General features: G+C 65.1%; 46 protein-coding genes, 2 tRNA genes and 1 pseudogene (1 of these 49 running past the window's edge). 36 read left to right on the top strand and 13 right to left on the bottom strand.

Going from position 1 to position 57671, the window contains the following annotated elements; translation table 11 throughout:
• From NN4_RS23230 to NN4_RS23215, 4 genes are all read left to right on the top strand, one after another.
• Positions 1–968, top strand: partial view of a DUF418 domain-containing protein gene (locus tag NN4_RS23230; protein ID WP_147135134.1) — the 3' portion only. The gene continues 427 nt to the left of window position 1, outside the view; only the last 968 of its 1395 coding nucleotides appear in the window; its start codon lies off the left edge, out of view; the stop codon is at positions 966–968.
• A 45-nt stretch (positions 969–1013) separates the two neighbouring features.
• Positions 1014–2126 carry an alcohol dehydrogenase catalytic domain-containing protein gene (locus NN4_RS23225; protein WP_147135131.1) on the top strand — a complete coding sequence of 371 codons (1113 nt, stop codon included), beginning with the start codon at positions 1014–1016 and terminating at the stop codon, positions 2124–2126.
• A 173-nt stretch (positions 2127–2299) separates the two neighbouring features.
• On the top strand, positions 2300–2581 hold the full coding sequence (locus tag NN4_RS23220; RefSeq protein ID WP_135232318.1) for a type II toxin-antitoxin system Phd/YefM family antitoxin: 282 nt from the start codon (positions 2300–2302) through the stop codon (positions 2579–2581).
• On the top strand, positions 2578–3024 hold the full coding sequence (locus tag NN4_RS23215) for a type II toxin-antitoxin system VapC family toxin (RefSeq protein WP_246181030.1): 447 nt from the start codon (positions 2578–2580) through the stop codon (positions 3022–3024). Before NN4_RS23220 ends, NN4_RS23215 begins: the two co-directional genes overlap by 4 nt.
• On the opposite strand, the gene NN4_RS23210 is transcribed toward NN4_RS23215, so the two are convergent.
• Positions 3025–3846: an alpha/beta fold hydrolase gene (locus NN4_RS23210; RefSeq protein WP_186818588.1), complete on the bottom strand. Its 822-nt coding sequence runs from the start codon at positions 3844–3846 to the stop codon at positions 3025–3027.
• A 135-nt stretch (positions 3847–3981) separates the two neighbouring features.
• Between NN4_RS23210 and dapB the strand changes: the two genes are divergently transcribed.
• The 7 genes from dapB (at position 3982) to NN4_RS23175 (ending at position 10729) form a co-directional block, all read left to right on the top strand.
• The gene (gene dapB / locus NN4_RS23205) at positions 3982–4728 is read left to right on the top strand and encodes a 4-hydroxy-tetrahydrodipicolinate reductase (RefSeq protein ID WP_147135125.1); all 747 of its coding nucleotides are present in this window, start codon (positions 3982–3984) and stop codon (positions 4726–4728) included.
• 37 nt (positions 4729–4765) lie between these two features.
• Positions 4766–5275 carry a hypothetical protein gene (locus NN4_RS23200; RefSeq protein ID WP_147135122.1) on the top strand — a complete coding sequence of 170 codons (510 nt, stop codon included), beginning with the start codon at positions 4766–4768 and terminating at the stop codon, positions 5273–5275.
• A 379-nt stretch (positions 5276–5654) separates the two neighbouring features.
• Positions 5655–6110, top strand: coding sequence for a flavodoxin family protein (locus NN4_RS23195; RefSeq protein ID WP_186818587.1), 456 nt, complete (start codon positions 5655–5657; stop codon positions 6108–6110).
• A gap of 165 nt (positions 6111–6275) precedes the next feature.
• Entirely contained in the window at positions 6276–6962 is a 687-nt protein-coding gene (locus NN4_RS23190; protein WP_107658256.1) for a response regulator transcription factor, read from the top strand.
• 109 nt (positions 6963–7071) lie between these two features.
• On the top strand, positions 7072–8268 hold the full coding sequence (locus NN4_RS23185; protein WP_246181029.1) for a sensor histidine kinase: 1197 nt from the start codon (positions 7072–7074) through the stop codon (positions 8266–8268).
• Positions 8261–9280, top strand: coding sequence for a DUF8320 family protein (locus NN4_RS23180; RefSeq protein ID WP_147135116.1), 1020 nt, complete (start codon positions 8261–8263; stop codon positions 9278–9280). Before NN4_RS23185 ends, NN4_RS23180 begins: the two co-directional genes overlap by 8 nt.
• A 249-nt stretch (positions 9281–9529) precedes the next feature.
• On the top strand, positions 9530–10729 hold the full coding sequence (locus NN4_RS23175; RefSeq protein WP_147135113.1) for a winged helix-turn-helix domain-containing protein: 1200 nt from the start codon (positions 9530–9532) through the stop codon (positions 10727–10729).
• Positions 10730–10748: 19 nt separating this feature from the next.
• On the opposite strand, the gene NN4_RS23170 is transcribed toward NN4_RS23175, so the two are convergent.
• Positions 10749–11192: a hypothetical protein gene (locus NN4_RS23170; protein ID WP_107658252.1), complete on the bottom strand. Its 444-nt coding sequence runs from the start codon at positions 11190–11192 to the stop codon at positions 10749–10751.
• A 208-nt stretch (positions 11193–11400) separates the two neighbouring features.
• On the opposite strand from NN4_RS23170, the gene dapA reads away from it, so the two are divergent.
• Both dapA and NN4_RS23160 read left to right on the top strand, forming a co-directional pair.
• Entirely contained in the window at positions 11401–12315 is a 915-nt protein-coding gene (dapA, locus tag NN4_RS23165) for a 4-hydroxy-tetrahydrodipicolinate synthase (protein ID WP_147135110.1), read from the top strand.
• Between the two features lie 172 nt (positions 12316–12487).
• Positions 12488–14611, top strand: a complete 2124-nt coding sequence (locus tag NN4_RS23160) for a ribonuclease J (protein WP_147135106.1) — start codon at positions 12488–12490, stop codon at positions 14609–14611.
• A gap of 128 nt (positions 14612–14739) precedes the next feature.
• On the opposite strand, the gene NN4_RS23155 is transcribed toward NN4_RS23160, so the two are convergent.
• The gene (locus NN4_RS23155) at positions 14740–15300 is read right to left on the bottom strand and encodes a WKL family lipoprotein (protein ID WP_107658250.1); all 561 of its coding nucleotides are present in this window, start codon (positions 15298–15300) and stop codon (positions 14740–14742) included.
• 29 nt (positions 15301–15329) lie between these two features.
• Positions 15330–15734, bottom strand: a complete 405-nt coding sequence (locus tag NN4_RS23150; protein WP_186818586.1) for a DUF4189 domain-containing protein — start codon at positions 15732–15734, stop codon at positions 15330–15332.
• 157 nt (positions 15735–15891) lie between these two features.
• Between NN4_RS23150 and NN4_RS23145 the strand changes: the two genes are divergently transcribed.
• Positions 15892–16515 carry a TIGR03085 family metal-binding protein gene (locus NN4_RS23145; protein WP_147135100.1) on the top strand — a complete coding sequence of 208 codons (624 nt, stop codon included), beginning with the start codon at positions 15892–15894 and terminating at the stop codon, positions 16513–16515.
• A 334-nt stretch (positions 16516–16849) separates the two neighbouring features.
• Positions 16850–19426, top strand: a complete 2577-nt coding sequence (locus NN4_RS23140; RefSeq protein ID WP_147135096.1) for a DNA translocase FtsK — start codon at positions 16850–16852, stop codon at positions 19424–19426.
• A gap of 82 nt (positions 19427–19508) precedes the next feature.
• Here NN4_RS23140 and NN4_RS23135 read toward each other — a convergent pair whose 3' ends face one another.
• The 5 genes from NN4_RS23135 to fabG all read right to left on the bottom strand — a co-directional run bounded on the left by NN4_RS23135 (position 19509) and on the right by fabG (position 23743).
• Positions 19509–20117 (bottom strand): TetR/AcrR family transcriptional regulator, encoded by a 609-nt coding sequence (locus NN4_RS23135; RefSeq protein ID WP_147135093.1) that lies wholly within the window; start codon positions 20115–20117, stop codon positions 19509–19511.
• Between the two features lie 94 nt (positions 20118–20211).
• Positions 20212–21213 carry an NADP-dependent oxidoreductase gene (locus NN4_RS23130; RefSeq protein ID WP_147135090.1) on the bottom strand — a complete coding sequence of 334 codons (1002 nt, stop codon included), beginning with the start codon at positions 21211–21213 and terminating at the stop codon, positions 20212–20214.
• Positions 21214–21254: 41 nt separating this feature from the next.
• Positions 21255–22478, bottom strand: coding sequence for an acyl-CoA dehydrogenase family protein (locus NN4_RS23125; RefSeq protein WP_147135087.1), 1224 nt, complete (start codon positions 22476–22478; stop codon positions 21255–21257).
• 32 nt (positions 22479–22510) lie between these two features.
• Positions 22511–22963, bottom strand: coding sequence for a MaoC family dehydratase (locus NN4_RS23120; RefSeq protein ID WP_147135084.1), 453 nt, complete (start codon positions 22961–22963; stop codon positions 22511–22513).
• Between the two features lie 21 nt (positions 22964–22984).
• Positions 22985–23743 (bottom strand): 3-oxoacyl-ACP reductase FabG, encoded by a 759-nt coding sequence (fabG, locus tag NN4_RS23115; protein WP_147135081.1) that lies wholly within the window; start codon positions 23741–23743, stop codon positions 22985–22987.
• Between the two features lie 560 nt (positions 23744–24303).
• Between fabG and NN4_RS23110 the strand changes: the two genes are divergently transcribed.
• A complete protein-coding gene (locus tag NN4_RS23110) occupies positions 24304–25035 on the top strand; it encodes a hypothetical protein (RefSeq protein WP_147135079.1) in 732 nt (243 codons plus the stop codon).
• A 155-nt stretch (positions 25036–25190) separates the two neighbouring features.
• On the opposite strand, the gene NN4_RS23105 is transcribed toward NN4_RS23110, so the two are convergent.
• Positions 25191–28109, bottom strand: a complete 2919-nt coding sequence (locus NN4_RS23105) for an FAD-binding and (Fe-S)-binding domain-containing protein (protein ID WP_147135077.1) — start codon at positions 28107–28109, stop codon at positions 25191–25193.
• Between the two features lie 88 nt (positions 28110–28197).
• Positions 28198–29649 carry an FAD-binding oxidoreductase gene (locus NN4_RS23100; protein ID WP_147135074.1) on the bottom strand — a complete coding sequence of 484 codons (1452 nt, stop codon included), beginning with the start codon at positions 29647–29649 and terminating at the stop codon, positions 28198–28200.
• Positions 29650–29724: 75 nt separating this feature from the next.
• Here NN4_RS23100 and NN4_RS23095 point away from each other — a divergent pair, with 75 nt between their 5' ends.
• From NN4_RS23095 to mdlC, 3 genes are all read left to right on the top strand, one after another.
• On the top strand, positions 29725–30318 hold the full coding sequence (locus NN4_RS23095) for a MarR family winged helix-turn-helix transcriptional regulator (RefSeq protein ID WP_147135071.1): 594 nt from the start codon (positions 29725–29727) through the stop codon (positions 30316–30318).
• Between the two features lie 62 nt (positions 30319–30380).
• On the top strand, positions 30381–32033 hold the full coding sequence (locus NN4_RS23090) for an amidase (protein ID WP_147135068.1): 1653 nt from the start codon (positions 30381–30383) through the stop codon (positions 32031–32033).
• A 354-nt stretch (positions 32034–32387) separates the two neighbouring features.
• The gene (gene mdlC, locus NN4_RS23085; RefSeq protein ID WP_186818585.1) at positions 32388–33971 is read left to right on the top strand and encodes a benzoylformate decarboxylase; all 1584 of its coding nucleotides are present in this window, start codon (positions 32388–32390) and stop codon (positions 33969–33971) included.
• 11 nt (positions 33972–33982) lie between these two features.
• On the opposite strand, the gene NN4_RS23080 is transcribed toward mdlC, so the two are convergent.
• Positions 33983–34231 (bottom strand): hypothetical protein, encoded by a 249-nt coding sequence (locus tag NN4_RS23080; RefSeq protein WP_147135061.1) that lies wholly within the window; start codon positions 34229–34231, stop codon positions 33983–33985.
• A gap of 254 nt (positions 34232–34485) precedes the next feature.
• On the opposite strand from NN4_RS23080, the gene NN4_RS23075 reads away from it, so the two are divergent.
• The 5 genes from NN4_RS23075 (at position 34486) to NN4_RS23055 (ending at position 39461) form a co-directional block, all read left to right on the top strand.
• On the top strand, positions 34486–34755 hold the full coding sequence (locus NN4_RS23075; protein WP_147135058.1) for an IS3 family transposase: 270 nt from the start codon (positions 34486–34488) through the stop codon (positions 34753–34755).
• Between the two features lie 993 nt (positions 34756–35748).
• On the top strand, positions 35749–36120 hold the full coding sequence (locus NN4_RS23070; protein ID WP_147135055.1) for a VOC family protein: 372 nt from the start codon (positions 35749–35751) through the stop codon (positions 36118–36120).
• A 54-nt stretch (positions 36121–36174) separates the two neighbouring features.
• Positions 36175–36873, top strand: coding sequence for an SGNH/GDSL hydrolase family protein (locus NN4_RS23065; RefSeq protein ID WP_147135052.1), 699 nt, complete (start codon positions 36175–36177; stop codon positions 36871–36873).
• 657 nt (positions 36874–37530) lie between these two features.
• A complete protein-coding gene (locus NN4_RS23060) occupies positions 37531–38022 on the top strand; it encodes a hypothetical protein (RefSeq protein WP_147135049.1) in 492 nt (163 codons plus the stop codon).
• Positions 38023–38081: 59 nt separating this feature from the next.
• Positions 38082–39461, top strand: a complete 1380-nt coding sequence (locus NN4_RS23055; RefSeq protein ID WP_147135197.1) for a cytochrome P450 — start codon at positions 38082–38084, stop codon at positions 39459–39461.
• A 575-nt stretch (positions 39462–40036) separates the two neighbouring features.
• Here the strand turns inward: NN4_RS23055 and NN4_RS23050 are convergent.
• Positions 40037–41065: a ParB/RepB/Spo0J family partition protein gene (locus NN4_RS23050; protein ID WP_147135046.1), complete on the bottom strand. Its 1029-nt coding sequence runs from the start codon at positions 41063–41065 to the stop codon at positions 40037–40039.
• Positions 41066–41688: 623 nt separating this feature from the next.
• On the opposite strand from NN4_RS23050, the gene NN4_RS23045 reads away from it, so the two are divergent.
• From NN4_RS23045 to NN4_RS23000, 12 genes and pseudogenes are all read left to right on the top strand, one after another.
• Positions 41689–43278 carry an aldehyde dehydrogenase family protein gene (locus NN4_RS23045; RefSeq protein ID WP_186818584.1) on the top strand — a complete coding sequence of 530 codons (1590 nt, stop codon included), beginning with the start codon at positions 41689–41691 and terminating at the stop codon, positions 43276–43278.
• 63 nt (positions 43279–43341) lie between these two features.
• Positions 43342–44469: an acyl-CoA dehydrogenase family protein gene (locus tag NN4_RS23040; protein WP_147135040.1), complete on the top strand. Its 1128-nt coding sequence runs from the start codon at positions 43342–43344 to the stop codon at positions 44467–44469.
• Between the two features lie 43 nt (positions 44470–44512).
• Entirely contained in the window at positions 44513–45808 is a 1296-nt protein-coding gene (locus tag NN4_RS23035; RefSeq protein ID WP_222595139.1) for an aspartate aminotransferase family protein, read from the top strand.
• 14 nt (positions 45809–45822) lie between these two features.
• On the top strand, positions 45823–46278 hold the full coding sequence (locus NN4_RS45125; protein ID WP_186818583.1) for an SRPBCC family protein: 456 nt from the start codon (positions 45823–45825) through the stop codon (positions 46276–46278).
• A gap of 37 nt (positions 46279–46315) precedes the next feature.
• Positions 46316–49186: a type I polyketide synthase gene (locus NN4_RS23025; RefSeq protein WP_186818582.1), complete on the top strand. Its 2871-nt coding sequence runs from the start codon at positions 46316–46318 to the stop codon at positions 49184–49186.
• A gap of 41 nt (positions 49187–49227) precedes the next feature.
• Positions 49228–50223 (top strand): bifunctional lysylphosphatidylglycerol flippase/synthetase MprF, encoded by a 996-nt coding sequence (locus tag NN4_RS23020; protein WP_246181028.1) that lies wholly within the window; start codon positions 49228–49230, stop codon positions 50221–50223.
• 13 nt (positions 50224–50236) lie between these two features.
• A tRNA-Arg gene (locus NN4_RS45120) sits at positions 50237–50320 on the top strand.
• Positions 50321–50441: 121 nt separating this feature from the next.
• A tRNA-Arg gene (locus tag NN4_RS45115) sits at positions 50442–50525 on the top strand.
• Between the two features lie 53 nt (positions 50526–50578).
• Complete coding sequence (locus NN4_RS23015; protein ID WP_147135028.1) at positions 50579–51517, top strand: diacylglycerol/lipid kinase family protein; 939 nt, start codon at positions 50579–50581, stop codon at positions 51515–51517.
• 11 nt (positions 51518–51528) lie between these two features.
• Positions 51529–51729 (top strand): annotated as a pseudogene (locus tag NN4_RS46960) (NAD(P)-binding protein); the annotation flags it as partial.
• Complete coding sequence (locus NN4_RS23005) at positions 51687–53057, top strand: flavin-containing monooxygenase (RefSeq protein ID WP_147135023.1); 1371 nt, start codon at positions 51687–51689, stop codon at positions 53055–53057. The pseudogene NN4_RS46960 and the gene NN4_RS23005, both read left to right, overlap by 43 nt.
• Before the next feature lie 3 nt (positions 53058–53060).
• A partial coding sequence (locus NN4_RS23000; protein WP_147135020.1) for a type I polyketide synthase occupies positions 53061–57671 on the top strand: 4611 nt, incomplete at its 3' end.

Below are 57671 nucleotides of genomic sequence, written 5' to 3'. Positions count from 1 at the left end.
TGCTGATCACCGGGCGCCGGGTGCCGAAGACGGGGCAGGCGGGGCGGCAGGCACGGGTGAAGATACTGATCCGGGCGGTGATTCTGCTGGTGCTCGGTACCGCGCTGACCGCGTCGGGAACCAAGGTCGAGGTGATTCTGGCCTACTACGGGTTGTACTTCCTGCTGGCGCTGCCGCTGGCCCGGTTGCGTGCGGGCACGTTGGCCGTGGTGGCGGTGGTGAGCGCGCTGGTGCTCCCGCAAATTGTGGCAGTGGTGATGGCCACCGACTCCGGGTGGACCGCCGCTGTCACCCGGTCCGATCCGCTCGCCTGGTTGAGCGGGCGCGGTGATCCGAGCAGCAGCAATGACGGGGTGGTCGGGCTGTTACTGACCGGCAGCTACCCGGCGCTCAGCTGGTTGCCGTTCGTCGTCGCGGGCATGGCTGTCGCTCGACTCGACTTGGCGGACAAGGTGATTCGCGTTCGGCTCGCGGCCACCGGTCTCGGCTTGGCGACGCTCGGCTACGGCGGTTCCGCAGTGGCGTTGCATTTCGCGTCCGCGACAACGCCGCCGGGAATTATGCGCGCGCCCTGGTGGTCCGACATGGCCGAGGATCCGGCAGGCTGGCGATATCAGCTGAGCGCGATGCCGCACAGCGAGACCACCCTGTCGATCGTCGGCAACACCGGCGTTGCGCTCGCGGTGCTCATCGCCTGCCTGGCCGCATGCGACGGATCCCGGCGGTTCCTTCGGGTGGCCACGCCCTTGATCGCGGTCGGCAGCATGGCGTTGACCGCCTACGTGTTCCACGTCGCCGCCATCGCCGCGCTCGGCTTCGATGTGCTGCCCGCCGGTTCGCTCCCGGTGCTGCTCGGATTGAGTGCGATCATCATGATGTTCGCGTATTGCTGGTCCCGCTTCTTCCACCGCGGACCCCTGGAATGGTTGCTCTACCGCGCCACCAGGGTCGCCGAGCGGGTGCGCTAGCTCGGCCCCTGTGCCTGGGACAGCGTGGACGGTAGCGTCGGCGGAATGAAGATTCGTGGGGCGGTCCTGGAGCGGATCGCGGCGCCCGTGCCGTTCGCCGAGTCGGCGCCGATAAGTGTGGGTGAGTTGGAGCTCGGCGAGCCGGCGGCGGGGGAGCTGCTGGTGCGGATCGAGGCGGCCGGGCTGTGCCATTCGGACCTGTCGGTGGTCGACGGTAATCGGGTGCGGCCGGTGCCGATGCTGCTCGGCCACGAGGCGGCGGGGCGGGTCGAGGCGATCGGTCCGGGCGGCAGCGATCTCGCGATCGGGCAGCGCGTGGTGATGACCTTCCTGCCGCGCTGCGGCGAATGCGCGGGGTGCGCGACCGACGGCCGGACGCCGTGCGTACCGGGCAGTGTCGCCAACAACGCCGGCGAACTGCTCGGCGGCGGGCGACGGCTGAGCCGCGACGGTGCCGAGGTGCACCATCATCTCGGGGTGTCCGCCTTCGCGACGCACGCGGTGGTGGACCGCAGGTCGGTGGTGCCGGTGGACGACGACGTGCCGCCCGAGGTGGCGGCCGTACTCGGCTGTGCGGTGCTGACCGGCGGTGGCGCACTGCTGAATTCGGCGAAACCGGGGCCGGGGGACCGGATCATGGTGGTCGGGCTGGGTGGGGTCGGCATGGCGGCGGTGCTGGTCGCGGTGTCGTTGGCGGCCGACGGTCACGAGGTCATCGCGGTGGACACTGTTCCGGAGAAGCTGGCCCTGGCAAAGGAATTGGGTGCCACCGCGGCGTACACGCCGGCGCAGGTGGCCGAGTCGGGTGTGCAAGCGGAGATCGTGGTGGAGGCCGCGGGAAACGTCCGGGCCTTCGAAACCGCTGTCGCCGCAACGGCTCCCGGTGGTACCACGGTGACCGTGGGTCTGCCCTCCCCGGACGCTCGGGCCAGCATTTCACCGCTGGGCCTTGTCGCGCAGGGGCGTTCGATCGTCGGCAGCTACTTGGGCTCGGCCGTCCCCGCCCGCGACATTCCGACCTATGTCCGGATGTGGCGCGAAGGCCGCTTGCCCGTCGAACGTCTGGTGTCCGCACACATCGGCCTCGACGACATCAACCACGCCATGGACGAACTCGCCGCGGGTCATGCCCTGCGACAGGTCATCGTTTTCGACTGATGAGACACCGTTCGGTCGGCGTCCACCGTGGCGATGAACCGACCGGCGAGTAGTCCACCCGTGACCACACGGGTTGCTGTAAAAAACGCCCCCCACCAGGTCTGGCGCCGCAGCGACCCGATAGGTACGCTGAACTGACCAGAATAGTCAAAGTGGTCGAAACGGGTGATCAGATGGCACGAAAGCGGTCGGAGCGACCAGATGTCGCATGGCCTCTCGCCGACGCGAAGGCCAGGTTGTCCGAGTTGATCGACACGGTGGAACGGGAGGGACCGCAGGTGATCAGCAAGCATGGACGTGAGGTCGCCGTTGTCGTACCGATCGACGAGTGGCGGCGCCGGAACGCGCGACAGGGCAGCCTGGCCGAGTTCTTCGCCGATTCCCCCCTACGCGACCCGGAGCTGGTCGTGACCCGGGACAGGACGGATCCGCAGCACCGCGACGTGACCCTGTGAGGGCCGTCGAGGACGAGCCGATGGGCTACCTGCTGGACACGAACGCCGTCTCGGAATGGATCAAACCCCGCCCGGACCCCGGACTGATCGAATGGCTGCACGACGCCGACGAGGAACGAATGTTCCTGAGCGTCATCACGATCGGGGAGATCCGCCGAGGCGTCGACCGGATGTCCAACGGGCGGCGCAAGGCGCGCTTGACCACGTGGCTGTCCGACCAGGTCACCGACCGATTCGACGCGCGACTACTGCCGATCGACCTCGGTGTCGCGCAGGCGTGGGGTCGCATCCGCGCCAGAGCCGAAGGCGCTGGGCATCGGGTCGACGCCGTGGACGCGCTCATTGCGGCAACCGCGGAAGCACACGGACTCGCCGTCGTCACGCGCAACGAGAAGGACTTTCGTGGCACGGGAGTGCAGGTGCTGTGTCCATGGCGGGAATAGCTAGGTGCGGCTGAGGAATTCGGTCACCGTGGCGACGTAGTCCGCGGTTCGACTGATCAGCAGGGAATGGCCACCCTCCGCGAAGGTGCGGAATTCACAGCCCGGGTGCAGGTCGCGTAAGCGTCCGGTGTGGGTGCTGGTGATCAGCGGATCGTCGTCCGCTCGGAAGATCAAGGTGGGTCCGGACCAGGCGGAACCGCGCATGAGCTCGTCCACCCCCTCGGCGAGCTCCAGCAACAGCCGATAGGAATTGGCGGCACCCGCACTGCCCGCCGCATCGGTGGCCGCCACCACCTGCTCGATCCAGAACTCGGCCTCATCGGAGTCCGCCCAGGTGCTGTGCAGCGCGGTACGAATCGCCGCCTGCGTCTCCGGCCACGGTGTCGCCACGGTGGTTTCGACCCGCATCCGCAGCCGGTCCACATCCTCCGGCCCGTACAACCCGGTACTCGACAAGGTCAGCGACCGGACCCGATCCGGCGCCCGACGCGATAGGAGTTCTGCGAACATGCCCCCCGCCGACTGCCCGACCACATGCGCCCGATCGACCCCCTCGGCATCGAGCACCGCGACCACACCGTCGACCAGCGCGGCAACGGACCCGACACCCGACGGGTAGTCGGGAGCGATGGTCCGGAACCGCGGAATCAGTGCGCTCGCCACGTCGAGCCAGCTGATACCGATTCCCGCGCCACCGCTGAGCAGCAGTACCGGATCCCCCGCGCCGCCGGTGTAGTACCGCCAATCATGCTGCCCGACACCAAGGTTCTTACTGTCGTGCGTCCGTAGGAAATCCGCTGCCCGCTGATGAATCGAAGTCACGCCCGCGACGGTAGGGCAGAGGTGCACCCCATCGCAAACATGCGCATATAGCAATGTGAATCACAGAGGTCAGCGGACCGCCGCCGCGGCACGGTCGATAGGCTGACACCGACGAAAGCGGAAAGAGGAGGTGCGGTGACCACACGGGTCGGAGTGCTCGGAGCGCGCGGCAAAGTCGGACAGGCGATCTGTGCGGCCGTGGAAGCGGCGGCCGATCTGGAACTGGTCGCCGCCGTCGACAAGGACGATTCGCTAGATGCGTTCACCGCGGCGAACACCCAGGTTGTCGTCGACTTCACGCACCCGGACGTGGTGATGGCGAACCTGAAGTTCCTGGTGCAGCACGGCATCCACGCGGTGGTCGGCACCACCGGCTTCGACGCCGCCCGCCTCGACGAGGTGCGCGGCTGGCTGGCCGACCGCCCCGACACCGGCGTGCTGATCGCACCGAACTTCGCGATCGGTGCGGTGCTGTCCATGCGCTTCGCCGAACAAGCCGCCCGGTTCTTCGAATCGGTCGAGGTGATCGAGCTGCACCATCCGAACAAAGCCGACGCGCCGTCCGGCACCGCGTACCGCACCGCGGGCCTGATCGCCGCCGCCCGCGAGCAGGCGGGCGTCGGCCGCAGCCCCGACGCCACCACGACCGAACTGGACGGTGCCCGCGGCGCCGATGTCGATGGCGTCCGGGTGCACTCGGTGCGCCTGGCCGGCCTCGTCGCCCACCAGGAGGTGCTGTTCGGCACGCAAGGGGAGACGCTCACCATCCGGCACGACTCCATCGACCGGTCGTCGTTCGCTCCCGGGGTCCTGCTCGGTGTCCGCGAGATCGCCGACCGCCCCGGCCTGACCGTCGGCCTCGACCCCTTCCTCGACCTGTGAACAGGTACGCGGCCCACGCCGCAGGCGAGGTGCGCGCGTGAACGCCGCGGACTCCGCCGCCGACGGCAGCGGACAGAACAGGGAAGTCGTCAAGGTCGTCGCGCTGCTCGCCGCGCTCGTCCTGGTGCTCGGCTTCTACTTCCTGCTCCTCGGCCGAATCTCGTTCAGCCTCATCGGGTCCGGTGACATCGCCGCGATCCTCATCGGCATCGGCGTGCTCATCCTGCCGTTCGTCGGCGTCTGGGTGGTCGCAGCCACCGTCCGCGCCGCCCTGGCCCACCAGCACCTGGCCCGCCGCATCCACGAGGAGGGCCGCGAACTGGACACCTCCGACCTGCCCCGCCGCCCGTCCGGCCGGATCGAACGCGACGCCGCCGACGCGCTGTTCGCCCAGGTCAAAACCGAATGGGAAGCCGACCCCGACAACTGGCGCGTCTCCTATCGCCTGGCCCGCGCCTACGACTACGCCGGTGACCGCACCCGAGCCCGCGCCACCATGCGCCGCGCGGTCGCGCTGGAGAAACTCGAACGCGACCAAGGGCGTTAGATTCGCACCGCTCCCCAGCTCCAGCCGCACGACCGCTCCCGCCTTCGCGAAATTCGAGCGACGAGACGCTGCGTTAGGCGCATTAGAGGGTGTTGGCGCCAGTGGATCCGGCGGAATTCGGCGCAACCCGCGCGGTACACCGGTCGCCGAATTGTCCGGGTCAAGACCGGTGAACAGGTGAAATTTCTCTCACCCGAGGATGTTTCACGCAAGGCGTGCAACGGGCGGCCGAGCCATCATGCGGGATTGCGAATACTTCGACCGCAATCCGCGCGCCACTCGACGCGCCGATTGGAGCAAAGATTGGCAGCCCGCCCCGGACCGGCCGCGCCGACCGGTGCCCACCGGTGCACCGCGTGGCGCGCACTAAGATCCTCGTGTGGCGCAGTTGCTGATCATCCATCACACGCCGTCCCCGCACATGCAGGCGATGTTCGAGGCGGTGGTGTCCGGCGCGACCGATCCGGAGATCGAAGGCGTGACCGTCGTGCGTCGCGCGGCACTGTCCGTCACTGCGTCGGATGTGCTGGCAGCCAATGGTTTTCTGCTCGGCACCCCGGCGAATCTGGGCTACATGTCCGGTGCGCTGAAGCATGCGTTCGACACGTTCTACTACCCCTGCCTCGATTCCACCCGCGGCCGACCGTTCGGTTGCTACCTGCACGGGAACGAGGGCACCGAAGGCGCTGAACGCGGCATCGAACGCGTCACCACCGGCCTCGGCTGGGAGCAGGCGGCCGCACCGGTTATCGTGTCCGGCGCGCCGAGCAAGGACGACATCCAACGGTGTTGGGAGCTGGGCGCGACCATTGCCGCACACGTGATGGGTACCTGACAGTTTTTGTCCCCGAAATAGCTGGCAGTGACAATCTCTGCCGAGGTCGAATGTGGAACGGCCCCGATTTCTGGTGTCTGACCATTCGGTGCTTCGGCCCGGCATACTGGCAGAACGTTGTTGCGGTGGGGATGTGACGAGTTTGCTCGGGAATGGAGATTTCAGGTGACGTTGGCCGAAGGGGGCAATAACGCACCGCGCCGGATCGGAGTGGTCGAAGACCACGAATCAGTAGCGATCGGACTGGCCGCAATGCTCGCGCCCGAACCCGATCTCGACCTGGTGCTGACCGCGGGCACGGTGCCGGAATTATTGGCCGCCGCTCAGGATCTACCGCAACTGGACCTGGTCGTCCTCGATCTGCGATTGGCCGATGGGTCGACACCCGAGGACAACGTGCGCGCACTGCGCGACCGTGGCATCGAGGTGCTGATCTTCACCGGCGCGGACAACGCGTTCCTCGTGCGCTCCGCCGCGCGGGCCGGTGTGCTCGGTGTGGTGCGCAAGTCCGAGGACGTGCAGACCGTGGTCGCGGCCGTGCGCCGCGCGGCGTCCGGTGAACAGGTGGTGACCACCGACTGGGCGGCCGCCATCGACGGCGACCCGCAGTTGTCCGACGTGGGCCTGAGCCCGCGTCAGGAAGAGGTACTCACGCTCTACGCGTCCGGCGAGAAAGCCTCCCGGGTCGCGCGATTGACCGGCCTGTCCGAACAGACGGTCAACGACTACCTCGGCCGCATCCGCCAGAAGTACGCCGACGCGGGACGTCCGGCGCCGACCAAGACCGACCTGTACAAGCGGGCAGTGGAGGACGGCTGGCTGCCCGTGCCCGAGCGGCATCCACGCGCATGAGCGCCGGCGAGGCACAATCGTGATCGCGTCCAGCATGCTGGACACCTCGAATGCTCCTGTGACACTCGACCGCATCGCGCCGAGTCGTTGGCGCAGGGGAGCGGCTCCGGTGCCGAAACGGAGCGCGTACGAGGGTGCGTCCGAACGAATTCTGCGCCGCTTCGGGCTGGCGATCGGCATCGCCGGGGTGATCGTCGCGGTGGTGGAACTGCCGGAGATCGCGGACCAGAGCCGGTTCATCGCGGGCGGCTGGACCATCCTGATGGTGGTGCTGGCGTTCGGGTTGTTCCCGGTGCTCGGCGCGGTGTCGATCGCGTCGAGCAGGCAGCTCATCCAGCTGGTGTCGGGTGCGGCGGCGGTGAGCTTCCTCGCGGCGATGATCGTGATCCCGTTCGCCTATCCCGATCCGGCGCCGGCCACCGCCTCGGTGTGGCTGTATCGCGTGCTCGCACTCGGTGTGCTCGCGGCCGTGCTGGCGTGGCGGCCGCTGTTCGCGGTCGCCTACCTGGTGATCGGTGCGGCGCTGTCGGCGTTCGCCAAGTCGCTGGTGGTGCCGGACGCGACGCCGGTGGTCACCTGGGCCGGCGACTTCGTGCGGGCGGCGGGCTTGTGCGCGTTGTTCCTGTGGTGCGCCATCTACGCCAAGGCCGCCGCGGACCGGGTGGACCGGGAGTCGGCGATCGAGAGCAGGCGCGCGGCTGCCGTGGCGGGTGCCGCGGCGCGCGATCGCGAACGGGCGCGCTTCGCCGCGCTGATCCACGATGCGGTGCTGTCCACGCTGCTGGACGCGTCCCGGGCGGGCACCGACTCGCCGGTGCTGCGCAGGCAGGCCGAGCGAACGCTCGAACAACTCGATGAATGCCGGGTCGGCGAGGTGGAGCCGAATCGGCTCGACGCGCAGTCGGCCACCGGCTTCCTGCGTTCGGCCGTGCACGAGGTCAATCCCGGGATCCGTTTCATCGCCCGGCGGTGGTCCGGTTTCGACGACCTCCGGCTGCCGGTGGACGCCGCGGGCACCATCGCCGCCGCGCTCACCGAGGCGGTGCGCAACAGTCTGCGCCACGCCACCGTGCCGGGCCGCGAGGTGCAGCGCACCGTCACGGTGACGATCAGCGCGGGCGGTATCCGGGTCGTATTCCGTGACGACGGTGCGGGTTTCGATTTGAGTCAGGTACCCGCCGATCGGCTCGGCATCTCGGTGAGCATTCTCGGGCGGATGCGCCAGCTGGCCGGCGGCGCGGGCTTCGTGGAGTCGCAGCCGGGCGAGGGCACCACGGTGACATTGGTGTGGGGTAGCGATGGCTGATACGGATACCGAATTCGGGCTGCGCGATCTACTCGGCCTGCGGGATCCGGCAGCCGGGCTCTTCCTGCTCATCCTGCAGGCGACGATCGTGCTGTACATGGTGCGCAACTTCGGCGACACGCCCCTGCTGGCCGCGGTGGCTGCCCTGGTGCTGCTGGCCGCGGCCGGGGTGTTGGTGCTGGTGGTGCCGATCGACCCGTTGCCGTTGCCCGCAACGATTTTCGTGGCCGCCTCCGGGCCGGTGGCGACCGCGCTCACCTCGTTCGACGTCGAGAACGGGTGGTCGGAGCAGGTGTGGACGGCGTTCGCGTCGTCCTACGTGCTCGCGGTGCTCGTGCTGCGCGGGCGGTTGGGCGCGGCGTGGCTCGGCGTCGGCGGTGTCGCGGCGGTGATCGCGACCGTCGGCGTGGTGAACGGGTTGCGCGGTGGCGTGGTGGCCGGCTCGATCGTGCCGATCTCCACGGTGGCCGGTGTCTCGCTGTTCGCGGTGATCATGCGTCCTACCCAGCGGTCGCTGCGGCTGCTGCGCGAGGAGTCGACGATGCGCGCCGCCGCCGAGGCCACCATGGCCGCGGAGAACGGGGAACGCGACCGCCAGCTGGCCCGCCTCGACAAGGTGGCCAGGCCCATTCTGGAGCGCATCGCCGACGGGGTCGAACTCACCGCCACCGAACGCGAACAGTGCAGGCTGCTCGAAGCCGAACTACGCGACGGACTACGCGCACCCCAACTCGTCACCGACGAGCTCAGCAGCGCCGCCCGTGGCGCCCGCTCGCGCGGCGTGGAGGTGGTCCTGCTCGACGACGGCGGCTTCGCCGGCGTCCCGCGCTGGGTCCGCCACCAGGTGATCGAAGCGGCGACAAAGGAATTGGACGCCGCCAACGCAGGCTCGGTCACCGTCCGCGTCCTGCCCATGGGCCGCCGCATCCTCGCCACCGTCCTCGCCAACGCCCCCGACCAAGACCGCCGCACCGAGATAGACGCAGCCGGCAGCATCAAGGTCTCCACCTAGGTCCGAACGGGACATGGTGGAGCGATCACACGCCGCCCCACCGCCACCGTGTCCCGGTGGGCGGCCATGTCCCGGCGAAGTCACGCGCGAACGCGCCTGGCAGTCGCGCCCGGCTCGAACGAGGGCGACGGTCGACGAACTTGCGGCGTCTGGCTCGAACGGGACACGGTGGCGGCGAATGTCGAGTGATCGCTACACCATGTCCCGCCAGGCGGAAGATTGTCGGACCCGCGTGGCATTGTTCGGAACATGCGGAAGATTAGTGCGGGGGTCGCGCGGCGGGTGGCGCTGGCGGCGCAGGGGTTTGCGGCACGGAAACCGGTGCGCGCTACCCGGCGGTCGGTGCTCGGTGTTGTCGAGAAAACGCAACTGTTGCAGTTGGATTCGGTGTCGGCGGTGGTGCGGGCGCATTACGCGCCGGTGTTCAGCCGGATCGGGGCCTACGACCGGGCGCTGCTCGACGAGGCGGCGTGGAGCCACAACGCGCGGCGGCCGCGGCGGCTGGTGGAGTACTGGGCGCACGAGGCCGCGCTGATTCCGGTCGAGGATTGGCCGCTGATGGGGTGGCGGATGGCGCAGTTCGAGCACGGCCGCTGGTCGGGGATGCGCAAGGTGGTGGAGCGCAATCCCACACTGGGCAAAGACATTCTGGACGTGATCACCGAGGTCGGCGCCTGCACCGCCGGTGAGGTCGAGCGCCATCTCGAACTGGACAAGCCGCGCCCCAAAGGTTCCTGGTGGAACCTCAGCGACACCAAGATGATCTGCGAACAACTCTTCGCCGCCGGTGCGTTGTCGGTGGACAAGCGCGTCAGCTTCGCCAGGCACTACGACCTCACCGAACGCGTGATCCCACCGGATATCCTGGCGCGCAAGGTTTCCGAGGAAGACGCGGTGCGCGAACTGGTGCTCCGCGCGGCCACCGCACACGGTATCGGCACCGAAACCGACCTGCGCGACTACTACCGACTGAACCGCAAGCAAACCGAACCGGCCATCACCGACCTGGTCGACGCGGGCGAACTGCTTCCGGTCGAGGTCGAAGGCTGGGACAAGCCGGCCTACCTGCGCGAGGGCACCCTCATCCCGCGCCGCGTCGAAGGTGCGGCCCTGCTGTGCCCGTTCGACCCGCTGATTTTCTTCCGCGCCCGCACCGAACGCCTCTTCGACTTCCACTACCGCATCGAGATCTACACTCCGGAACCCAAACGGGTGCACGGTTATTACGTCTTCCCGTTCCTCCTGAACGGCGAACTGGTCGGCCGAGTCGACCTGCGCGCCGAACGCGCGGCAGGTCGCCTCTCCGTCCCCGGGGCCTTCGCCGAACCCGGCTACGACACCCCCGCCACCGCGCACGCCCTCACCGAGGCCCTCCGCGACATGGCCGACTGGCTGGAACTCGACAAGGTCGTGATCGGCTCGCGCGGCAACCTCGCACCGCTCCTCTAGGTTCCGGTGCGCCTATGTGTCAGATGTCCCGTTTAGGCCCATATCCACGCATCTGATCACGCAGTGCCCCCGAGACAGCGCTGGACAACCACGAGTTCAGCGACTGTCCGCTCTGCGCGGCCGCCTCCTCGGCCTTGGATTTCATCTGTTCCACCAGGCGCAGCGTGACCCGGCTGATGTCGCCGGTCATCTCCTCGAAGGTGGGGTGATCGTCGGTGGACGGTTTCTTGCGCAGGTCGACCTTGGCCTCGGTGCCGTCGAAGGAGAGTTGCACGGTGCGATCGCCCAGTTCAGCGCTGAGTTCGGCGGCCAGGTCGGACAGCGCGGCAAGTAGCACCAGCCGGGCCGAACTCTCCGTCGCCGCGGCCAACGCCGCCGCGGTGGCCTGGGTCTTCTCGTCGCCGAGGGCGGCGGCCGCGATCAGGTCCTCGCGCAGGCGGGCGGTGTACTTGTTCAGATCCATGACATCAGCATGACGCCATTTTTGATGTCACGCAAGGACAGGCATGACATCATCGCCGCCCGAAGGGCCTCGACCCGGACAACCGGCCGGTCCGTTCGGTGGCGACGGTGTCGAGGGCGTTCCCTCGACCGGGTAGCCTTTCTGACCATGACGAACGGTGAATCGGCGCCAAGCGCGCGCTGCGTGCGTGCGGCTCGGAGGCGGCAGCATGTCTAACCACGGAGGCCCCGCCGATCAGGCCCAGCTGCGTGCGTCCGGCACCGTAGGCGTCGCGATGGTGACCCCCTTCGGTACCGACGGCAAGCTCAACGTCGATGCCGGAGTAGCGCTTGCGGCCCGTCTGGTCGACCGCGGCGTCGATCTGCTCGCCATCTCCGGCACCACCGGCGAGTCACCGACCACCACCGAGCAGGAGAAGGCGGACCTGCTGCGCGCCGTCGTCGATGCCGTCGGCGACCGCGCCACCGTGATCGCGGGCGCGGGCACCTACGACACCGCCCACTCCATCGAATTGGCCCGCAACGCGCAGCGCGCGGGTGCGCACGGCCTGCTGGTGGTGACGCCGTACTACTCGCGTCCCTCGCAGGAGGGCCTGCTCGCGCACTTCACCGCGGTCGCCGACGCGACCGATCTGCCGGTCACCCTCTACGACATTCCGCCGCGCTCGGTGGTGCCGATCGCCACCGAGACCATCCGCAGGCTCGCCGAGCACCCGCGCATCGTCGCGGTGAAGGACGCCAAGGGCGATATCAATGCCGGCGCGGACCTGATCGCGAACACCGATCTGGCCTTCTACTCCGGCGACGACACCCTCAACCTGCCCTGGCTGTCGGTCGGCGCGGCCGGATTCATCAGCGTCATCGGCCATCTTGTGCCAGAGCGCCTGCGTGAACTGCACACCGCCTACAACGAGGGCGAGGTGGCGCGCGCCCGCGAGATCAACGCGAGCCTGGTGCCGCTGAACGCCGCGATGTTCCGGCTGGGCGGTGTCGCGATGAGCAAGGGCGGCCTGCGCCTGCTCGGCGTCGAAGCGGGCGAGCCGCGGTTGCCGCAGTTGATGCCTAATCCTGAACAACTCGAGTTCCTCGCTGCCGATCTACGGGCAGCCGGGGTGCTCGAATGAGAGAGCGGAGCAAGCGAATCACCACACAGCGGAGCGAACGAATCACCAGCGCGTGCGCCTCACGCATGACGGCAACGAGCGTCATCGAGGTGCCCATGAGGAAGCGCGGTGACCGAATCTTCGGCACCGCGACCCTTGTCCGGCCGGAACCTAGCCGCAGCGAGGTGCAGGCATGACAGAACCAGTGGCCCGTCGGCCCCGCCGTACCGCGACCCGCACCGCGGGTCCGCCGCCGCCTGCTCCGATCGAGCAGCCCGCGCGTACCGAAAAGCCTTCGGCACAGCCCGAAGCCGCGGCCCCATCCACTGCCGCAGCACCGTCCACCGCTGGCGCGCAGCCGAATACCGCTGCCCAGCCGGATGTCACGGTGCAATCAGAGGTCGTCGTCGTGCAGACCGAGGTAACCGCGCAAGCCGACCAGGCCGCGGCGCAGACCTCGCAGCCGAGGAAGGCGCCCGCGGCGAAGAAGTCCGCACCGGCGAAGAAGTCGCCTGCCCGCGCCGAAGCGCCGCAGAACAACCAGCAGGCCCGGAAATCCGGCCGTGGCCGCCAGCAGTCCGGCCGGGGCCGCGCCGAACAGTCCGCGCCGCAACCGGATCCGCGCGCCGCCGCCCTGGCCCACGATCGCCTGGGCGCCCCGCCGAAGCTGGCCAAGAACGGCCTGCGCGTCTTCGCCCTCGGCGGCATCGGCGAAATCGGCCGCAACATGACCGTTTTCGAGTACGGCGGCAAGCTGCTCATCGTCGACTGCGGCGTGCTGTTCCCGGAGGACCAGCAGCCCGGCGTCGACCTGATCCTGCCCGACTTCCGCCCCATCGAGCACCGGATCAACGACGTCGTCGCGGTGGTGCTCACGCACGGCCACGAGGACCATATCGGCGCGATCCCGTTCCTGCTGCGGCTGCGCTCCGACATCCCGGTCGTCGGCTCCAAGTTCACCCTCGCGCTGGTCGCGGCGAAGTGCCGTGAGCACCGCCAGCAGCCGAAGCTGATCGAGGTCATCGAGGGCCAGCACACCACGCACGGCCCGTTCGACTGCGAGTACTTCGCCGTCAACCACTCGATCCCGGACGCGCTCGCGGTCGCCATCCGCACCCCGGCCGGCGTCGTGCTGCACACCGGCGACATCAAGCTCGACCAGCTGCCGCTGGACGGTCGCCTCACCGACCTGGCCGGTTTCTCCCGGCTCGGCGACGAGGGTGTCGACCTGTTCCTGGTGGACTCGACCAATGCCGAGGTTCCCGGCTTCGTCACGCCGGAACGCGAGATCGGCGGCGTGCTCGACACGGTGATCGGCAAGGCGCGCAACCGCGTGATCGTCGCCTCCTTCGCCAGCCATGTGCATCGCATCCAGCAAGTGGTCGACGTCGCGCAGAAGTACGGCAGGCGGATCTGCTTCGTCGGCCGGTCGATGGTGCGCAACATGCAGATCGCGCAGGACCTCGGTTATCTGACGGTGCCGGAGAGCGTGGTCGTCGACCTCGATCAGGCCGCGACGCTGCCCGGCGACCGGCTGGTGCTGATCTCGACCGGTTCGCAGGGCGAGCCGCTCTCGGCGCTGTCCAGGATGGCCCGCGGCGATCACCGCCAGATCAACATCCGCGAGGACGATCTGGTGGTGCTGGCCTCCTCGCTCATCCCCGGCAACGAGAACTCGGTGTTCGCGGTGGTGAACGGCCTGGCCAGGCTCGGCGCCACGGTGATCACCCAGCAGAACGCCAAGGTGCACGTCTCCGGGCACGCGTCCGCCGGTGAGCTGCTGTACCTGTACAACGCGGTGCGGCCCACCAATGCGATGCCGGTGCACGGCGAATGGCGGCACCTGCGTGCCAACGCCGCGCTCGCCATCGCGACCGGGGTGCCCGAGGACCGGGTCATGCTCGCCGAGGACGGCGTCGTGGTGGACCTGGTCGACGGGATCGCCTCGATCGTCGGGCGGGTGCCGGTCGGGCACGTGTACGTCGACGGCCTCTCGGTCGGTGACGTCGGCGAGTCGACGCTGTCGGACCGCCTGGTGCTCGGCGAGGGCGGGTTCATCTCGATCACCGTCGCGATCGACGAGACCACCGGCAAGGCCGTCAGTGCGCCGGAGGTCAGCGGGCGCGGGTTCTCCGACGATCCCGGCGCGCTCACCGACGCGGCCGAGCTGGTCGAGGCGGAACTGCTGCGGCTGGCTACCGAGGGTGTCACCGACATTCATCGGATCGCGCAGAGTGTGCGGCGCGTCGTGGGCCGCTGGGTCGCCGACACCTACCGTCGTCGCCCGATGATCGTGCCGACTGTTATCGGGGTCTGATTCTCGGATAGCGAAAGCGCCGGATGCCTTGGCATCCGGCGCTTTTCGGCTGTGCTGGTCGATCCTTGACGGGGGTGCTGGTTCATCCTTTGCAGGAGCGCCGGCGCACCCGCGTCAGGCGGACCGGCTCATTCCTGGCAGGCCGCGGATTCGATCTTCGCGCTCTTGACGATGTTGCACGCGAAGGTGTGGTCGACCTTCCACTCGCCGCCTTCGGAGACGAAGGAGACGAACGCGTCGTCGACCGGGGTGCCGTTGATGGTGACCTTGGCATCGGCCTTCAGCTTGCCGTCCGCCGGCTCGCCGACCTTGGTGATCTCCACCTGGACGCCCTGCTTCTTGGCGGCGTCGACGAGGTTGGCGACCAGGTACGGATCCTGCTCAGCGGCTTGGATCCAGCTGATCTTCTCCTGGTTGGGCACATTGGGATCGAACGCCTTGGTCAGGCGGTCGTTCAGCTGCTGCGTGGACGGCTTGGCCAGCACCGGCGAGGACGGAGTGGTCGGCGCGGAGCCGGTCTCCTTCTCACCCTTGTCGCTGCCGCCCTGGAGTTCACCGGCTTCCTTGGCGGCATCGGCGGTGGTGCTCGGCGTGGCGGATTCCTTGTCGCCGGAAGCGCAGGCGGTGAGAGTGGCAGCGGCGGCGGTCAGCACGATGGCCACGGCGGTCCGGAAGGTGCGGTGTTTCACGATGTTTCCCCTGAATCGATGCGCGGACGTCAGCCGTGGTTGGATGTGCAGTTCCAGTGCACGATGTAGGCGTCGGAGTTGTTGAGAGACAACGCTTTACTCTGTGCACGACCACGGGAGGCGGCGTAGGCCCAGCTGTAGTTGCCGGTGCGATTGGAATAGGACACTGCCCCACAGCCATTGGCGAACCAGACCACCGTCTCGCAGTCGTTCGCCCCGCAGCTGCGCACGGCCCGCGCCTGTGCGGACGAGGAATCCGGGTAGTCGTAGGAGTAGCCGATCAGCCCGGTGGACGTGGACAGCGCGATCGCGCCGTAGTTGTACGCCTTGGCTTGAGCGGTAGGCGCGCTGATAGCCAGCGCACAACTAGCGGCGGCCACAATGGCCGCACCAGTAACAAACTTCTTCACAGGGAATTTGCCCTTCTTGTTCATGAGGCCCACGACCCGATGGACCGAGTGACAAGGTACATAGCGAACACTCATTGCGCTACCCAAGAATTCGGGGCCTCGTTTCTGGGGGATGCTGAAATCCCGTGCGAATCAGGTGTGCCGAGGTCGCTGCGTGCGTCTCGGTGGGTATGTTCAGGGTGTGAGCATCGCGCAGCGGGAACGTCAGCAGCTCGTCGAGACGATGACGGCCGTCGGGCCGGAGGCGCCGACCCTCTGTGGCACGTGGACGGTGCGAGACCTGGCCGCGCACTTGGTGGTTCGCGAGCGACGGTTCGACGCCTCGCCGGGCATCATGCTGAAGCCGCTGGCCGGGTATCTCGAAGGGGTGCAGGCGAAGGTGGCGAGCCGGCCGTTCCCCGAGCTGCTGGAGCAGGTCCGGACCGGGCCGCCGTGGTGGTCGCCGCTGCGCCCGCTCGACGCGCTCGTGAACCTGACCGAGATGTTCGTCCACCACGAAGACGTGCGCCGCGGCACTCCCGGCTGGGCGCCGCGTGAGCTCGCGCAGGCCGACGAGGACAAGTACTGGCCCCTGGTCAGCCGGATGGCCCGGCGGTCCTACCGCAAATCGCCGGTGACGGTGGTGCTGGCGACGCCGGACGGCAAACGGGCGGTTGTGCGCTCGAAGCCGGGCGGCGAGGTGACGTTGAAAGGTAAGCCGTCGGAGCTGCTGCTGCACGCGTTCGGCCGGGACGAGGTCCTCATCGAGAGCACCGGCGAACCCGAGGATATTCGCAGGGTATTGGGGTTGGACCGTTCCGTCTGACCCTCGTTGAGCAGTCGTATCGGCCGAAATCTGAACTTCCGCCAGCCCGAGATCCAGTGCACACGGTCGATCCCAGTCGCACGGACCGTTCCGCAGACAATTGCTCAGTCGCAGCGTCTCCCATCGCAGTCTGCGGTCTGTGCGGAGCTCGGTGGGCCGCGGGAAGCATGCACGATCGGCTCTGCGACACGCGGAAGCGGCTCTGAGCGGGGGATTGATCACGCCGCCCTGGATCGGCGGCGACCTGGGCATCCGCACAGTTCGGCACTCGTGAGACCTGCGATACCAGTGTTGCGGATGGTCTGGAAGGGGCGTTTGCGGCTAGCCTAGGTCCATGGCAGGTAAGTCCCGCAGCACCACGACGAATACTCGGGCGCGGGCGGGATCGGCGCGGGGGCGGACCACGGCGGCTCGTTCCCGTTCGGCAACACCCCGCACCACCGCGACCCCACGCACCCGCCGCCCACCCGCGCGCAGGCCGGTGCAGCGGCGGTCGAACACCGCACCGCTCGCGGTCGTGAGCCGCGGGATCAGCGGCGGCTGGAACATGCTGGCGCGCGGTCTCGGCGCCACCACCCGAACCCTGAGCAAGGCCGGCGAGATCGAGCACGGCCACCGCCGCGACGGCATCGCGCTGGCGTTGATCGCGCTGAGCGCGGTGATCGCGGCCGCGGTCTGGCTGTCGGCGGGCGGTCCGGTGGGGCATTGGATCGGCGAGGCCATCCGTGCGGTGGCCGGATCGGCCTCGGCCGGGCTGCCGTTCGTGGCCACCGGCATCGCGGTCATCCTCATGCGCACCGAGGCACACCCGGAGATCCGGCCGCGGCTGGTGCTCGGCGGTCTGCTGGTCGGTCTGCCGTTCCTCGGACTGTGGCACGTCATCGCCGGTGCTCCGACCGACCCGCACGGGCGTTCGCGCGCAGCGGGTTTCGTCGGCTTCGTGGTGGGCGGTCCGCTCACCGACGGGCTCACCGCCTGGCTGTCGGTGCCGATCCTGTTGCTGGCCATCGTGTTCGGCGTGCTGCTGCTGACCGGCACCACGGTGCGCGAGGTCCCCGCCAGGCTGCGCGAGTACTTCGGCACGGGCAGCGGCGGCGACGAATACGGTGCGTACGAAGGCGAATACGGCGAGTACGACCCCGCGAAGTACGACGCGGACGGGTTCCCACTGCACGCGGCCAAACCGAAGCGCAAGGGCCGCACCCCGGTGGAGAACTACCCGCCTGACGAGTTCGGCGATCCCGACGCGGTGACCGAGGTGCTCGGCGAGCCGCCGCTGCGCGATGCCAAGCCGATCGCCGCCGAAGAGCCGGTGGCCAAGCCGAAACCGAAGAAGCAGCGCCCGGTCAAGGTCGAAGACCAGACGCCGCCGCCCCCGAAGCAACTCGAGTTCGTCGCCGACCGCGAGGTGGAGGGCGACTACATCCTGCCGCCGATGTCGCTGCTGACCGATGGCGATCCGCCCAAGAAGCGCAGTGCCGCCAACGAATCGATGATCGAGGCGATCACCGAGGTGCTGGTGCAGTTCAAGATCGACGCCGCCGTCACCGGTTTCGTGCGCGGCCCGACGGTCACCCGCTACGAGGTGGAGCTCGGGCCCGGCGTGAAGGTCGAGAAGATCACCGCGCTGGCCCGCAATATCGCCTATGCGGTTGCCACGGAGAATGTTCGGCTGCTCGCCCCGATCCCCGGCAAGTCGGCGGTCGGTATCGAGGTGCCCAACTCCGATCGCGAGTTGGTCCGGCTCGCAGATGTACTGAAGGCGCCCTCGACCCGAAACGACCACCATCCGTTGGTGATCGGGCTCGGCAAGAACATCGAGGGCGACTATCTGGCGGCGAACCTCGCCAAGATGCCGCATCTGCTGGTCGCCGGTTCCACCGGTTCGGGTAAGTCGAGTTTCGTGAACTCGATGCTGGTCTCGCTGCTGCACCGGGCGACGCCGGACGAGGTCAGGATGATCCTGATCGACCCCAAGATGGTGGAACTCACGCCCTACGAAGGCATTCCGCACCTGATCACGCCCATCATCACCCAGCCGAAGAAGGCGGCCGCCGCGCTGTCCTGGCTGGTGGAGGAGATGGAGCAGCGCTATCAGGACATGCAGGCCAACAAGGTTCGCCACATCGACGACTTCAACAAGAAGGTGAAGTCCGGGGCGATCACCGCGCCGCTCGGCAGCGAACGGGTGTACCGGCCCTACCCGTACATCCTCGCCATCGTCGACGAGCTGGCCGACCTGATGATGACCGCGCCGCGCGATGTCGAGGACGCGATCGTGCGGATCACCCAAAAGGCCCGCGCCGCAGGAATTCACCTGGTGCTCGCCACCCAGCGGCCGTCCGTCGACGTGGTCACCGGCCTGATCAAGACCAACGTGCCGTCCCGATTGGCCTTCGCCACCTCGTCGCTGACCGACTCGCGCGTCATCCTGGACCAGCCCGGCGCCGAGAAACTGATCGGCATGGGCGACGGCCTGTTCCTCCCGATGGGCGCGAACAAGCCGACCCGCCTACAGGGCGCGTTCATCAGCGACGAAGAGATCCACGCCGTCGTCGACTTCGCCAAGAACCAGGCCGAGCCCGAATACCAAGAGGGCGTCACCGCCGCCAAGGCGGGCGAGAAGAAGGACGTCGACCCCGACATCGGCGACGACCTCGACGTGTTCATTCAAGCCGTGGAATTGGTTGTCACCTCGCAGTTCGGCTCCACCTCGATGCTCCAGCGCAAGCTCCGCGTCGGCTTCGCCAAGGCAGGCCGCCTGATGGACCTCATGGAAACCCGTGGCGTCGTCGGCCCCAGCGAGGGGTCGAAAGCCCGCGATGTTCTCATCAAACCTGATGAGCTGGAGGGGCTGCTGTGGACGATCCGCGGTGGTGAGGGCGAACCCGCACCGGAAGAGTCCGACTGACCGTTGCGGGTCGGCGGCCGTGTCACGCGAGTCGATCAGCGCTGCCGAGCAATTCGGCTGACCGGTTCAGCAGGGGACGCCCTTACTGATCGGGGTGGCGGGCGCCGACCATACGCAGGGCCAGGTCGACGTAGTAGTCGCCGAGGTCCTCGGGGGTCCAGGCGCCGTCGTCGCGGTACCAGCGGGCGAGGTCGATGCCGAGGGACAGAATGGCGACCGCGGCCATATGTGGGTTCGGGTTGTCGAAAAAGCCTTCGGCGACGCCGTTTTCGATCAGGGTGCGGACCTCGGCGTCGATGATGTGGCGGATGTCCTTGATTTCGCGCTGGTGCTCGGGGCTGAGCGCGGCGAGTTCGTAGTTGATGATGCGGGCGACGGTGTGGGCGCGGGCGTGGTGGATCGCGAAGTCGCGCACCAGGGCGATGAGTTGTTCGCGGGGGTTCGTCGAAGAAGCGAGAGCGGCCTTGATGCGGGCCAGGGTGTCCAGGTGGCCGGTGCGCGAAATCTGGTACAGCAGTTCTTCTTTGGAGCGATGGTGCACGTAGATCGCCGCCGTGCTCAAGCCGGCGATCGAGGTGATGTCGCGGGTCGTGGAGCCGTGGAAGCCGCGTTCGGCGAAGGCAACCACGGCGGCGTCCAGCAGCCGCGCCCGAGTTTCGTCCGCGCGTGAGCGGTCCTCTGATTCGACCACGTGACAAGTCTCCCATCCATTCGGGCCGTCACCTGCCGGGCAGCCTGGCAGGTGCTGCACCCTGCCCCGGTACGGGGGACAGGGCGCAGCGGGTTCAGACCGCCAGCACGAGCTTGCCGGTGTTCGCACCGGTGAACAGCATGTTCAAGGTCTCGCCGAAGCGGGCGAGCCCGCCTTCGACCACATGTTCGCGGCTCTTGATCCGCCCTTCGGCCAGCCACTGCGCCAGCTGCGCACCGGCTTCGGGGTAACGGTCGGCGTAGTCGAAGACCACGAACCCAGCCATGGTGGCCCGGAAAACCAGCAGCGACATGTAGCGCGACGGTCCCGGCGGCGGCTTCTGCTCGTTGTAGGCCGAGATCGCGCCGCACAGCACGACGCGCGCGCCGCGGCGCAGGTTGGCCAGTGCGGCATCGAGGATCTCGCCGCCGACATTGTCGAAGTAGATGTCGACGCCGTCCGGGGCCACTGCACGCAGCTGTTTCAGCACATTGCCCGCGCGATAGTCGATGGCCGCGTCGAAACCCAGCTCCTCGGTGAGCATCCGGCATTTCTCCGGCCCGCCCGCGATGCCGATCACGGTGGCGCCCTTGGCTTTCGCGATCTGCCCGGCCACACTCCCGACCGCACCCGCGGCCGCCGACACCAGCACGACGTCGCCTTCGCTGAGTTTTCCGACGTCGAGCAGGCCGAAATACGCTGTCATGCCGGGTATTCCGAGCACGCCGAGCCAGGTCGGGCCGGCGGCGGCGTTCAGGTCTACTCGCTGCACGCCGCGGCCGTTGCTGATGGCGTACTCGGTGACACCGAAGGTGCCGCTGACCGTGTCGCCGACCGCGAAGTCCGGGTGCGTCGACTCGACGACCGTGGCGATGTCGAGGGATCGCATCACCTCCCCGATACCCACCGGCGGCAGATACGAGCGAACATCGTTGAGCCAGCCCCGCATTGCCGGATCCAGGGAGATGAAGTTGACCTTTACCAGGATCTCGCCCGGTCCGAGGTCGGGCAGTTCGGTGGTCGTCAGGTTCCAGGTGTCCGCGGTGGGCAGCCCGGTCGGCCGCTCGGCCAACCGGACCTGCTGGGTTTTCGTCATGGCGAACTCCTTCTGGAAGTAGTCGAATTCATCTGTGCGGCTCAGGCTTTCCGGCCCCAGGACGGATCCCGGCGGCGCAGTTCCCGCTGCGCGATGGTGCGTTTGTGCACCTCGTCCGGACCGTCGGCCAATCGCAGCGTTCGCACGTGCGCGTACATGCTGGCCAGCGGGAAGTCGTCGGAGACGCCACCGCCGCCGTGTACCTGGATGGCCCGGTCGATCACCTTCAACGCCATCTGCGGTGCGGCGACCTTGATGGCGGCGATCTCGGTGCGCGCGTTCTTGTTGCCGACCGTGTCCATCAGATACGCGGTCTTCAAGATCAGCAGCCGGGTCATCTCGATCTCGATGCGCGACTCCGCGATCCAGTCCTGGATATTGGCCCGGTTGGCCACGGGCTCCCCGAAGGTTGTGCGGGCTTGTGCTCGATCGATCATCAGGTCGAGGGCTCGCTCCGCCATGCCGACGGCGCGCATGCAGTGATGGATGCGGCCGGGGCCGAGCCGGGCCTGGCTGATCATGAATCCGTCGCCTTCGCCGGCCAGCAACGCGGTGCGCGGCACCCGGACGTTGTCGAACACCACCTCCGCGTGGCCTTCTCGATCCTGATAGCCGAACACCGACAGCCCGCGCACCACGGTGACGCCGGGCGTATCGAGCGGGACCACCATCATGCTCTGCTGGCGATGCACTTGCGCGTCGACGTCGGTCTTGCCCATGACGATGAGCACTTGGCAATTCTTGTGCAGCGCATTGGATGTCCACCACTTGCGGCCGTTGAGCACGTAGTCGTCTCCGTCGCGGTCCATTCGCAACTGGATATTGGTGGCATCCGAACTCGCGACCGCGGGTTCGGTCATGGCGAAGGCCGATCGGATCTCGCCTGCCAGCAGCGGCGCCAGCCATTCCCGCTTGTGCTCCTCGGTGCCGAACAGCGTCAGCACCTCCATGTTGCCGGTGTCGGGGGCGCTACAGTTGGTCGCCTCCGGCGCCAGATGTGCACTCCGGCCCATGATCTCGGCCAGCGGCGCGTATTCGGAGTTGGTCAGGCCGGGACCCCACTCCGGATGCGGGTGGAAGAGGTTCCACAAGCCACGCTTCTTGGCCTCGGTCTTGAGTTCCTCGAGAATCGGCGGATGGTAGTGCGGGTCACCGGATTCCGTCATCTGCGCGTGGAAGATCGGTTCCGCGGGATAGATCTGCTCGTCCATGAAGGCCAGCAGATCGTCGCGAATTCGGCGGGCCCGGTCCGAGAGCTCGAACATCTCTACTCCTGATCGTTGTTCGTCATGCGGGTTCACGGCACCAGAATCGCGACGCTCTCGGCCACGCAGGCCGGTTTACTCGCGCCCTCGATCTCGACGGTCACCGAGCTCACCGCCTGGTACCCGAGCTTCGCCGCCGTGAGCGAGACCAGCTCGACGCCCGCCCGCAGCCGGGAACCGACCGGGACCGGTGTGGGAAACCGAACCTTGTTGGTGCCGTAGTTGATCCCCATCGACAGGCCGTCGACCCGATAGATCTCACGGGCCAGCATCGGCAGCAGCGACAAGGTGAGGAACCCGTGCGCCACCGTCGTGCCGAAGGGTCCGGCGGCCGCCTTCACCGGGTCGACGTGGATCCACTGATGGTCTCCGGTCGCTTCCGCGAAACGATCGATCTGCTCCTGGGTGACGGTATGCCACCCGCTGTAACCGAGATGGGTGCCGACCGCTGTCGCCAGGTCGTCCAAACCATCGAATGTCCGCATTGCCATGGCTCCTTCGGCGATTCAGTTCTTGGGGCCGCCGGCCACGTAGATCACTTGGCCGGAGACGAATCCCGCGCCTTCGCTGGTGAGGAACGAGATGGTGTGCGCGATGTCCTCGGGCTGCCCGGCACGGGCGACCGGAATCGTCGCCACCACCGCCTTTTTGAAATCCTCGAAGGGGACGCCCATCCGCGCCGCGGTGGCCGCCGTCATATCGGTCTCGATGAAACCCGGAGCGACGGCGTTCGCGGTGACACCGAACTTGCCCAGCTCGAACGCCAGCGTCTTGGTGAAGCCCTGCAAACCGGCCTTGGCCGCAGCGTAATTGGCCTGACCGCGGTTACCGAGCGCGGAGGTGCTGGACAGGCTGACGATGCGGCCCCACTTCTGCTCGATCATGTGCCGCTGCACCGCGCGCGACATCAGGAACGAACCCCGCAGGTGCACGTTCATGACCGTGTCCCAGTCATCGACGGACATCTTGAACAGCAGGTTGTCGCGCAGCACACCCGCATTGTTGACCAGCACATTCGGCGCGCCGAGCTCGGCGGCGACGCGTTCCACGGCCTGCTCCACGGCTGCCTCGTCGGCTACGTCCGCACCGGCCGCGAGGGCCCGCCCGCCGGCCTTCTCAATCTCGGCTACCACTGCGCCGCAAGCGGTTTCATCCAGATCCAGCACGGCGACCGCCATTCCGTCGGCAGCCAGTCGACGCGCGACAGCCGCGCCGATGCCGCGCGCGGCGCCGGTGACAATCGCGATCCGCTGTGCATTGCTCATGTGTTGTTCTCCTCGCCAGTAATTGTCGGTGCGTATCGAAAGCCCGCGCCGCCGCCGAACGGTGTGCCGACGCCGCCGACGACCACCGGTCGTCCAGCTCACCTCGACGGAGAGCAGACACGCCACCGATGTCCTCGGGTACGCCAGCCGTTCGAGCGGGGAACGCGACTTACTAAGCGCTTGTTAACCTCATGTCACCATGCGTGACGCAGGCCTCGAAGGTCAAGGGGTGTTCGACGACAATCGAAATGTGACCCGCGACACATCTGCACCTAGCGCTCTCACCAGGCATTACGAAGAGTTCGGGTAGTTACCGCGGTGAGCAGGGGAGGACTCGAACCTGTCAAGTGGCCGGTGGTGGTGTCCCACAACCGCACCGTGCCTTGGCAGGGAATCGTCCCGGAGTCATGGCTTCGGGACGGTGAAGAATTCGGTTCGGACGGCAGTGAACAGTTCGCGATAGTCCATGCCGTAGGTCGTCGCCGCAAAACGCACGGCGTTGAAAGCGGCTTTGAGCGGGTCGCCGAACTCCGTGGCGGCGAAGTAGTCGCGATGGCCTGATGTTGCTGGATTTGTTCGCTGCTTCCCGGCAGTCCGGAGACGATGGTGACGGGGATGTCGGGGTCGGTGTCGAGGCGCCAGCGGGCTTGGGAGGCGTTGACGAAATCCGTTGGCGCTGTCGCGGATTCGACATCATCCAGGGCGGTCAGGGCGGTTCGGAAATCTGGGAACTGGGCCAAGCCTGCGTGTTCGAATGCGCGGTGTGCGCACCAGCGTGTCAAGGACCGGAGGCGGTCTTCGGGGAGGTTCTCGATGGCGTCGACCAAATCCCGATCCAGTCCGGCGAGGAACTGGGCGTCGTAGATGCCGAAGCCTTCGGTGAGTGCAGGGCTGGGGGCGCGGCCACCCCAGGTGCGGATGCGCTCGTGCACGGCTCGAACGGCAGGGTCCTCGTGCGGGACTCGTTGCACCCCACCGTCGGGATCGAGGAGGTATGCGTATCGGCGTCGATTGCCCCCACGCTGAATTGGTGGTGGCCGACCTGTACCGATCCCGTACCCGACATTGATCGCTTCCTTATCTACGCAGCCGCGGGCTGGCACCTGCCACCTCGAGGGTCGACCTTTGACGTAGAACTTATCGCCCTCGAGTACACGGTTCTTGGTAAAGAACCATGTCGTGATCCCGCCCCCGCGCGAGTTCTGTCTCCCCTGATCGTGTCGGTGGGCTCTGCCGAAATATCAACCGATGCTTGCTGTTTCATGACGGGGGCATCGGCCGGCGGGTGGTGACGAGTTCGGCGAGCTGGGCGAGCCCCGGGCGGGGTCGCCGATGATGGCGTTGCCCAGTGGTGCGCGTGCGGCTTGGTCGGAGTCGGGCGTGAGCAGGGTCAGTTCAGTGCCCTCGGGGAGATACCGGCCCAGTACTTCCTTTCTGAGGGGGCGGGTCAGCTCTGTGGACGGGTCTGGCGTTCGAGGGTGAAGATGAATGATTCGTAGTGGCCTCCGGTTCCGTGTTCGAGTCCGATTTCGCAGGTTCGGTTGTTGCACAGGTGGGCGTCGAAGTTTTGGCCGTCGAGTTCGTCGGCTTCGTCGTGGGTGGCGGCTTCGGTGAGTTCGGGGTGCAGGAAGCCGCGATCGCCGGCGAAGGCGCAGCAGGTGGCCTGTTGCGGCACGACGACCTCGGTCGCGAGTGCGGCACCGATCTCGGCGAGCGTGCCGTCGATGCCGAGGTGGCGGGTGGAGCAGGTGGGGTGCACCGCGACCCGGTCGAGCTTCTCGCCGACGGTGAGGTTGGGCAGCAGCTGCTGCTGAGACCAGGTGGTGGCGTCCATGATCGTCATCGCGGCCCGGTGTGCCGCGTTGTCGTCGGTCAGGTAGTCGGTGATTTCGTTGAGCACGCCGAGGGTGCAGGAGGCGGCGTCGATAACGACCGGCAGGGTGCCGGAATCGCTCCAGCGCCAGAGGTTTTCGATAATCAGGTTGGCCATGTAGGTGTTGCCGTCCTGGTATCCCTTGGAGTGCCAGACCGTGGCGCAGCAGCTGCCGCGTACATCCTCGGGAATCCACAGCGGCATACCGGCGCGGGCGGAGAGCGTGACCAGGGCTTCGGGTAGGCTCAACTCCCGCCGATCCTGTGGTGCGCGGCCGAAGATGCGGTTGATGCAGGCGGGGAAGTAGACCGCCGCCGCACCGTCGCGCTGGGTCCGCGGCAGGTGTGCGGGGGCCGCGGCGGGCATCTCGCGCAGCCAGCCCGGCATCAGCTCGGTGCTCACGACCAGGCGTAGTAGGCCGGTGATGGCCGTCATCACGGTGGCGCCCAGCAGGTGACCGCCCCGCACCGCCACCCGGGCCAGCTGTTCGACCCGGCCCCAGCGCTCGGCCACCAGCAGCGCTGTTTTCTCTTGTCGCGCGGTGTGTTCGGAGTGACGGAAGGTTTTCATCATGGTGCCGGTGTCTATGTCGAGCGGGCAGGCGAGTGAGCAGCTGCCGTCACCGGCGCAGGTTTCCACCGCGTCGTACTCGTACTGCTCGAGCAGCGCGCGACGTAGCGGTGTATCGCCGCCCTGGCGTTCCATCTCCCGGCGCACGACGATGCGCTGGCGCGGGGTGGTGGTGAGATGCCTGCTGGGGCAGACGTGTTCGCAGAAACCGCATTCGATGCAGTGCTCGATGGTGTCTTCCACCCGGGGCATCGACTGCAGGTGCTTCAAATGTGAGGTGCGGTCGCGGGTGAGCATGACGTCGGGCGCGAGCACCCCGTGCGGGTCGAACAGGCGCTTGATCTGCCACATGAGGTCGGTGGCTTTGTCGCCCCATTCGATCGGTACGAACGGCGCCATGTTGCGGCCGCTGCCGTGCTCGGCTTTCAACGAGCCGTCGTATTTTCCGGTGATGAGCTCGACCAACTCGTCCATGAATTTCGCGTAGTTGTTCTTGCCCTCGGCGGTGCTGAAGTCGACCATCAGGCAGAAGTGGAAGTTGCCTGCCGAGGCGTGCCCCTGCAGGGAAGGATCGTAGCCGTGCGTATCCAGCAGGGCGGCAAGGTCTTTCGCCGCCTCGGCGACCCGAGCCGGCGGCACGCAGACGTCCTCGCCGATCATCGTGGCGCCGACGGGGCGCTGCATCCCGACCAAACCACCCAGTCCCTCACGGAGCTGCCAATAGATGGCGATCTGGGCTCGGTCGCGGGTGAATTGACCTGGTTCGGTGAGTGCGCAGTCGGTCAGCACCGCCTCCACCAGTGGCAGCGTGGAATCCAATGTCACTTCGTCGGTGGCCCGCACTTCCACCAGCAATGCCGCTGAGCCTGAATGTAGTTCGGCCCAGGCCGGATTCGCCGCGGGTAGCTGCGCGCACGCACGTAGGGTGCGGCCGTCGAGCAGTTCGGCGACCTGGGCGCCGGCCGCGGTGAACTTCGGCACCGCCTCGGCGGCGTGTTCCAGGGTATCGAACAGCAAAAATGCCGCAGCGCGCGTGGGCAGCAGTGACACCGTGTCGAACACGGCTTCGGCGACGAATCCCAGTGTCCCTTGGGAACACACCATCAGCCGGGTGAGGATCTGTGCCGGGGTGGCGCCGATCAGGAAGCCGTCGAGCCGGTACCCGCTGGCGTTCTTGATGGCGAACTTGTGGCGGATGCGGTCGGCGAGCTCGGTGTCGGCCTCGATCTCGGCTTTGATCCGCAGCAGCCCCGCCGCCAATTCCGGCTCCGCGGCCGTGAGAACCGCGTCGGCGTCGTCGGCGCCGGTGTCGACGATCGTCCCCGACGGCAGCACAACCGTGACCGAACGCAATGTGGCCGAGGCGGTTTGGGTCACCCCCGCGGCGAAACCGGAGGAGTTGTTGGCGATCACGCCGCCCACCGTGCACGCATGGGCGCTGGCCGGGTCGGGCCCCAACCGGGTGCCGCGCCGGGCGAGGGCAGCGTTGGCTATGGCAACGGTGGTGCCTGGACGCACCCGTACCCGCTGTCCCTGGTCCTCGACGATCGTGCCGCTCCAGCCGCGCCGGACATCGATGAGGATGTCGTCTCCGGCTGCCTGGCCGTTCGGGCTGGTGCCCGCCGCACGGAAGGTCACGGTGTGCCCGCGCGCACGCGCGTATGCCAGCACGGCGGCGACATCCTGCGGGGTCTGCGGATTCACCACCACCTTCGGAATCAGTCGGTATGGGCTGTAATCACTGGCATATCTCACCAGATCGATCGCCCGTGCGTGCACTTTGTCCGCACCGAGCAGGCCGTCCATATCGGCCTTCAACGAGGCGGCGGAGCCCTCGGCCAAGGCCTCGGGCGCGGCGTCGGTAATGCGACCGGGCGAATCCAGCAGCGCCGGCGAGTGGAGAAATGGTTGCCACAATTTCACGATCAGCTCCTTCGATCCAACGAACCGGATAACGAATGCCGAGCATGGGATGAAAGCCGATCTCTACGCCGGTGGGGCGGCGCCCCGTTCAGTCGAGCGGAATGCTCATGGCGTTGTGGAACAGGTTGTCCGGGTCGTACTTACGTTTGATGGTCTGGAGCCGGGGGAAGTGCGCGCCGTAATAACTGGCGTACATGTCACGTCCGTGCAGCTGTTCTTCGAGGTCGTCGTCGCCGATGTAGCCGCCGACAGTGTGGGGGTACATCAGCTCGTAGGCCTCGCGGGGCCACCAACGGCGCTGCTCGCCGAGCGGGACAAGCTGTGCGGGGTCGTCGGTTTCGCCGGATTCGACGTCGGTGCCGAAGCCGAGCAGCCAGACACTGCCGCGCACTTTGACCGCGGTGGCGTCGGCCGGTAGTCCGGAGGCCGGGTCGAGGGCTTGCATCTGCATCCGGGCACCCTGGAGCGGCTGCCGGGCCGCGAGTTCACCGAGTTTCGCGATCACCTCGGGGGTGAACGGTTCGGGCAGGTGTGCGGCCTTGATCGCCTGGTAGCGCAGGTTCTCGTCGGCTTCGCGGCTGAGTTTGCCGGGTTCGGCCAGCCAGTGTGCCGAGGTTTGTGTCGCGGCTTGGGTGGCGATGACGTCGATGTAGCTCATCGGTTCGATGTCGGACTCGGTCGGTCGCGGCAGACGCGCGCGCATGTCGGCGATCATGGAGTCGCGCTCGGCGGGTGTGTCGGTGAGCAGCACACCGACCATTTCGAGGATGCCTTTCCAGATCACCAGCATCGGACTGAATGTCGTCGGTGCGTTGAGGGTGTAATCCTGTAGCGCCGTGAATGTTTCGACGAAGTCGATGTCGGTCAGGCGGTAGCGCAGCGAGAAATTCGCGGGCGCTTTCGGCGCCGTGTGCAGGCGGAGCACGAACTTGGTGATCACGGCGAACGATCCGGTGCCCGAGCCGCGCAGCGCCCAGAACAGATCGGAGTTGGTGTCCTCGTCGGCGATCAGCACGCGACCGTCTGCGGTGACGACCTCGACCTGCATGACGTGGTCGGTGAGGATGCCGTATCGACGCACGGCGCGCCCGTATCCTCCGCAGGTGGCCTGGCCGCCGACGCCGACGGGCAGGCAGTCGCCGCCGGGCACCATGAGCTCGCCGTGCGACCATGCCTCCCAGTAGAGATTGCCGAGCAGCGCACCGGGTTCCACGGTCGCGGTGCGTGCCCCCGGGGCCACGGTGACCTTGTCGAGGTGGATCAGATCGATCACCAGCGCGTGCCCGCCCCGGCCGCCCAGCCCGTTGCCTTCGATGGAGTGGCCGCCGGAGCGGATCGCGATCTGGGTGACGCCTGCCTCGCGGGCACACCGCACGACCGTGGCCACCTCGGCGGTGCTGCGCGGCCGCACGACCCCCAAGGGGTGAAACTGGGTCCGCACGTTCCAGGTCGCGCGGGCTCGGTCGTAGTCGGGATCACCCTCGAAACTCATCTGCGTCGAGGGCAGGTGCTGGTGGAGCAGCGTTGCGATGTCAGTCACGGCTATCTCCTCTCGATTTACATCAAAGTTAATGTAAATTAGACGGTAGCTAGGCAATTGCCACAAGGAGATGTGATGATGGTCCCACAAGATCAATCCGAAGGTACCGGATTCGTGAGCAGGTGGGACGGTGACGAGCTGACGACATGGATATCCTTTCTGTTCACCAGTCGCTTGCTGATCGATCGGCTCGACACCGACCTGCGGCGCGCTCACGGCCTGACCCTGGATGAATACGCGGTCCTGGTCGCCTTGGAGGCGGCACCGGATTGCCGCGTGCGGATGAACGATCTGGCCGAGGCGGCCATGCTCTCCCAGAGCAGGCTGTCCCAACAGATCAAACGCATGCAGGCGCGCGGTTTGGTGGACCGGCAACAGGCCGCGACCGACAAACGAGGCGTCGAGGTCGTACTCACCGACAACGGCCGCCGAGCCCTGCTCGCCGCCGCACCCGAACACATCGACCGGGTTCGCCGCCACTTCCTGCGGCACCTGAGCACCCGCGACCGCGCCGCCTTGACCAAGAGCCTGCGCCCGGTGCTCGATTCGCTGGCCACCTCCCCGGCCCTGACCCGCATGCTCGACCAGTCCTACCAGGCTCGCCCGCCACAACGACACCGCGCCGAGTCGGGTACTCCGCGCCGATCGATCGAGAAAGGACCGACATAACGCAGCGACCCACAGTCGATTGACGCAAGTCCGAGCAGAGAATCCGAAAGGACCGAGCAGCCATGGAACGTCGGAAATTTGTCCAAGCGGTGTCGGTGAGTTCGGCTGCGGTCATCGCCGCCGGATGTAGCAGCGACGACTCCTCCACTACGTCCCCGGTGTCGACCTCGGCCTTTTCTTACCCCGAGCAACCACCGGCGACCGACCCCACCAATACCGATGCCCTCGCGCCTTTTCCGGTGCAGCAGGCGCCCCGGCCGGTAGCGAAACCCCGAAGCTACGAGCTGTCGCTGCCCGATCACCGCGGTATCGACAGCTCTGATCCGACCGGGCTCGGCGTGCTCGAACTCGCGGCGCTGCTGCGCGCGGGTGCACTCACCAGCGAGCGACTGACCAGAGCTCTGCTGGACCGAGCCGAGGACAAGGACAAGGAGATCAACTCCTTCGTCCGGCGTTACCCGGATACCGCGCTCGCGGCAGCCAGGGAGGCTGACGCACGCCGCCGATCCGAGGGTGACCGGGCCTCGCTGCTGTGCGGAATTCCGTTGGCGCTCAAGGACGTATTCGCCGTGCGGGGCCGTCCGTTGACCGCGGGCTTGCCCACACTGCTCGGTGACAACGTCGCCGTGGGCGACTGCACCGTCTGGGCGCGATTGAAGGCCGACGGGATGCCGCTGCTCGGACACGTGCAGACCCATCAGATGGCGATCGGTTCGCTCACCGAACAAACCGCCAACCCCTGGAACTTCCACAAGGTGCCCGGCGGCTCCTCCGGCGGCTCGGCCGCCGCACTCGCCGCCCGATTCACCCCGGCGGCGTTGGGTACCGATACCGCGGGCAGCCTGCGTATCCCCGCCTCGGCCTGCAACGTGTGCAGCATCAAACCCACAGCCGGACTGGTCTCGGTGTACGGCACCATCCCCGTCGCCTGGAGCTTCGACAATGTCGGGCCCATGGCGCGCAGTGCCGCCGACCTCGGCCCGCTGCTCGCGGCGATCGCTGGATTCGATCCCTTCGATCCCCGCACCAACGGGGCCATCGATTGGCCCCAGTCCTACCCCAGCACGCCGCGTGCGTCCGGACTCGTCGGCACCCGACTCGGAATCCCCGCTACCGCACCGGCATTGGATCCCGGCGTGGCCGACAGCTACCGCGACATGCAGGCGACGCTGCGCTCGCTCGGCGCCGAGGTGATCGCAGTCGAGACTCCCGCCCCGATGAACTACCTGGACATGATCATCGGCCAGGGCGTGGAAATCGGTGCCTACCAAGCACAATGGTGGCCCGCTCGGCGCGACGCCTACACCCGATACCTCACCGAAAGCTTCGCCTTCCTGCTCGCCCACGAACCCAAGGCCATCGCCTACCACCAGCTGCTACGCGAACGCACCCGCCGCCAACAACACTGGTGCGCACTCCTGCGCGACCATGCCCTGGACGCAATACTGCTCCCGGTCCTCGGCACCGAACTCGTCGACCGCCCACCCTTCGGGGACTACGGCCCGCAGGAAGGCATGGCGATGTCACCACAGACCAACGACGCCAACTACTGCGGCTTGCCCGCCGTCGCCATCCCGGCCCAACCCAGCACGGTCACCGGCCTACCCGTCGGCGTGCAACTGATGGGCGCGCCCTATTCCGATGCCCACCTGCTGCAGATCGCCGTGGATATCCAGGCCCACACCGATTACCACGCCGCGAGACCACACATCTGACAGTTCGCCCGAGGACCGCGGGCATTGCGGCAGGCGAGGCTGCGATGCGCAGTGGTACAGCGACGCCGACTTACAGGAATGCTGGTGGCCCCACTCGGCCACAATACGGTTCGACAGCACACCCCGATATCAGAAAAGTTGGGGCTCGGCGGGAAACGGTCGCGATTCGAGGTCGCCGCCGCGCTGGGCTGATTAGAAATGCGGTTCGGACGCGGCGTTGTCCTGATTTCAATGCTCGGGTCGTAGTCTGTGCGAGGAAGTTCTGATTCGACCCCGGCCGCCGATGCCGGCGCATTATGCGGATACAGGAACGGGCTACTCACGATAGTTCGACTCGGAACGAGGTGGCTGAGCGTGAATACGGTTCGTGATCAGATTCGGAAGTTTCTTCGCGAGACCGGCGATTCGGTGGTGTTCGGTAATCCGGGTTCGACGGAACTGCCGTTCTTCGCCGAGTGGCCCGGCGAGCTGCGCTGGGTGATGGCGCTGCAGGAAGCCTCGGCGGTTGCCATGGCCGACGGCTACGCGCAGGCCAGCGGCGGACCGGCGTATGTCACGCTGCACTCGGCGGCGGGCCTGGGCAACGGGCTGTGTGCGGTGTACTCGGCCGCCCGCAACTTCAGCCCGGTCGTGATCCTGGCCGGTCAGCAGGCGCGGGAACTCCTCCCGTTCGATCCTTATCTGTTCGCACAGCAGCCCACCGAGTTCCCGCAGCCGTATGTCAAATGGGCCATCGAACCCGCACGCGCACAAGATGTTCCCCGCGCGATCGACCGGGCCCGCCACATCGCCATGCAGCGCCCCGCCGGGCCGGTATTCGTCTCGGTCCCCATGGACGACTGGGATGTTGCTACCGAGCCTGTGTCAGTTCGCCACGTCGGTGACAGATTCACCGGCGACACCGACGAACTGGCGGCGGCCGCCGCGAAACTGGCTGCCGCACAACGACCCGTGCTGGTCGTGGGTCCCGAGGTCGATCGCGACGACGCCTGGGGCCACACCATCGAACTGGCCGAACGAATCGGCGCGACCGTATGGATCAGCCCGCACGCCAACCGAATCGGCTTCCCGGAGAACCATCGGGCCTTCCGCGGACAACTCATACCCGCTCGCGACAAGGTGCGCGCGGCCCTCGACGGCGCCGATCTGGTCCTCGTCCTAGGCGCCCCGGTCTTCACTTATCACATCGTCGCTCAGGGTTCGCCCCTGCCCGAGGGAGCGGAACTGATTCAGCTCAGCGAGGATCCGGCCGCGCTGGCTCGCGCCGAGACCGGAACCGGGATCCGCACCTGCGTCCGAGAGGGTGTCGCCGCGCTGCTGGATCGGCTGCCGCCAGCTGCCGGTGATCGTCCCCGGGTCGAGCCGATCACCCACGAGCAGCCGCCGTTGACCGAACCGCCCACCGGCGAATACGTCCTACACCTGCTCGGCGACATCCTTCCTCCGGACACCATCCTGGTCGAGGAGACCCCGACGTTTCGCGAGGTGCGCAACCGCCACCTGCAGGTGCGCCGCCCGCACGGCTACTACAACACCGGTGCCGGCGGACTGGGGTGGGCGCTGCCCGCCTCCATCGGCATCAAACTCGCCGAACCGAACGCCCCGGTGGTCTGCCTCATCGGCGACGGCGCCATGCAGTATTCGATCCAAGCCCTGTGGACCGCAGCACAATCCGGCATCGCCCTCATCGTGATCGTGCTCGACAACGGCGGCTACGGCGCGATGAAGGACCTGGCCGCGCAGTTGGGGGCGACGCACCCGCCCTCGTTCGACCTGCCCGGCCTCGACCTGCCCGGCCTCGCCCGTAGCTATGGCTGCGTCGGCATCCGCGCCACCACCCCCGAGCAGGTCCGCCAAGCGGTCAGCCAGGCTCTGGCGGCACAGACCACCACCGTCATCGATGTCCCCGTCGCCGCTGTCACCGCCGATCTCTACTGACTCGTGATGTTCTACTGGCGTCGCAACCGGCGGAAAGCGTGACGTAGGCGGCCGCCACCGTGCTTGCCGGCCTGTCGAGGCGATCCCTGATCCGGCTGATCGGTGGAGTCCAACTGGATGACGATCCCGCCGAAACGAGCCTCCTGCATGGTCGCTGGGCGCCCGTCGATGAAACACCGGCCGGTTCGGCTGACCTCGACGCATTCTTCGTATTCGGGGCCGTCCGATACCTCGACCGTGTCGGCGTAGTAGGCGATCATTCCGCACGCGTGAGCCCGGCATCGTATGCCTCCAATGCCACGCGACCAGGCAGGATCCGCGTGCCACTCCGGCGGCGGATCTGGTCGAGCGTAACTTCACTGCGGCGGCGCCGAATCGGTTGGGGGTGGCCGATGCGACCCGGATCCCGTGCGGACAGTGCGTGTTCTGGTTGGCCGCGGTGCGGGATGCGTTTTCCAACCGGATCGTGGGTCGACCTATACGGCCTTCAAGTTCTCAACTCGGTTGGCCGACAATGGGATTGCGCAATCCGATGGGGTCGGTCGGCGATTCCTATGACAACGCGTTGGTGGAGAATTTCTTCTCCACACTCAAAATCGAACTGGTCTACCGCAACCCCTGGCGCAGCCGTGACGAGGCCGAGAACGCCCTGTTCGCCTATATCGACGGCTGGTACAACAGCCACCGCATCCAGAAGCAGCTGGGTTGCGATCACCGGACGAGTTCGAAGCCAGCTACCATCAACCGGCTCCAGCCGGAACCAGATAATCCGCTCTCCGGCTAGGCGGGGGAACCTCAGTGCCTACGTGATAGTGGGTTGTGGCTCGGCGTCGAATCGTGTTGACAGCCTTCGTCATAATGCGGCACCGGTGGCGGAGCCGCTGAGATACCTAATTTGCATCACTACATGTCGAGGGCTGAGCTCCTCGCCGTGCAGTTGAAGACGGCAGGACTCACTGGCACTTCACTCGAGGCCGATGGCAGGCGGGCGCGTCTGTACAGCTGGACTCGCGTTACTGGACAACGACGATCGGGTATTCGGGAATGCGCTGGTCGAGGCCGAGGCCGAGGTCGAGGCCGAGGGCGTTCGAGGTCGAAGCCGCCGGCCGTCAGGCAGGCTTGGTTGTCCCCAAGCGCCATCCAATGCTCGAGCGCCCTTGCTCGTGCTGGAGGCACTACAGCCTCGTGGAGTAGAGAATGTTCCGGGAGCGACTCGTCCGAATAGTCGCTGCACTTTCTACTACCACCGATTCCGGCAGGCTCGGCTGGCACCGTGACGGTCGTCATCTGCGATCCTCACGCAGCTGCTGTGGCATCAGAGTGCGACACGAGATCGCCTTACTCCTGGTCCCTACGCGGCAAGGGCGGCCGATGCTAGCACCGAACCCTGAGGGTGCGATCCAAAACCATTGTGGCTCTGTCGGTTTCGCTGTCGCGTCAGTCCGGTCGGTTCACATGTCTGGGCAAAGCGGGGCGGGTGCCAATCCGCAGCTCAAATGACGGATCTGTGGATCCGCGTACCGCCGGGCGAATCCGGTGGCATTGGAAGGGGCAATCCTCAGTAGCCTGGTATGCGCCGGATGCCATTGCCTCGCGTCACCGACGTTGTGCAGCCCGCGCCGGAAGGCGCGCTCGACGCAGCTTACCGCTGTCGTTGCCCAGCTCCACCGAGCTCTGGCTGGTGTCGCCGGTCCAGGTGCCTTGCCGGACAATGGAACTCACTGTAGCTTCGAAGTCGGGGAAGTTGACCTTGTTCGATCGGCGACAGGGAGTAGTAATGGCGATAGCACGATTGGCTGCAATATCACTGGATAGTGACGATCCGGTTATGCTGGGCCGTTTCTACCGTGAACTGCTCGATCTCGAAGTCTCTTATGAGTCAGCAGAATTGGTGGTGTTGAGGACTAAAGGTGTGGCGATAACCATTGAACGGATCAACAATTACCTCGCTCCCGACTGGCCGAACGACAAGACTCCTAAGCAGATGCATCTCGACCTATTCGTTGCAGACCTGGACGAATCGGAGGCGGCGGCAGTGGCGTTAGGGGCAAGCAAACCGGATACACAGCCGGCGCCTGGCAAATGGCGTGTGCTACTCGACCCCTCCGGTCATCCGTTCTGTCTGACATTGCCGCCTGCAACTACATAAGCGCTGTTTCGAACGGGCGCATCATGACTGCCGATTAGGAAGACTTTAAACGCGATGACGACTACTGAAGCCACCGACGAATACATCATCTCCGAGGACACCGCCGCGACGATGCTCGCGCATTCGCCTTGGAAGCGGATGGTAACGATCGGCGACAGCGTCGCTGAAGGCATCCGAGAACCTGTGCCCGGATACAAGGATCTATCGTGGTCGACGCGAATCGAAAACGTTTTACGCTTCGTGCATCCTGACCTTGCCGCGTTGAATCTTGGAAAACGAGACCTCATCACCGCCGAGGTCAAGGAGACCCAACTCGACGATGCTCTCAGTTTTCATGCCGATTTGGCCTTCGTCATCTGCGGAGGTAATGATTTCCTTCGCCCTGGCTTCAGCCCCGATGCCGTCCGGCGCGATTTGGAAGAGATGGTTTCGGCGTTGCGCGGTCAAGGTGCAGATGTAGTCACATTCGGAATGTTCGATATTGCCGAGGCTGGTCTGGTTCCAGAGAAGTATGCCGCATCCGTTAGCGCGGCGATCAAGACTCTCTCACGACTGACAGAGGACGTCGCCCGCACTTACGGGGCGATTTTCGTCGACTTCGCACCTCATCCGCTCGGCTCGGACCTCAGTATCTACAGCAGTGACAAGCTGCATCTCAATGCGCGAGGTCACGCGTTAGCCGCGACCGAGAAGATCAAAGCCCTGGCCGGGCACCTCGAACTCGTTGGACGGCGAGCTGCAACGGACGGCTAGAGACGTGACACCCTTCGAACATGAGGCCATTGGGAGATAGTTCGAACGGACCTTGGATCTCTATGCCCGGCATGCGCGAAAGATGCGGGCGCTGTTTCAGCCGCCGGCGACATCGGACTTCACGGAGACTGACGGATGTGGTGCGGACGGAGGGAACGGCCCCTTAAAGGCGTTGCTCGAGCAAGCGGGATAGGACGGCGCCGCCACCCGGCCTCGGCAGATCATCCACACGGCTGAGATCGACGCTGAACCTGGACGGCACGGCTGACCCCCGCGGTGTCAGGGCCGCCGAGGGTGCCCGCGGGTTCACCCAGCGCATCAGAGTCGGAACAGCTAGTCCCTGGCTCCGGTGACGGCGTCACCGGGTGTGCGCTTCTGCTTGCGTGCGGGCGCTGATGTAAGTGATCGGCGGCGATGAGCCGTAGTGCATGGATTCCTTCCAGGGCAGGCATCCTTGGATAACTGCGTGACGATCGCGGGCGCAGAAACGTCCGCTGTTCCAGCCTATGTGTTCCTTTGCCTACGCCTGTCAATCGCCAGCCTTATAGATATGTTGAACAACATGTTCAACTGTCCGACTTTGACACACGATGCCCGCCTGCCTAACGTCTGGCGTTAGCTGCTCAACTTACTCTCACCGTATCTATCGGGGGCCTCGTGGACACTAGGAACTGGTTCTTCACTCGGACAACACGAAATCTCGCGCGAGCTGAGTACCTGCTAGCCCTGGCCTGCTTGATATCGGCGGTTATTTACCATCGCGCCAATATCAATTGGGTGGTCGCGGTATGTCTTTATCAGTACATCGACGTTTTTGGCCTGTATCCCGGATCGATTGCGATGCGCAGGAGCAAAACCGGGCGCATCGGCAAAGTATACTACCTGCTATACAACATACTCCACAGTGCGGTGACGCAAGGCATTGTTGTGATCTCACTATGGTTGATCTTTGGATGGCACTGGGAATATCTCGCGATTCCAATTCATTTGTGCGCAGACAGGGGGCTTTTGAATAACTATCCGAAGCCCTTTTTCTTTCCGTGGAACCCGGAGACGTTGCCCGAGTTCGAGCGACTTCTGGGACGCAATCTCGAAAGCGGTAAGGCAGACATAGCCGCCGCCGTGTCTTCGTCGAAGCCGGGGACATGAACGAATATTCGGCGGGAATTGCAGAATATCGAATCAAAGGTGGGGAATTGGCTACAAAGATGACGTCGTCGCGTACTGGCGCGATTCCGCGCCCCCGGTGGCGCTTGCCTGTGCTGGGCGACCTGACCACGATGAATCTGATCACGCCGACCCAAACAACGATGGCCCTCGGTCGCGAGCTCGGCCCGATCTTCGAACGCAAGTTGTTGAACATGCGATTCGTGTTCGTTTACGATAGTGAAATAGTCGCCGAGCTATCTGACGAGACTCGGTTTGCGAAGAAGACATTGCCCTTTCTTCGCAGCATCGGGGAAGACGGATTGTTCACTGCCCACAACGATGAGCCAAATTGGCGTCACGCACATGATCTTCTGAAGCCGGGTTTCACCCAGGCCGCGATGCGTGGATACCACCAGACGATGCTCGACACGACGGCCGCCCTCGTGCGGCGGTGGGACCGCAGTGCCGGTCGAGCGGGTGTCGACGTGGCAGGCGACATGACCAAACTGACGCTGGAAACCATCGGGCGTACAGGATTCAGCTTCACCTTCAACGCTTTCGAGCGCGAAGAACCGCACCCCTTCGTCACTGCGATGATCGAATCGCTGGCCTACGCACCGCTGCGCTCGGTATTTTCTGTACCTATCATCGGTGATCTGCTGCTGCGCCACCCGGACGGGAAGGAAAAGGCCAGGCGGGACTACATGTTCGGTGTCGTGGACAAAGTGATTGCCGAACGTCGTGAGGCCGACCAGGACCAGAATGGCGACCTGTTGGAGCTGATGATGCGGGCCGTGCGCCAGAATGACCCGAATAGGCTTGATGAGCGCAACATGCGCTATCAGATGATCACATTCCTGGTCGCTGGACACGAAACCACCTCCGGGGCTTTGTCATTCGCGCTCTACTACCTGTCTCAACACCCCGAGGTATTGGCCCGAGCGCAGGCCGAGGTAGACGACGCGTGGGGGCGCACCGAGGTGCCAAGCTTCGAACAAGCCGCGAAGCTTAGGTACGTGCGCCGCGTGCTCGATGAGGCGTTGCGGCTCTGGCCCACAGCACCTGTCTACTCCCGCCAGGCTCGACAGGACACGGTCGTCGGTGGCAAGTATCCGATGGCTGCGGGCGAAAGCATGAACATCTTGATCCCGAATCTGCATCGCACGCCGGCGTGGGGACCGGATGTGGACCGGTTCGATCCGGACCGCTTCGCCCCCGATCGCGTACGCAACCGAGCACCCCACATCTACAAACCGTTCGGCACTGGTGAGCGGGCCTGTATCGGAAGGCAATTTGCGATCCATGAGTCCCTCATCGCGCTCGGCTCCATCCTGCAGCGTTACGACATCACAGCCGACCCCGGATATCGCCTGTGTGTCGCCGAACGACTCACCTTCATGCCCAAGGATTTCCGCTTGAGCTTGCGCGTGCGCAACTAGTACTCCAGCTATAGTTTGTGTCCGTCAGGTTTGCTACTTCGTGGCTGGAATTGGCCGGTTTGCCAGGCGGTGCTGGTGATATTCGTGTTGTACGCTGAGGTGGCTGAGCGCTTCTTGGCATCCCGTTCGTCGATATCGAGGATCGGTTTGCGGCCGCAGAGGGGCTACACTACGTCGTCACGCAGGTCGCCTCAGGCCGCGTAGGCATCTCAGAAGGCGCGAGAGGCGAAGTGCTCCACGAGTTCTGGAGCGGCGTGTTCGGGCATCGTCCAACAGCCCATCTCCGGCGGTTTCAGGGGCGGGTTACCCAGCCCGCGCGTGGTTTGCCGACGCGACCCTGCCCATACCCCTATCGACTCGTCGAACACATCTCGCCAACGATCACAGCTATGCCGGCCGCAGCGACTCATCGGATCAGTTGTCTTACAAACAAATTCGACATAATTCTGCGGCGCCACCATTCTCGGTCCCGACTAGGCGACCCCACCCCGAACTGGTTCCTGCTAGGTCAGATCAACCGCACAGCCAGCAACTACAACTCACGTACCAGCCGCTGGTGAGGTCGCCGAATCGAGTTAGCCGGCGGTCCGTCGCTGTTCGTCCTGACGCTGTGCCAGTTTGTTGGCGAACCGTTCCCAGTTCGCTGCATGTTGCATCGCGATACGTGTTACGGCGTCGTTCCGATGGGTAGGAACGTCGGCGATAACGGTCTCCCAATGCTCAAGCTGGAGAGGTTGCGAAGAAAGCAGGCGCAGAAGTTTCCGCCCGGAGTCACTGAACCGGATCGAAGGATCTCGTTGCAGGCCCTGAATGAGCTCGGCCAATGTCTCCGGCTCCCTGTCCACGACTCGTGCGGGTTGGCTCCGTCGTTTTTTGCGAGAGGACAAGGCGGACTCGCCTCGCTGGAGCCGGTCGCGTACGTCCTGCACGGTCGCCGGCGAAACGCCCGCCTTGCGGGCAACTTCCCGCAGGGAAGCTCCGGGCTGCTCGATGATCAACTGAGCGGCGCGTTCACGACCCGCGCTGGCGTCGACGGGACGGACACGTCCGTCCCGTCCTACCCGACTGTTCAACTTGGGAATTTCCTTGCTTGAGCGGCGGATCCCCGAGACAGTCTTCGCGGCCAGGCCTGTGCATGATGCGACTGCGCTGTCCGACCACTGTGGGTGAGTAAGGAGAATGCGGTGCGCGGCTGCGGTCCGCTCACCCAGGGTGAGTGGTAGGCCGTGGGTGGTATTGGCCTTCACGGCGAGGACGAACGCATCCGCTTCACTGCCGTCGAAGAATACGGCGGTTATATGAGTGTCACCACGAAGCTGTGCCGCCCGTAGCCGGTGCCGCCCGTCGATGAGACGCATGGACTCTCTATCCAAAACAATCGGCGGAAGCGCGGTCTCGAGGTCAGCCATGAGACGGATGTGGTCAGAGTTTTCACCGGAAAACCGAGGGCCTTCGACTATCTGCACGGATGCCACCGGCACTTCCACAGCGACGTTTGCAGACGCGTCTTCAGGAAAAGTGAGCGCGCTGATATTCTCAGCGGTGTTCATTAATTTGGCTTCCGCGCCTTTGCGAAGAGCTTTACCCAGATTTGTATCAGTCACAGAGGTTCTCCCAAGTACTACGCGAAATCCCGCCGAGTATGCGCTTCACTGCTCAGCAGGTCCCAGTCGTCGAGTTGATCGATCCATCGATCGGCCCCAGCTACAAGGCGCAACCTGTCGATTGCGAAGGGTCGGCATGAACCGACTGCAATTGATTCCGCATGTATTGTGCACTCCCTCCCTTTGGGTCGTTCGGCATGAAGCTCCAACGGAACTACACCGACCTCAGTGGCCCAGGACTCCCCGCCTGGACCGACTGGAGACTATCGGAATAAGCCAGGCGGTTCCAGGCAGATGGCGGCGATTCCGCAGGCCGGACTGCGTGATCAGTGATGCTGCTGGTCACCTGTCTTTACACACAGACCGGTTACCGATGAGTAACGTCATGGACTTGTTGAGAGGGGTCAACTGCCGCCAGTTTGGTGACATGGAGGTTCGGCCTGCGGGCATGGCCGGCGGCCGAACACGAAGTAAATTGCAATCGTTTGCGCACGGGTGTCGCCTCTTCGGCGATGTACTGGTACGGTCACTTTCAGTATCGCCTTCTGGAATGGCTACCGAAACGCAAGTTTCACGTTGTGTCGGCAGGGAGTCCGCGCAATAGAATGGGGAGGGAATTCGCTATGCAGAGCTATCCAGCGCTTATCGGCGGGCGGGACGGGGAACACACCGAATGGATTCATGCCGTGCACGCGGCGTCGATGCTCCGTGATGAAATGGCAGTTCTCAAGCTCAAGCGCCAGCTCGATCGAGGGAAAATATCCGCAACCGATGATCCGCGAATTCTAGGCAGGGTCGGCATCTGCGATCGAGACCAGATCATCGCGGCGAGCGCCGCCGCCAGAGCCGCCCAGCCCGCCTGGGCAGCAATGGGAATGGACACCCGGATCGAATTCGCTCGCCAGGTCGGCAAGATCGTTCAGTCCAACGCCGACCGATTCGTCGAAATCCTCACGGCGGAAGGACATCCCAAGAAGCTCGCCGAGTGGGAGGTGTCTGGCGCGATCAGCATGACCAACGAAGCGAGCCTGGAACTCTACCGCCACCAGATGCGTCAGATCTCCCATGTCGGAGGCCGTGAAATCCGGCTCGTGCGAAAGCCTGACGGCGTCGTGTGTGTCCACCCGCCGTACAACGCCCCGACGGCCAACTCGATCGTCTCACTGGGTGCGTTGATCGTAGGCAACACGATCGTAGTCAAGGCTCCGCGCAGCGCCGCGTTCGGCACCGCATGGTTCTGGCGCGAGCTCATCGCACCAGTTCTCGACGGCTTGGGCGCGCCTGCGGGCACCGCCAACATGATCTGCGCGGCTCCCAACGAGGCCCTCGATATCTGGCTCGACAGCCCCGATGTCGACGATCTGATGTTCTTCGGAGACTCCGAACGAGGCATCGAAATCGGACAGCGGTGGTCGGCACACGGGAAGAAGGCGGTCCTGGAGCTCGGCGGCAACGACGGCGTGCTGGTCTGGCGCGACGCGGATGTGGATCTGGCAGCCAAAGCGTTGGCAGAGTGCTTTTACGGATCCGCCCAGGTCTGCATCGTCCCCAAGTACGCGATCGTCCATCCGGACATCGCGGACGCTGTCGTAATGCGGCTGGTCGAAATCGCGAAGGAGATCCGGCCGGGATACCCCGAGGACGACGACTGCCTGCTGTCGCCGGTGTTAAAAGCAGAGGACTTCATGACGGCCCTCACCGACGCTCTCGCGCAGGGCGCAGAGTTGGTGTACGGCGGGAACCGGATGGAAGTAACCGGGGAGGTCAGCGATCTGGGCTACTTCGTCCAGCCGACCATCATCACGGTGAACGGCTTACAGGCAGCCGACCGCCTCGACGCCGTCCGACGCGAGACTTTCTTCCCATTGCTCCCGATCATCATCCCTTCGCCGGCCGCCGACGACGAGCTGCTCACCGAGTCGATCGCCTTCATCAACAGCAACCAATACGGGCTGCGAAACTCTCTGTGGACCGCCGACAGCGACGTCATCGATCAATTCTGTGAACGCGTAGAAAACGGCGGTCTGTTGAAGGTCAACGACAGCCATATCGGGTTCGTCATCGGCCTTCCCAGCCAGGGCGGCGCCGGCCTGTCGGGAGGCCCCTACGGCGAGGGAAACTTCCCGATCCTGCGAACGTCGCGACTACAGGGCATCAGCATCGCGTCCGACGTCCATCCCCGCTCCGCCGTCTTCGACACCAGCGTGTCCTGACCAACCGCGAAGCCTCCCGGCCGAAAAGACGTCGGCATACACCTGCCAAGGAGCGAAAGTCCTGTGATTCTTGATGAAGAAGCACTTCGAACGACCGAAGAACTGGTGCCCGGCCTGCTCGCGGATGTCGCCGCGTATTCCCTGATCGATCTCGAGGAAAACCCGTCGAACGGTATCGATGCCTTCCGGAAGTCGAAGGCACCCGGTCTGCTCGTCCCCGAGGTCCACGGCGGCAAGGGCGCGACGGCCCTGCAGGCGCTGAACTTCACCGTCGCGCTCGGCGCCGTCGCGCCGTCGCTCACAGTCGCCGCGACGATGCACAACTTCACGCTGGCGTCGATGCGAGCCTTCGAGGACAAGTTCCACGGCATGGAATGGGTGATCATGGACGCGATCGCCCATGAATCGCTGCTTGTGTCCAGCGCCGGCGCCGAAGGCCGTTCTGGCGAGGGACAGCTCACTCCCAAAACCACCGCTGTCCGCCGCGGCGACGACTGGGTGATCAACGGATCGAAGAAGCCGTGCAGCCTGTCCCGGTCGATGGATCTGCTGTCGGCCAGCGTCCAGCTGATCGAGGACGGGCACCCGCCCCGATTGGGCATGGTGCTCGTGCCCGCCAACGTCGACGGTATCGAGATCCGCCCCTTCTGGAACTCACCGGTCTTGCGGGGCACCGAGAGCGACGAGGTCCTGCTGAAGGACGTCGTCGTTCCCGATCAGCTGGTCATGAAAGTGGAAGAAGGCGACCGGATCTCGTTCGACGAGGTCCAGCGGATCGGCCTCACCTGGTTCACTCTGCTCGTCTCGGCGACCTATCTCGGCATGGCGACCACGCTGGTGCAGCGACTGTTCGAAAGCGGCAAGGGGACCGCGCAAGCGCGATCGGAGGCGGCCACCGAACTCCGGGCAGCGCTGCTGGGTTTGGAGCGCATCGCGATGACCTTGGACAGCCCGGCGAAGCCCCAGATGCTGTTCGACGCCCTGGTAATGCGGTACGCGGTGCAGGACTCCGTCCAGCGATGCGTCCGCAGAAGCACCGAAGTCCTCGGCGGCATGGAGTTCATCAACAACCCGGCCATCGGCTATCTCAACGCCGCGACGCAAGCCTTCGCCTTCCACCCGCCCACCAGAAACTCCATGTGGGGTGCCCTGGACGAGGCGTTCCGCGGCAACAGCTTGGAAATCGTGTAGCGACCCCGGAATCGGCTGTGTCGCACGAAGAGGATGAAACAACGTGAATGATATTGAAGATCAGAGCCATGTTCTGGCGCTGTGCTCCAAGCATCTCGGCCGCCGCCTAGCCGGCATTTCCAAGATGCTCGGCGGCAAGGTAGAGGCCGAGTCGTATGGGGCAGGCCTGACCACCATGGACGGAACGTCGTATGTAAACTGCGCTGGCTCAGGAGTTTTCCTCCTCGGAGCCCGCAACGAGTACGTCGTGGAATCGGTCATCAACCAGATCCACCGCCACCCTCTGTCTGCGCGGCTGCTCATTGATGAGACCAGCCCGCGCGCCGCCCAAGCGTTGGCCTCGATATGCCCGGAGGGCATCGACAAGGTTCATTTCGTGAGCTCCGGCACCGAAGCGACTGAAGCAGCGATAAAGCTGGCGCGCGCCAACGGATTCCGACGGCTGATCTCTACCACGAACGGCTACCACGGCAAGACGATGGGCGCGCTGAGCGTCACCGCGCGAGCCATGTACCAGGACGCCTTCAGGCCGCTCATCCCGGACGTCGTAGAGATCCCCTACAACGATCTCGATGCGCTGCGCCGAGTGCTCGCCGACAGCATCCCCTCGTGCTTCATCGTGGAACCGGTGCAGGGCGAGGGCGGTGTCATCGTCCCCAGCGATGACTATCTGCCCGGCGTCTCTGCTCTGTGCGCCGAATACGGCGCCTTCCTCGTTGTCGACGAGATCCAGACGGGCCTCGGCCGTGTCGGAGGAACGTGGGGGATCGACGGCATGGACGTCCATCCGGACGTGATGCTGGTTGGCAAGGTTCTCTCCGGCGGTGTCGTTCCGGTGTCAGCGATCGCATGCACCTCGAATGCCTACAAACCGTTCGAGAAGGACCCCCTGCTACACACGTCCACCTACAGTGGTGCCCCGATCTCGGCGGCCGCCGTACTGGGAACGGTTCGGGCGCTGCAGGTTCAGGATATTGGCGAACGGTCGCGCACGATCGGTCAGCGCTTGCTCGCGAGCTTCTCCAAGAGCTCGGCGGCGGCACCGGCCGGCACCGTAAAGGAAGTCCGCGGCAAGGGCCTGCTCATCGGGATCGAGTTCACCGATCCAGGGTTCGCTGGAGAAATGTTGCTCGGACTGATCGAGCACGGAGTGCTGGCGAACCATTCCATGAACAACTCTTCCGTCGTACGGTTCACGCCGCCCGCGATCCTCACCGACGACGAAATGAAGATCGTCGAGGCGGCAGTCAGGGACGCATTCTCCGGAATCACCAGCGCGGAAACACTTTTGAACCCTGGAGAAACCGTGCGGAGCTCCTCGGCTCCGGCGGTCGGCTGACGGAGGAACAACCCGTGACACAAGTACAGATCGAGTGCCTTGTCAAAGGCTTCCCGCGGCAGGAAGTCTACGAGACGCTGAAAGACGCTGACGTGTACCGCCGGAACGCTCCGGACCGCGTCAAGTCCGTCGAGACGGCAGCCTCCCTCGACGGCAAGGGCGCCGTCACCGACTGGGAGGTTTACTTCCGCAATGGCCTTCTGGCCTGGTCGGAACAGGACTTCTATGACGACGAAGCGTGTGTTCTGAGCTTCGAGCAGATCGACGGTGATTTCGACACCTTCGAGGGGAGCTGGGTCGCTGCGGACGGCGACGAACCCGACGAGGTAAAGCTCGTATTCCGCGCTGACTTCGACTTCGGCGTGCCAAGCCTCGAATCGATCGTCGCGCCCGTCGCGGTAAGGGTGCTGACGCAGACGATGTCGAACATCGTCCTCCAGGTCTTTCCAGGCTCATCGATCGTGCAGTAACTCGTCCACACGGACAGATATGGCGGGGATAGGAACAATGACAACCATAACCTCCGATTTGGACACGGACTCCCTGATTGGCGCGCTCAGGAAAGCGCTCGTCGAACGGGAGTCGTGGAAGCGTCGCGCCGAGAAACTCGAGCTGCAAGCCTCGGATCCGGTGGTGATTGTGGGTATGGGGTGTCGTTTTCCTGGTGGTGTGTCGTCGCCTGCTGGGTTGTGGGATGTGGTGGTGGGGGAGCGGGATGTGATCTCGGGTTTCCCTGTCGATCGTGGTTGGGATGTTGAGGGTGTGTTCGATCCGGTGCCGGGGACGCCGGGTCGGTCGTATGTGCGTGAGGGTGGTTTTCTCGATGGTGCGGCGGAGTTCGATGCGGGGTTCTTCGGGATCAGTCCTCGTGAGGCGTTGGCGATGGATCCGCAGCAGCGGTTGTTGTTGGAGGTGTCGTGGGAGGCGGTGGAGTCGGCGGGTATTGATCCGCGTCGGTTGAAGGGGTCCAACACCGGCGTCTACACCGGCCTCACCTATCAGGGCTATGGGGCACACCTCATCAACGACCCGTCGAACGCTGTCGACGGTCTCATCGCGACCGGCAACACCTCCAGTGTCGCGTCGGGCCGAGTGTCCTATGTCCTTGGCTTGGAAGGCCCTTCGCTGTCGGTGGACACCGCATGCTCTTCCTCATTGGTCGCTTTGCACCTCGCGGCGCATTCGCTGCGCCGCGGCGAGTGTGACCTCGCGTTGGTCGCAGGCGCGACGATCATGGCGACCTCCTCCGCGTTCGTCGAATTCTCCCAACTGCAGGCACTGGCTGCGGATGGTCGGTGTAAGGCGTTCGCTGAGGGTGCGGATGGTTTCGTGCCTTCGGAGGGTGTCGGTGTATTGGTGGTGGAGCGGTTGTCGGATGCGGTGCGGTTGGGGCATCGGGTGTTGGCGGTGGCGCGTGGTTCGGCGGTGAATCAGGATGGGGCGAGCAACGGGTTGTCGGCTCCTAACGGGCCTGCCCAGCAACGTGTCATCCGCGCAGCACTGGCCGACAGCCGTCTCTCCGGCGCACAGGTTGATGTGGTGGAAGCCCAGGGAACGGGCACCCCGCTGGGCGACCCCATCGAGGCGCACGCGCTGATGGCCACCTACGGGCGTGAACGCCCTGAGGATCGGCCGCTGTGGCTGGGATCGGTCAAGTCGAACATCGGCCACACCCAAGCCGCTGCTGGGATGGCAGGGATCATCAAGATGGTCGAGGCGATGCGGCGTGGCGTCTTGCCGAAGACCTTGCACGCCGAAATCCCCTCGGCCGAGATCGATTGGTCCTCGGGCACAGTGCGCCTGCTTACCGAGGAACAGCCCTGGCCCCGAACCGACGAGCCACGGCGCGCGGGGGTGTCCGCCTTCGGAATCAGCGGCACCAACGCGCATGTCATCCTCGAAGAATCGCCTACAAATGTGCCGGAATCGCTCGCCCCGCAACCTGTTCCGGCGCGACCCGCAGTGATGGCGTGGGTTTTGTCGGGACGAAGTGCCGATGTCGTCGCACATCAGGCACATCGGTTGTGGACACGAGTGAACAGCGATCCCGAGATCGACCCGGCCGACGTTGGCATGTCGTTGGCCAACCGGACACAGTTCGAGCACCGTGCGGTCGTGATCGGCACCGACCGCACCGACCTCCTCGCTGCCCTTCAAACTGTCGGCGACGATGCACCCGACGACCGCGTGGTGCGCGGACATGCAGGCACCGTCGGCAAAACGATCTTCGTCTTCTCCGGGAGGGGCCCGCAGTATGCGCAGCCTGCAGTCGAATTACTCGACACCTCATCAGCTTTCGCCGAGTATCTGCTCGAATGTGAGCACGTTCTGGCTGAGTTCGTCGACTGGAGGCTCACCGATGTCCTACGCGGTGCACCGGGAGCTCCGGGCCTGGATCACGCCGGTATCGAAGCCGTCGCGCATTTCGCCGTCACGGTGGCCTTGGCGCGACTGTGGCAGTCGATCGGTGTGGGACCCGACGCCGTCCTAGGACACGCCGCCGGAGAGATCGCTGCCGCTAACATCGCCGGCACCCTCACCCTCCGCGAGGCAACCCACATCGTCGCGTACCGAAACGGATTGGCTGAGGCGGTGCCACAGATCAACTCAGCGCCTGCCACGATCCGCGAGTACTCCTCGGGCACGGGCGGAGCGCTCGGCGCTGGGGCGTCGGACGGGCGGCACTGGATCCACAACCCCAACGACGCGAAGAAGTTCGAACAGGCCGTGCTCGCCGCCCGTACTGACGGCGGCCGCTACTTCCTGGAGATCAGCCTCGACCCGTGCCTGGTGCCGAAACTCGCGGATATCTTCGACACCCGCCCGGAGCTTCCGACGACCTACATCTGCGGCAACCCGCGCCACGGTGCCGACGGATTGCAGCACATCCTGACCGCGGCTGCCGAGCTGTACTGCGCAGGCGGCAAAGTCGACTGGTCTCGCTTCTTCGTCGGCACTCACGCGGGCCACGTCGATCTACCCACATACGCCTTCGACCGCAAGCCGTATTGGCTGGAGCCGACCCGGCCCGCTGTTCCTGGCGCCAGCGCCGCCGGACCCGCGGAATCGGCGGTGAACCCCGACGACGAAGTGCTCGCGGCACTGGAAAAGCGATCATCAGAGGACCGCTACGAGGCCCTGCTGGAAGTCCTCTGCCGCGAGATCAACGAGACCTTGCGCAGCAGTGGCCACGAGACCATCACCGCCGATATCAGCTTCACCGATATCGGACTGGACTCCATATCGGCCGCGGAACTGCGGAACGGGCTGACCGCAGTCACGGGGCTGCGCCTGCCCACCAGCATCGCGCTCCGGTATCCGACACCGGCTGCGTTGACCGCGCATATCCTCGAACTCCTGGAAGAGACTGCGGCATGAGGGACAGAAGCCGGCTACACCACCAGATCGAGGACCCCGCCGTGACGCACCTCGCCACCGGCGTCGACGGTTACGGCACTGCCGCCGTACAGAACTGGTCGCACAACCCCAGCGGGTTCCTGGCCCTCAACCAGGAGAACAAGCAGTTCCGCGCAACGAACATCGATGGGGCGATCTTTTATCGAGAGATTGGGCGGTACTTCATCCAGCTCGGAGGACCGTTCACGGCGGCGGAGTCGAAGCCGGATTTACTGCGGGAGTTCGTCCAATATGCGCAGCGCCAGAAGAAGGATGTCGCGGCGATGCAGCTCCTGGCGGACGACGCGGCCGTCTATGCCGGCAACGGCTTTCACGTGAACCAATTCGGCTCGTCCTACGCCGTCGACCTGAACGGCTACTCGTTACGCGGAAAGAAGTTCGTCAAGCTTCGGAACAAGATCTCGCGCGCCGAGCGAGCAGGTCTCCAGGTTCGCGAGGTCACCCATGACAATGTCAGGGCCGACATCTCTGACATCGATCGACGGTGGCTCCGGACGAAAGGACGGTTCGCGCGTGAGATGGCCTTCATGGTGGGCGAAGTCGGCGGGCCGGTCCAGAATCTGCGCAGACTCTTCGTCGGCACGATGGGAAAGGAAACCGTCGGATACATCTCGTACTCGCCCGTCTACGGGACGCAAAGCGGATGGCTCCACGATCTGAGTAGACGTAACGAAGTCGCGCCGCCTGGGGCTATGGAGGCGATCAACTGGCACGTAATCAGGAAGATCACCGAGGAAGGCGCTGGATACCTTCATTTCGGCCTGACTCCGTTCACCGGCATGTCGGCGGAAAATCAATTCCCCACAAAGAATCCTTGGCTGGCATTTCTCCTCGACAAGTTATATGATCATGGAAGCCTGGTTTATCCTGCGGAAACGCAGCTTCAGTACAAGTTGAAGTGGGACCCAGTGATCTTGATCCCCGATTTTCTCGCTTATCGTGGATGGCTTACGCCCGGAAAGATCTCAGGTCTTCTGCGTGCCATCAATATGATATGAGTATGTGAATCAGGGAGGGGTACCCGAAGTGGCCTATCGGGAGTTGAGTCTCTCAGCTGGGGTAACGCCCACGCAGGTTCGAATCCTGCCCCCTCCGCTCTTGATTTCGGATTCTCAGTGCTGCGGTCCGATTATTCACGACTGTCGTGGATGGCATGTGTTCGGGGCTATTCCCGGACTTCTGTAAGGCATCATCACGCTAGAACTTACTAATTCAGGGAGGGGTACCCGAAGTGGCCTACCGGGAGTTGAGTCTCTCAGCTGGGTTAACGCCCACGCAGGTTCGAATCCTGCCCCCTCCGCGTTCGATTCCGTCAGTCCGAATGCTCCCCTGCGGGCATGTCCGGAGGCGTCCATGAAAAAGCGTCTTGCGGTGGCGGCAATAACCAATACTCTGGCGGGCGGGAACCCGCTCGAGGTGGTCAGCGCTCTGCGCGACCACGACAACATAGGGCTCCACGAGTTCATCACCCGAAGTCCTGGTGACGCGGAGACCATCGCGCACGAGCTGACAGGCGGCGGTGATATCGATGTCGTCGTCGCGATCGGAGGCGACGGAACCGCCGGCGAAGTCGCTCGGGGAATGTACTCGGCAGTCGGACGGCCAATTGGGTACCGTCCCAAACTGCTCATCGCTCCCGGAGGAACCGGCAACTCGAACTATCGATGCCTGTGGGAAGACAAGCCGTGGCTCGAGGTCATCGAGGCGGTCTTCACCAGTGGCGATGCCGTCTGCAAGCCCATCGATCTGGCGTGGATAGCGAAGCTTGACAAGCCGGCACTGCTCGGTATCTCAGCTGGCCTGTTGCCCGAAGCCCTCACGATTTCGCATTCCCTGCAATCGGACGGCAGGGAGAAGCTAGCCGAAGCGGCATTGATGGCACTTCAGTCCTACCAGGGGTACGCGGGCAGGGTGACTGTCGACGGGGAGCTGCTCGTCGAGACGGAGATATTGGCAGTCCTGATCGGCGGCAGCAGGTACCGAGGAGGCTTTCTCAACCTTCTGCCCAGATCGATCCTCGATGACGGGCTACTCGACGTATGCGTCGTGAACGCACGGATGGATCGGGAAGAATTTGCGATGGCGTGTGTGAACGGCACACTGGGCGCCGTGCCCGGAAGTCATTATCGCAGTGGGAAATCGGTGCGGATCGAACGGCTGGACGGGCAGTCGCTGAAAATCGATCACGATGGGGAGCTAGGGACCGTGGAATCGCCCGCCTTCGATATCGATGTATTGCCGTCCGCCATCGATGTTCTCGCTTCACCAACCACTCAGATTTGGTCTGACTAGCGAATTGTGTAATGGACATGAATATTGGCACTGACACCGGAAACTCGAATGTTACACGAGTGCTGATCATTGGAGCCGGGCTTTCTGGCATCTGCGTCGGCATCAAACTTCTCAAAGCTGGGATCACCGATTTCCACATCCTCGAGAAGGCTTCAGGAGTGGGCGGGGTATGGCGTTACAATACGTATCCCGGCAGTGCCTGCGACGTGAAGTCCTACACCTACTCTTCTCGTTTGCCCTCAATAGCGGGTGGACGCAGATGTATGCTCCGCAGTCGGAGATCCTGGAGTACGCCGAGCGTCTCTGCGATGAGAACGACCTCCGGTCTCGAATTATCTGCAACACAGACGTTCGATCCTACGAATACAATGATACCGAGGCGATGTGGTCGGTGACCACATCGGACAACACGGTTTACTCGGCCAACGTCCTCGTCGATGCGACCGGCGTGCTCCACATTCCCAAGGTTCCTGACATCGAAGGTCGGTCGCGTTTCACCGGGCCGGTATTCCACTCGGCAGAATGGGATCATTCGATAGACCTCAGCGGCAAACGCGTGGCCATTGTCGGCACCGGTGCCAGCGCCATTCAGATACTGCCGGAACTCTCGAAGTACGCCGCGAGGGTCGACGTATTCCAGCGCACCCCTCAATGGGTTCTGCCTCGGGCGAATCGACCGATCCGCTCGGTGGAGCGCGCGATGTTCCGAAGGCTGCCGTTATCACAGAAATTCCAGCGGTACCTGAACTACTGGATCCACGAAATCGTGGTGGTGGCGTTCTTCCACCCCTCCTTGATGAAGATCTTCGAGGTGGTTTCGAAGAGGTTTTTGGCCCGCCAGGTAGCCGACCCGGGCCTGCGCCGGTCGTTGACGCCGGACTACCGCGCCGGATGCAAGCGATTCCTGATCACCAGTGACTGGTATCCGGCCCTGCAGCGGCCGAACGTCGAGCTGGTCGGCGATTCCATCGCCGAGTTCGTTGAAACGGGGATACGGACCGCCGACGGCACGGTCCACGATCTCGACGCGGTGGTGTACTGCACGGGCTTCCGCACTGACAAGCGGATCGCGCTGGACTACGTCAAGGGGCGCGACGGGGCGCTCCTTTCCGAGGTCTGGCAGGACGGTATGGAAGCGCACCTCGGCACCACGGTGGCCGGCTTCCCGAACTTCTTCCTCATGATGGGACCGAACTCGGGCAGCGGACACCAATCCATCCTGTTCGCGATCGAAGTCCAGGCGCGCTACATCGTGAAGTGTGTCGAAATGATGAATCGCAATCGATGGCGAGCGATCGAAATCAAAGCCGACGTGCAAAAGGGCTTCAACAAATTCGTCCGATCGCGGCTGGCGGGATCGGTCTGGAATCGTGGCGGATGTACCAGTTGGTTCCTAGACGAATCAGGAGAGAACCGGCAGGTCTGGCCAGGCTGGAGCGTTTCCTACTGGCGGCAGATGCGTCGACCGGTGGAACAGCATTTCGCGGTGGCTTCGGAATCACTCCAGGGGAGTTCCGCAGCTGAGTTGCTAGGAAGGTAGAGAATGGCGACCGAAAATACCTATCTCGATGTACTGCTCCAGCGGTTTGAAGAGCTGGCCGACAACGTCGCCTACCGGTTCCTCCAGACTGGCGACGTGGACGGCCCGGTCGATGTCCTGACCTACCGTGAGCTGGGCCTGCGGACTCGCGCTATCGCGGGCTGGTTGCAGGAACACGGTCTCGAAGGTGAGCGAGCCCTGCTGGTGTATCCGCCCGGCCTGGACTTCATCGAAGGCTTCCTGGGCTGCGTCTCCGCAGGGGTGGTCGCCGTGCCGGTACCGTTGCCGCACGCGACCGATTTCGATCGCGCGATGCGACGGTTAGCACAGGTCATCGAGGACGCGGACGTGTCAGTCGTCCTCACCACCAACGCGGTCGAGGATATCTTGCAATCCGCGGGCGGAGCGCTCGGCGATATCGAGTTGCGGGCGAGGACAGTGGCCACCGACACGATCCCGAACTCGTATTCCTCGCAGCACCGTATTCCCCAGCTGTCGGCCGAGTCGATCGCGTTCCTGCAGTACACCTCGGGATCGACGTCGGCGCCCAAGGGTGTGGTTGTCACCCACGGGAATCTGCTGCACAATCAGTCGGCCATCTCGTTGGCGATGGGCCACACCGCTAATGGCAGCGACACGGTGGCGGTCAGCTGGCTGCCCATGTATCACGACATGGGCCTGATCGGCCCAGTGCTGGGTACCCTGTACTCGGGCGGCACCGCAATCTTGTTCTCCCCGTTGCATTTCATCCAGCGCCCCGAGCGCTGGGTCAAAGCGATCTCGCACTTCAAGGCAACCAACAGCGGCGGCCCCAACTTCGCCTACGAGATCACCGCCCGGCGGGTAACGCAGGATGTGGTCGAGTCGCTCGACCTTTCCCACTGGCGCCTCGCCTTCTGCGGCGCCGAGCCGGTTCGGGCGTCGACCGTGCGCCGGTTCGCTGATACCTTCGCGCCGGCCCGATTCCACCGCACTGCCTTTCAGCCGGTGTATGGCCTCGCCGAGGCGACGCTGATCGTCTGCGCCGTCCCCCTGGGGCAGGAGCCGACACTGCTGGCGCTTGCACCCCCGGACGGTGGCGGCGCAGGCAAGGAGGTCGTCGGGGTCGGTGTACCGGTGTCCGGCACAACCGTGGTCATCGTCGATCCAGAGACAAGTCGCGAGTGCCCAGTTGGGGCCGAAGGTGAGATCTGGGTTGCCAGCGGTTCGGTCTCGCCGGGGTACCTCAACGGTGTCGCCGCCAACCAGGATGTTTTCCAGGCGACGTTGGCCGATGGTCGTAGCGGATATCTGCGCACCGGCGACCTCGGATTCGCTGCGGACGGACAGCTGTTCGTCACCGGCAGACTCAAAGACGTGCTGATCGTCGACGGGCGGAACCTGCATCCGCAGGACCTGGAGCTCACAGCCGAATCGGCGCACGATAACGTCCGCCCCGGCGGGGTCGCCGCCTTCGCCGTCGACGACGACGAGACCGAGGGCATCGTCGTCCTCGCCGAGGTCCGAGCCGAGGACGACGAAACTCTCGAGTCCACCGCGGCCGCCGTTCGGCGCAAGATATCCGCCGAACACGGAGTGCGACTGCGGGCGGTCGTGCTCATCTCGGCACGGTCGATATTCAAGACCAGCAGCGGCAAGATTCAACGCCAAGCCTGCCGCGGCGCGTATCTCGATGGAGCACTGCCCAATGTCGTTGCTGTCGACGGCAATCCGGTACCCACCGCAAAGTCCGTGGACGTTGATCGTCAGGTCCAGGAGCAGACCATCGTTGCCGCGCCCGGCGCTGACGCCTCCGACATGCAGAGTCTGCTACAGCGAGTTGTCGCAGAAGCATGTGGCATCGCGGCAGAGGACGTCATGGCTGATCGGCCGTTGGTTGAGCTCGGACTCGGCTCGCGGCAACTCGTCGAGCTGATCGGGGTGGTATCCGACCAGCTTGGTCGCCCCCTGGACCCGAGTCTGATCTTCGAGCACCCCACGGTCCGGTCCTTGGCCGATGCCCTCGAGGGCGAGAGTCGCGAAGCTGTCGCGCCCACCACCGGACCGACCGACGACCAGCCGATTGCCGTGCTGTCCATGGCATGCCGGTTCCCGGGCGGCGCGAACACCCCCGAAAAGCTCTGGCAGATCCTGCATGACGGTCGAGATGTCATCTCGGATGTGCCGGCAGACCGGTGGGACGTCGACGGCATGTCCGATGCAGGCTTCCAGGGCGGCTTCCTCCCAGACGTCAAAAGCTTCGACGCTTCCTTCTTCGGGATCAGCCCACGCGAAGCCGAAGCCATGGATCCTCACCAGCGGTTGCTGATGCAACTGAGTTGGGAGGCGATGGAGCGAGCGGGCATCGTCCCAAAGCACCTGGAAGGCACCAAGACCGGCGTCTTCATCGGAATGTACGGCGGCCAGTACCTGGCAGGTATCGACCTGCGTCAACTCGACGGGTACGTCGCCACGGGCACCGCCACGAGCGTCGCTTCCGGCCGTATCTCCTACACCTTCGGGCTGCGTGGTCCGGCGATCACCGTCGACACGGCCTGCTCCTCTGCGCTGGTTTCGCTGCACCTGGCCGCCCAATCGCTTCGGCGGGGTGAGTGCGATGCCGCATTGGTGGGAAGCGCGACTCTGCTGCTGACGCCGAGCGCGCACGTCGAGTTCAGCCAACTCGGTGTGCTCTCACCGACCGGGCGCTGTGCTCCTTTCGCCGCCGACGCCGACGGGGCCGTGTGGTCCGAGGGTGGCGGGATGGTCATACTCAAGCGGCTCGATGACGCGGTCCGGGACGGCGATCCCGTGCTCGCGGTGATTCGCGGGTCTGCGGTAAATCAGGACGGACGAAGCCAAGGACTGAGCGCGCCCAACGGATTAGCGCAGGACGAGGTCATCTCCGCGGCGCTGCACGACGCTGGGCTCGCGGCCCAGGACGTGGATTATATAGAGGCTCACGGCACGGCCACCGCTGTGGGCGACCGCATCGAAGCGCGGTCGCTCGCGCGCGTCTTCTCCGATGCCAGCCGCGGCAACCCGCTGCGTATCGGAGCGATCAAGTCGAACATCGGACACACCCAAGCCTCGGCGGGAATCGCTGGGCTGATCAAGACGATCCTCGCTCTGCAACACAACGTTTTGCCCATTTCGCTTTACGCTGGTGAGCCTTCAGCCGACTGGAATCAGACCGGACTCGAGCTGGTAGCCACCGCCGAGCCATGGGATCGGCGCCCGGATCGTGTGCGGACCGCAGGGGTCTCGTCGTTCGGCATCTCAGGCACCAACGCACATGTGGTGCTACAGGAACCGCCGGCCGCCGCGATTCCAATGGCGATGACGAATCAGCGTGTCTCACAACATCTTCCGTTCCTGCTGTCGGCGAGAAGCCAGCACTCCCTGCGATCTATGTCGGCGAAGCTCCGCGACTTCGTAGCCGCCGATCCTGATCTGGCGCTGGCCGATATCGCGACCACCCTCGCCGTGTACCGTACGCACTTCGAGGATCGTGCCGTGATCGTCGCGCAAGACCGCGACGAACTGCTCGCAGGCTTGGATTCACTGGCGTCGTCGACCGCTGCAGACCACGTCAGCATTGCCTCTGAGGTGAAAACCCACACGGGCAAAGTCGCGTTCGTCTTTCCCGGACAAGGCAGCCAATGGCTCGGGATGGCCCGCGACATTTATCAGATGTCGGAGACCTTCCGCCGCGAGTTCGACCGCTGCGATCTGGCCTTCTACGAACATCTGGGCTGGTCGGTTACCAATCGCTTGATCAGGATGGACGACGCAGACGATCTCGCCCGCGACGAGGTCGTACAGCCCCTGTTGTTCAGCGTCATGGTGTCGCTGGCCGCTGTATGGCAGCGGCAGGGGATCCATCCCGATGCGGTCGTCGGGCATTCCCAGGGCGAAATCGCGGCTGCCTACATCTCCGGTGTCCTCCAACTCTCCGACGCTGCAGGCATCGTCGCTCGCCGCTCATCGGTCTTGTCTCTCACTCCGAGTAACGGCCGGATGCTGCTGATCGCGGCACCGATCGAGGACGTCGTCACAGCCGTCAACAACCTCGACAACGATGACGTATCCATCGCCGCGGTCAACAGTGCACGGGCTGTCGTGCTGTCCGGCGCGGCCGAAGCGCTCGAGACCCTCGCCGCCCAGTTCGAGCACGGCGGAGCCTTCACACGGCTCCTGCCTGTGCGATACGCATCCCACTCGCACTACATGGACCCCATCGAGGACGTGCTCAACCACGACCTCGCCCATATCCAGCCACAAGACGTGGACTCGACAATCACGTGGTATTCGACGGTGACCGGAGACCCGATCCGAGGCACCACCGCAACCGCCGGGTACTGGTTCAGAAACATCCGCGAGACCGTACAGTTCGGCATCACCGTCGAACGGATGATCGCCGACGGCTACCGCTACTTCCTTGAGATCAGCCCGCACCCCCTGCTCACCACAGACCTCGAGTCCATCGGTGACGGCGCCACAATCACGCCCTCGGTGTTCCATTCCCTCCGTCGGGACGTGGACGGGCCGCGGTGCATGGTGGCCTCTCTCGCGGGAATGCATCTGGCCGGAATTCCCGTCGACTGGAACCATGCTCTGCCCGCCGCGAAGCGC

The organism is Nocardia ninae NBRC 108245 (assembly GCF_007990755.1).
GTDB classification, from domain to species: Bacteria; Actinomycetota; Actinomycetes; order Mycobacteriales; family Mycobacteriaceae; genus Nocardia; species Nocardia ninae.
This window is presented reverse-complemented; position numbering and strand designations above follow the sequence as displayed.

Bases quoted from the DNA above. Each gene is read 5' to 3' on its own strand.
- NN4_RS23225 (WP_147135131.1), top strand. From the start codon at position 1,014: ATGAAGATTCGTGGGGCGGTCCTGGAGCGGATCGCGGCGCCCGTGCCG.
- NN4_RS23220 (WP_135232318.1), top strand. From the start codon at position 2,300: ATGGCACGAAAGCGGTCGGAGCGACCAGATGTCGCATGGCCTCTCGCC.
- NN4_RS23180 (WP_147135116.1), top strand. From the start codon at position 8,261: ATGGCTGATACGGATACCGAATTCGGGCTGCGCGATCTACTCGGCCTG.
- NN4_RS23175 (WP_147135113.1), top strand. From the start codon at position 9,530: ATGCGGAAGATTAGTGCGGGGGTCGCGCGGCGGGTGGCGCTGGCGGCG.
- NN4_RS23170 (WP_107658252.1), bottom strand. From the start codon at position 11,192: ATGGATCTGAACAAGTACACCGCCCGCCTGCGCGAGGACCTGATCGCG.
- dapA (WP_147135110.1), top strand. From the start codon at position 11,401: ATGTCTAACCACGGAGGCCCCGCCGATCAGGCCCAGCTGCGTGCGTCC.
- NN4_RS23160 (WP_147135106.1), top strand. From the start codon at position 12,488: ATGACAGAACCAGTGGCCCGTCGGCCCCGCCGTACCGCGACCCGCACC.
- NN4_RS23150 (WP_186818586.1), bottom strand. From the start codon at position 15,734: ATGAACAAGAAGGGCAAATTCCCTGTGAAGAAGTTTGTTACTGGTGCG.
- NN4_RS23140 (WP_147135096.1), top strand. From the start codon at position 16,850: ATGGCAGGTAAGTCCCGCAGCACCACGACGAATACTCGGGCGCGGGCG.
- NN4_RS23130 (WP_147135090.1), bottom strand. From the start codon at position 21,213: ATGACGAAAACCCAGCAGGTCCGGTTGGCCGAGCGGCCGACCGGGCTG.
- NN4_RS23125 (WP_147135087.1), bottom strand. From the start codon at position 22,478: ATGTTCGAGCTCTCGGACCGGGCCCGCCGAATTCGCGACGATCTGCTG.
- NN4_RS23120 (WP_147135084.1), bottom strand. From the start codon at position 22,963: ATGCGGACATTCGATGGTTTGGACGACCTGGCGACAGCGGTCGGCACC.
- fabG (WP_147135081.1), bottom strand. From the start codon at position 23,743: ATGAGCAATGCACAGCGGATCGCGATTGTCACCGGCGCCGCGCGCGGC.
- NN4_RS23110 (WP_147135079.1), top strand. From the start codon at position 24,304: ATGTTGCTGGATTTGTTCGCTGCTTCCCGGCAGTCCGGAGACGATGGT.
- NN4_RS23095 (WP_147135071.1), top strand. From the start codon at position 29,725: ATGATGGTCCCACAAGATCAATCCGAAGGTACCGGATTCGTGAGCAGG.
- NN4_RS23090 (WP_147135068.1), top strand. From the start codon at position 30,381: ATGGAACGTCGGAAATTTGTCCAAGCGGTGTCGGTGAGTTCGGCTGCG.
- NN4_RS23080 (WP_147135061.1), bottom strand. From the start codon at position 34,231: ATGATCGCCTACTACGCCGACACGGTCGAGGTATCGGACGGCCCCGAA.
- NN4_RS23075 (WP_147135058.1), top strand. From the start codon at position 34,486: ATGGGATTGCGCAATCCGATGGGGTCGGTCGGCGATTCCTATGACAAC.
- NN4_RS23070 (WP_147135055.1), top strand. From the start codon at position 35,749: ATGGCGATAGCACGATTGGCTGCAATATCACTGGATAGTGACGATCCG.
- NN4_RS23065 (WP_147135052.1), top strand. From the start codon at position 36,175: ATGACGACTACTGAAGCCACCGACGAATACATCATCTCCGAGGACACC.
- NN4_RS23055 (WP_147135197.1), top strand. From the start codon at position 38,082: ATGACGTCGTCGCGTACTGGCGCGATTCCGCGCCCCCGGTGGCGCTTG.
- NN4_RS23045 (WP_186818584.1), top strand. From the start codon at position 41,689: ATGCAGAGCTATCCAGCGCTTATCGGCGGGCGGGACGGGGAACACACC.
- NN4_RS23025 (WP_186818582.1), top strand. From the start codon at position 46,316: ATGACAACCATAACCTCCGATTTGGACACGGACTCCCTGATTGGCGCG.
- NN4_RS23015 (WP_147135028.1), top strand. From the start codon at position 50,579: ATGAAAAAGCGTCTTGCGGTGGCGGCAATAACCAATACTCTGGCGGGC.
- NN4_RS23005 (WP_147135023.1), top strand. From the start codon at position 51,687: ATGGCGTTACAATACGTATCCCGGCAGTGCCTGCGACGTGAAGTCCTA.